This window comes from uncultured Rikenella sp., assembly GCF_948810725.1.
Classification (GTDB): domain Bacteria; phylum Bacteroidota; class Bacteroidia; order Bacteroidales; family Rikenellaceae; genus Rikenella.
Genome location: NZ_CAQIVA010000004.1, coordinates 57,672 through 111,887 on the forward strand (window position 1 = coordinate 57,672; position 54,216 = coordinate 111,887).

The following is a 54,216-nucleotide window of genomic DNA, read 5'->3' on the forward strand; positions in this document are numbered from 1 at the left end:
TACCAGTGTAGGTATTCCTATTACATATGGTTCATATGTCAATTCGGTGGCCACATTTCATACTCATCCGGCTACTGGAATGCCCCACTCTATGACAGATGTAAGGAGTCTCATGAAAGAAAATCAATGGACAAACGGTAAAACTCATATTTCTATCGTTGCGGTACAGCAAGAAGTAGGAGTTCCTCCAATTATTTATGCGCTTTACATAGAAGACCAGGCCGCAGCCAATACATTTATCGGTACGTTGAATGATCAGTTTAAAAATCAAATGGAACTGGAGGTGCAAGACCTTTTCACCGAGATATATAAAGCCGATCAGTCAATGGACGAGTCGTATGCTTATGCTCTAAGCTATTTACTAAGCAAGTACAATACGGGAGTCCGTATTTTAAAATACGAAAACGGTGATTTCAAACAGCAAGAGACAACCATTCATGGTAATACCATCATTCGTGTAACTTGTCAATAAATTTGAGTCATGAAACACAGGTACCTAATCATTTTTGTTTTTTCGTTTTTTGTTTTTTGTGTCGGGAGGGCGATGGGACAAGGAAAAGTCGTGATTTCGCATCCGTTATATCCGTTCTGTAAGTACGCCGGAGATACGGTAGCGTATCTGACGCAGAACTTCGACGGAGGCGCGGACGATCTTTTTTATGAACAGCCGCTTTCCAGATTCTTTAAAGCTTTGGATCCAAAAATGCCGATACGAACATTTGTTCCTCATTATGTTTCTTTGAGTCAGGGGCTTGGAATTGTTGCATTTTTTTGTTTCCCTTATACCCATGAGGAATTGCAGCGTTTTGCCGACGAGGGGAAGGTCATCGATGGGATCGGACTCACTTTTGATGAACTGTTAAGTAAAGATTATGAGTCGGAATTATACAACTACTTTTTAAGCTTGGGGGTTCAGCAGGTTCACTGTTGGACGCCGGAGATTGAACAAAAAATCGGTCATCTGACTTTTATCCAAGGATCGGTTCAAAAAGTAGATATTAAACGCTTTATGAAACCTCGCCCATAGTTTAAGTCGTTTCATTCACCTTTTCCCCGGCACGGTTCGCAGTGAAACCCGGATCCATCTCTTGTGCGAACTGTGCCGGGGATTTTTGTATCTTCGGGTTATGAAACGATTGATTTTGCTGTTGTTATCGATGTTTATGATAACAGCAGTCCAGGCTCAGCAACAAGTAACGTTGTCTGAATGCGGTGGCGATACGGTGCTCTATCTGCGGAAAACGTTCGACGACCGCAAAGCGGAGTTTATCGGACAGCCGTTCTCTAAAGTATTGGATGAGTGGGAATCGCAATTGCCTGTAGGATTTCTTGTTTTCGGCAATACGGGTATGTGGCCCGCAAAAGAAGAAGATAAGTATTTGGTTCAATCTGTGAGTATATATTATAACACAGAAATCGAAACTAATTTAAAAGGGATGCGGCATGAACCGTATTATGGGGTTAAGATTTCTTTTATCCCACCTTATTTACATAAGGTTAGAGAATTCTGGAGGTTGCAAGAAGAGGAAGAATTACAGTTAGGCCCTCAGCTTTATGAAAAGTTGAAGGACTATATTGTTAAAGACATTTATATGTTTGAGTTAAGACAGTGATAAAAAAGTAAGCACTTTCCCCGGCACGGTTCGTAGTGAAATCCGGATCCATCTCTTGTGCGAACTGTGCCGGGGGTTTTTGTATTTTCGGATTATGAAACGATTGATTTTGCTGTTGTTATCGTTATTTGCGGTAACAACGATTCAAGCTCAACACAAAGTAACCTTGGCCGAATGCGGCGGAGATACGGTGCTTTATTTGCGCAAGGCATTCGACGACCGTAAAGCGGAATTTATCGGGCAGCCGTTCTCGAAAGTGATGGATGAATGGAAGTCACAACTGCCTGTCGGACGACTTCTTTTCGGTGATACCGGGATTTGGCCGACCAAAGAGGAAGAAAAAAATTTGGTTAACAGTATTGATATATATTTCAATACGGAAGAAGAGGTCAATTTAAAAGGGATGCGGAATGAACCGTATTATGGAGTAGGAATTTCTTTCACTCCGCCTTTTCTGCATAAAACCAAAGAATTTTGGCAATTACAAGAAGCGGAAAATTCACAGTTAGGCCCTCAACTTTATGAAAAGTTGAAAGATTATATTGTTCAGAATATTTCTACGTTTGAGTTGAAATAGTTTTAAGTATTTCCCCGGCACGGTTCGTAGTGAAATCCGGATCCATCTCTTGTGCGAACCGTGCCGGGGATTTTTGTATCTTCGGATTATGAAACGATTGATTTTGCTGTTGTTGTCGATATTCGCGATAACAGCCGTTCAAGCTCAGCAAAATGTAACGTTGGCCGAATGCGGTGGCGATACGGTGCTCTATTTGCGAAAAACGTTCGATGATCGCAAAGCAGAGTTTATCGGCCAACCGTTTTCTAAAGTAATGGATGAATGGACATCGCAAATGACGGTTAATCAATTGACCTTTAAGGATACAGGTATTTGGCCGACAAAAGAAGAAGAGAAATTGTTAGTAAGAGGGGTAAGTCTATATTTAGATACGGAAGATGAGTTTGATCTAAAAGGCCTGCGTCATGAGCCTTGTTATGGAATTTCCGTAGTATTTGCTTCTCCATATTTCCAAAAAGCAGATAGTTTGAGACGGTTACGAGATTCGGAGGGTACTGCTTTAGGATCTAAACTTTACGAACAATTAAAAAACTACATCGTCAAAGACATTTATATGTTTGAGTTAAGACAGTGATAAAAAAGTAAGCACTTTCCCCGGCACGGTTCGTAGTGAAATCCGGATCCATCTCTTGTGCGAACTGTGCCGGGGATTTTTGTATCTTCGGATATTCTTATGATTCACGGTTCACACATCTCTGCCGCATGGCAAATCTTGTTCGGTGTGCTGCTCGTCTGTTGGCCGCTGCTCGACACCGGTGCGAGCGGGGCTGTTACGTCGGAGCGGATTCTGCTGACCGGTGTTGCGCTGGGGCTCCTCGCGACGGCTGTGCTGACCGCGGCTTGTACCGGGGCGCGCTGGCGGTGGAGCGGGGTCGACGGGGGAGTCGGGCTTTGTGGCGGATGGTTTATTTTGCATGTGGCGTTCGTAGGGCCCGGCGAGACTGATCCCTATCCGGTGTTGATCGGTCTGGCAGGCCTTGCGGCTTATGGCTTTTGCCGGGTGGCGGGAACGGCAGGATTGCTGCCGGCGATATTCGTCTCCGGAGTTGTCCAAAGCGGGATTGCATTCGCTCAGTGTGCCGGGCTGGTTGTTTCGAGACACTCGTATTACGGGCTGACCGGGTCGTTCCCCAATCCGGGCCCGCTTGGCGGATGGCTGTGTGTCGCGATGCTTGCGGCGATGGTGCTGGTGGAGCAGTTCGGGCGTGAGGGGCGGAAGATACGAACGTTACTTTTCGGGATCGGCGGACTGCCGATCGGCATCGTTCTGTTTCTGACGGATTCCCGGGCGGCGTGGGTCGGTTTTGCGGTGGCTCTTTTTTCGATGCTGTTCACTCGGAGATTCCGATACAAAAAAACGGTTCTCGGGGCATTGACGGCCATTTTTGTACTGGGGTTCTTTGCTTTGTACCGCTATAAAAAAGAGTCGGCGGATGGACGGCTTCTGATTTGGCGTGTGTCGGCGGATGTGATTTCGAAAAAACCGGGTATCGGTCATGGAGTCGGCACTTTCCCGGAACGTTACATGTTTGCGCAGGCGGACTATTTTGCCCGGAATCCCGAGTCGCGTTTCGTTGCGGTGGCCGACCAGGTGAGTGTGCCGTTCAACGAATGGATCGGCATCGTCTGTGAGCAGGGAGCGGTCGGAGGGGTGTTGGCATTATTGCTCGTCGGAGCGGCGCTGTGTGGCCGTGCTACCGAATCGCAAAGGCAGGGGAGGGTCTTGCTGGTGGGCTTGGGGGTATTCAGCCTGTTTTCTTATCCGCTGACTTTTCCGGCATTCGGGTTGCTATTGGGGGCGATATTGGCCCGGTGTGCGAACCGTCCGGCCGTATCGGGGAGGCGGGTCGCTTTGCGGGTGGCGTTGCCGGTCGCATTATCGGTGGCGATTGGCGGAGGAATTGCCTTGTCTGCGATCGATCGAGTCGGCAGAACGGACAGAAGTCGTTATGTCTGTTTGCAAGAGGTTTCGGCCCGGATGCGCGACTTTTCGCCGTCCGACTTGCCGTGGCTCGATCGACAGGCTCAACGATTGCCGATCGCGGCATTCTATACGGATTTGGGGGATCGGTGGTTGGCTGCCGACAGTGTCAAACGTGCCAAACATTATTATCGTCAGGCGGCTCGTATGATTCCGGGCCGCTTACGTCCGTACGACGGTCTTTTCCGGGCCTGTCTGCGGATGGGGCAAGTGGACTCGGCAATGATGATGGTCCGAAAAATCGTGACTATGCCTGTGAAAGTCGGCAATACGGCGACGATTCGTATACGTCGCTCAGCGGCCGAATGGCTCGAAGAACAACGGGAGGAGTAAGAGAAGCAGGCGATTTTGAGGCTGCCGGTCGTGTAGGGTAGATCCGGTGGGCTTGGGGTAGAGGCTGCCCGGTTATTTAGGGTAGACACGGCCCTTTGCCCACCGCGGGCCCGCGGCGTTTATTCCGAGAGGCAACGCAACTGAAAACCGTAAGTACGGCCGTTTGTGTTGCTGGGGTAGAGATACTGTGCGCTGAACGCCAAATACTGCACTGTAATGTCATCTGTCCTTGGCGCAGACGACCAGCTATAGCCGTTGAAGCCGACATATCTTGCTATGCCTTCATAATTCGCATCATATCCGCGGAAGCCCGGGGCGGGGTTTCTGCGAATCACTCGAACACCAGCTCGCGCGTCTCTTCGTCCATCGCCGTCAAACGGATCCGCATCGCCTCTTCAGGCAATAACTCCTCGATTTTTTCCGGCCACTCTACCAGACAGAGGTCGCCGCTGAAAAAATATTCCTCGTAGCCGAAATCGTAGGCCTCTTCCACCGACCGAATCCGGTAGAAATCGAAATGATAGACCGTCTCCTCTTTCGCCGCTTCCTCACCCGCCGGAGGAGTCGCGTGGTACGAGTTTACGATCGCGAACGACGGACTCGTCACCTCCTGAACGTCCACTCCCCGCTGGCGGCAAATCTCCTTGATCAGCGTCGTCTTGCCGGCTCCCATCGCGCCGTAAAAGGCGATGATCGTCGCTCCCCGCGCGGCCGCTTCGGCCAGTACGGCTTCCGCCGCTTCCGGCAAGTCCGACAAACCTTTGATCGTAATCGTCTGTGTGGTGGGATTGCGTTTCATGGGCGCAAGATACGATTTTCGGGGTGAAAAACGGTTATTTCGGGTTCAGAACGATGTAGGGCACCAGCATCTCTTCCATCGAAATCCCGCCGTGCTGGAAAGTGTTTTTGTAGTACCGCACGTGCTGGTTGAAGTTGTTCGGGTAGACCAGAAAGTCGTGGTCGTAGGCGAAAATATAGGTCGACGTGAGGTTCGATTTGGGCAGGTGGGCCTCCTCGGGCCGCGTAATGGCGAAGACTTGTTTGGCGTCGTAATTGAGGTTCCGGCCGCTCTTGTAACGCAGGTTCGGCGAGGTTTCGCGGTCGCCGATCACCTTCACCGGATTATCCACACGAATAGTCCCGTGGTCGGAGGTGATGACGATGGTGTGTCCGCGCTCGGAGAGCTGTTTCATGATTTCCCACAGGTCGGAGTGCTCGAACCACGACCGGGTGAGCGACCGGAAAGCGACCTCTTCTTCGGCCAGTTCGCGGATGATTTCGCTTTCGGTGCGGGCGTGGGAGAGGATGTCGAGGAAGTTGTAGACGACTACCGAGAGGTCTGCGGTCGAGAGCCGGTCGATGTTTTCGAGCAGTTTTTTCCCCTGTTCCGGCCGGACGAGTTTGTCGAAACTCATCCGGTAGGGTTTCCCGAGCTGCTGGAGCTGGCGCCGGAGGAACTCCTCTTCGTAGCGGTTTTTGCCTCCCTCCTGGTTGTCGTTGAGCCAGAGGTCGGGCATCAGTTTCGAGATGGCGAGCGGGGTCAGCCCTGCGAACAGGGCGTTCCGGGCATATTGCGTTGCTGTGGGCAGGATGGCGCAGTAGAACTCTTCGCCGGCGATGTCGAAATAGTTGTGCAGCAGGGGGCGGATCATCAGCCACTGGTCGTACCGGAAGTTGTCGATCAGCAGGAAGGTGGTCTTTTTCGACTTGTCGACCACGGGGAAGAGTTTCTGGCGCAACAGGGTGTGCGACAGCACGGGCCGTTCGGGGTCGTTGTCGTCGAACCAGCCGAGATAGTTGTCGCGCACGAAGCGGGCGTAGAGGTCGTTGGCCTCTTTGAACTGGTAGGAGAGGATTTCGCGGACGCTGCTGTCGTTGGATTCCGAGAGTTCGATGTCCCACTGGACGAGGCGGCGGTAGATGTCGGTCCATTCGCCGAAGGTGCGGGCGCCGGACAGGGCGACGGAAATTTTGCCGAAGTCGGAACGGTAGTCGGCGGTGCTTTTTTCGGAAACGAGTTGCTGCTGGTGGACGTTTTTCTTGATCGACAGGAGCACTTGGTTCGGATTGACGGGCTTGATGAGGTAGTCAGCGATTTTCGAGCCGACGGCCTTGTCCATGATGTTCTCTTCTTCGGATTTGGTGACCATCACGACGGGGGGCGTGGGGGCGTGTTCCTTGATCCGGGGGAGGGTTTCGAGTCCGGTCATCCCGGGCATCATTTCGTCGAGGATGATGAGGTCGAATGGCTTTTGCTGCACCATCTCGACGGCGTCGTAGCCGTTGTTGCTGGTTTCGACTTCGTATCCTTTGTTCTGCAAAAACAGGAGGTGGGGTTTCAGGAGTTCGATCTCGTCGTCCACCCACAGAATCCGTACGTTGGTCATATCTTTCTTTTTTTGCAGGGTTTTGTTCTATTCGGTCGGGCGGGTGAAATATTCGGTTGCGCCGCCCCGGGCTTCCGCGATGCGGGCTACTACGGACGATTGGGCACTCTGATGAGTGTCGGTCTGGACGGGTACAGTTGGTCGTCGGCGGTCAGCGGGACTAACGGCGTGTTCTTGTATTTCGATGCGCAGCACTTTAATCCCAGCCATGTGGGCTTTCACGGTCATGGTTTTCAGTTACGTTGCCTCTCGGAATAAACGGGGACGCTCGGCACTCGAACCGGGCAGCCTCTACCCTCGCTCTTTTTTGGACGCTGGATGTAATTTGCTTAAAACCAACTAATGAGTATATTACCGGCTGAACTTCCGGAAGGTGGTTACAGCCGCAACGCCCATCACCCCGGCGAATATCCCCAACATCACCCAATGACTCTTCAGAGCCGACGCCGGACTCCCTTTCACCAGAATCATCTTAATCGCCGAAATAATATGCGCCACCGGATTCAACTGATCCGCCCGCTGCGCCCACTCCGGCATGCTTTCCACCGGCGTGAACAAACCGCTCATCAGGATAAGCACCGTCATCAGGAAAAAACTCAGAAAAATCGACTGCACCTGCGTTTGCGACACGTTCGACACCACAAACCCCAAGAAGAGCAACCCGACCAAATAGAGCGTGATAATACCATACAAAACCCCAAAGTTCCCCGCCACCGAGATGCCGTAAACCAACCGAGCCAGCACCAATCCGATGGTAAACTGCACCAACCCGATAATAAAAAACGGCACCGTTTTGGCCAGCGCATACTGCGTCCGGCTCATCGGCGTGACATTGAGTTGTTCGATCGTGCCGCGCTCCTTCTCCTTCACCGCATTGAGCGCCATCATCGACATGCCGACGACCGTCACCAACAAAGCCAGAATCCCCGGCACGATCACCGTTTTATAATCGAACTTCGGATTATACCACTCCTGCACCGAGACTCCGATTTGCGCAGCTCCCGCCTCACCCCGCCCTTCGGAGCGTTCCGGAATCAACCGTTCCGCTGCCAGCCGACGTTCGAAATCGCTGACGATCGTATTGACATATCCCGCCGCCACCCCTGCGCTCAACCCATTGATCGCCGAGATATGCACCGCCAATTCCGTACCGCGTTCCAACACGATATTCCGTTCGAAATCGGTCGGAATCTCGACGATCATATCCACCTCGCCCCGCTCGATCATCCTCACCGCCTCGGCCCACGCCGCCGCCGAGGCCGACAGGATAAAGTACCCTCCGGCCTGCAATTCGGTCAGCATCAGCCTGCTGAACTGCGTATTGTCGCGGTCGATCGCGGCCATTCGGAAGTCCCGGATCTCGTTGTCTGCCGCCAACGGTAAAACCAGCAGCTGTACCACGGGCAACAACAGAACTGACCGCCAGATAAATTTATCGCGGAATATCTGCAAAAACTCTTTTTTCAGCAGGATCAGAAACTTATACATCGGTCTGTCCGGTTTTATTCGCCCACCGGCTTCCGTACAAAAATAGCATACTTTTCTGAAACGCGCGCTCCTGCCGGGTTTCGGAAGGCCGACCGCCCCGCCCCGGGTTACCGCGACTTCGGTCGCGCGGGCTGGGTGGGCATAGCAAGGAGCCTCGGCAACCACGGGTACAGTTGGTCGTGTACGCCGGTGACGGGCGACGTCACGGTGCGGTATTTGGGCTTCGCCACGCAGAACCTCACCCCCAGCTATGCGCACTATCGCGGCCACGGTTTTCAGTTGCGTTGCCTCTCGGAATAAACGCCGCGGGCCCGCGGTGGGCAAAGGGCCGTGTCTACCTTAAATAACCGGGCAGCCTCTACCCTACTTTAATTTGACTTTGCGGACGGGCGCCCGGGAGGTACGGCAACTCTCGACGCGAGAGCGGCGTGTTGCGGGCCTCCCGGTGGGAGGCGTCCGGCCCGCGCGACCCTAAAGGGTCGCAAGAGCAACAACCTATTCACCGCCAAAATCTTTCATATGCGGTCTGTCGCCCACCCCCCGAAACCGCTACGCGGCTTCGAGCGACAAGGCCGGCGGTTCGAAGAACCGCGCTACTCGCTCGCAGCCCAAAGCACAGCCAAGAGCACAGCCCAAAGCACTGCCCCGTGTCCGCCTCACTGCGGCTCCGCTTTCGCTCCGCCGCTTTTTGCGCGCCTGGGGAAATCTTGTCAAAACGCACAAGTGCATTTTGACGATTTCCCTCCTAAGGCGTGGCGCGCGGCTTTGGCTACAGGAGGGTACTGCGCTCGGGCCGCGCAGGCCCCACGTCCCGTGGACGGGAAAAACTACGTTTTGCTGCGGCAGCCTCTACCCCAAGACAGCCTCTACCCCCGTTCTTTGTCCGCGCGCTGGCGGAAATCTTATTCAAACGCAAATCATGCGTTTGAATGATTTCCTACTCCAGCGGTCGCGCGCGGGTGAGCTTTGACCCGCCTGAAACTGTTCTCTTTGTGAACAAAAGGAACCGGAAAACCGACGCTGCCTGCGAGGGCAATGCAAACGTAGTTTGCAAATTGCCGAGCGGCGAGGAGGACGGCGAAGCCAAACTTTAGACGGATGCTGACGCATCCTCAAGCTGCCGGCGACCCTAACCAATGCGGCAGCCTCGCCCTCCCTTTCCCCATGCCGAACGGCACGTTTCCCCCAAACCCCGAAAAAAAGTATCTTTGTCGTCACACAAAAACAACAAAAACCGAAGGAAACCGTAACGCACACCGCGTTCACAACCCAAAGAAACAAAAACCACACATACCATCAGAAAATAGCAGCCTCAGGTTCCGCACTTGAAAACTAAGAGACTTCAACGGCCGCGGGAACAGAGAGCCACTTGCTTGTATTGTATCCATACACACAATACGGCATGAGGGCTTCTGTCCGCGGCCGGGTTTCTCTTAGTCCCTCAAGTGCAGGCAGTCGTCCCTCATGCTTTTCTTCCAAAAAAGCACGACCCATGATAAACGAACGACTGCGCCCCTGGCTGCACAACACCCTCACCGTACTCCTCTGGCGGCTGGGAATCGTCTACCTCCTGCTCTTCATGCTGCGGGCGATCTTCTACCTCTTCAACACCGACACCCTCGGCCCGCTTACCTGGGGCGAAATCCCCGCCCTGCTGCGAGGCGGACTGCTCTTCGACACCGCCTGCCTCTGCTACGTCTACTGCCTTTTCGTCTTCCTGTCCCTGCTGCCCATACCGGGACGGAGCGGGAAAGGCTACCAGCGAATGCTCTTCAGCCTGTGGATCGGCGTCGGATCGATCGTCGTGCTGCTCAACCTCGCCGACACCGTCTATTTCCACTACGCCAAGAAACGATTCACCGTCGACGAATTCCACTTCACCGGCAACGACAACACCGGCCATATCCTCTGGAAAGCCCTCGGCGAAAACTGGTACCTGCTCCTGATCGGCATCGCGCTGGTATGGGGGATGATCCTTCTCTATCGTCTCGTGCGGCCCGCACCGAGGCGGCTGAGACCCATGTGGCTCTTCGTCGTCGTCAACACCGTGCTGGCGCTCGGCTCAGTGGTGCTGCTCGTCGGCGGCATGCGCGGCGGGCTGGAACACGGCATCCGACCCATCGCCATGAGCCACGCCGCCCAGTTCGCCCGCTCTCCGGCCAAAGCCTCGGCCGTGCTCACCAACCCGTTCTGCATCCTCCGCACCATCACCAACCGGAAGCTCTCCTACGTCAAATACTTCGCCGACCCGGCCGAACTGGCCGCCCGCTTCTCGCCCTACCACTATCCGGCGGCCGACAGCCTGCGCCACGACCGGTTCGGCAGCCAGCGCGGAAAGAACATCGTCATCTTCATCCTCGAGAGCTTCAGTTACGAGCACTCCGCCTACCTGAACCCGCACCTGTACCGCGAAGGCGAGAGCTACACCCCGTTCCTCGACTCGCTGATGCAGGAGGGCTACCTCTTCCGCCGCGCCCACGCCAACGGACGCAAATCGATCGACGCTCTGCCGTCGATCCTGAGCTCCATTCCCTCGTTCAAAACCCCGTTCGTCATCACCCCTTACTCGTTGGGCGAGACCCACGGACTGGCCCGTCACTTGGGCGATGAGGGCTACTCGACCTGGTTTTTCAACGGTTCGGAGTACAAATCGATGGGATTCGTGGCCTATGCCATGCTGTCGGGAGTGCGCAACACCCGCACCCGCGAGAACTACGAAGCCACGGTCGGGACGGAAGACGACGACGGCTATTGGGGAATCTGGGACGGCCCGTTCCTGCGCTACATGGCGCGCGAGTTGGACAGCGTGCCGAAACCTTTCTTTGCCACGGTCTTCACCCTCTCGTCCCACCATCCGTTCGTCGTTCCGGCAGGATACGAAGAGATTCTGCCGAAGGGGCACACCAAGGTACAGCAGCCGGTGGCCTATACCGACCATTCGCTGCGCGGCTTCTTCGAATACGCCCGCCGACAGCCGTGGTTCGAGAACACGCTCTTCGTCTTCACGGCCGACCACATATCGAGCGAGGTTTACGACCCGCTCACGAAGACGCCGACCGGCGACTCGCACATCATCTTCTTCCTCTACACGCCGGACGGCTCGCTGCGGGGCGACGACCGCCACATCGCGCAGCAGATCGACCTGATGCCGACGCTGCTGGGGCTGACGGGGTACGACAAACCGTTCTTCGCCTACGGACAGGACATGTTCGAGATTCGGGCCGATTCGGCCCGGACGGCCCGCGATGCGTTTGCGATCAACCACGTCGACGGAACCTTTCAATGGATCACGGACTCGGCGGCGATGTTTTTCGATGAGCACGAGGTGATTCATCTGTTCGACCTGCTGAACGATCCGTCGGAGGAGCGCGACCTGATCCGGGAGGGCGTCCGTCCGGATTCGGCTCAGCTGGATCGGCTGAAGGGTTTCCTACAGACCTACTACGAGCATCTGGAACGGAGCGACTTCGTCGTTCGCTGACAGCCAGAGAGCCCGGAGTGCTACCCGCCCCGGGCTTCCGCTTGTTTGATCTGCTTCCAGGTGGTTTGTGGGCCATAGGCAATATGGGATGCGTTTGGGCTTCTTCGACCACGGGAGGCAATAGTAATTACTTAAGTTACAGCATGAACCATGCTAATGGTCGAGACGCGAACTGCCGCGCCTACGGTTTTCAGTTGCGTTGCCTCTCGGAATAAACGGGGGCGAGCCCACGGTGGGCAAGGGACTGGAACAACCCTGAGTAATTGACCACCCAACCCTGCATTTAAGTTGCATCCCTGCGGTTTGAAGAACCGCCCGGGCCGGAGCCACCCTAAGCGTAGGCCTGCAACGTCGCGGGGCTCGTTTCCGGCCACGCTGGCTCCGACCCGCACCCGATTCAACCAAAATCTTCGCCCCGAGCTTGGTTCGCGCGCCTGTCCTACAGGAGGGTACGGCCATCAGACCGGGCAGGCCCCGCGTACCCGCGGCGGGCAATGGACAGCCATAATCAAAACCTACTCCTCCAATCCGGGCCATCCCGCTAAAATCCCTATCTTTGTCGCAAAATACCCATTCCGCATGGCCCATTCGTTACTCAGCTCTCCTATTTTCGTCCTCTTCGTCATCATCGCCCTCGGCTTCATCGTCGGACGCATCGACATCAAAGGGATCACCCTGGACGTCTCGGCCGTTATCTTCGTCGCCCTGCTCTTCGGCCACTTCGGCGTCGTCGTGCCCGCCGAACTCGGAAACTTCGGGATGACCCTCTTCATCTTCGCCATCGGGATACAGGCCGGCCCCGGATTCTTCAGCACCTTCAAGAGCAAAGGAAAGAGCCTCGCCGGACTCGCCGCACTGCTTATTCTGACCGCCACCCTCACCACCCTCGCCGTAACGTACATCTGCGGGCTGAACGCCGCCGACACCGCAGGGCTGCTGGCCGGCGCGCTGACCAGCACCCCGGGGCTCGCCACCGCCCGGGAGATGGCCGGCGACAACGCCGCCATCTCCTACGGGATCGCCTATCCGTTCGGCGTGATCGGCGTGATTCTCTTCGTCAAACTCCTGCCGCGGATCCTGAAAATCGACGTCCGACAAGAGGAACGCGCCCTCGAAGCCGACCGCCGCGAACTCAACCCCGACATCGTGGCCCGGGCCTACCGCGTGACCAATCCGCTGATCGTCGGACGGCGGTTGCAGGACATCCAACTGCGGCTGCACACCGGCGCCGTGATCTCGCGCATCGTGCGCGGCGAAGAGTCCATCCTGCCCCACGCAGCGACCGTTCTTCAGGAAGGCGACCTGATCAAAGTGGTCGGGACACCGGTGTCGCACGACAAAACCGCGGAATTCGTCGGCGAACGGATCGAAGGCGAACTCCCGTTCGGCAAGAACGTCGAATTGCAGACCGGACTGGTCACCGCCCGGTCGATCGTCAACCGCACCCTCGGGAGCCTCAATCTGCAACAGAACTTCGGCTGCATCGTGACCCGCATCCGGCGCGCCGGCATCGACCTCTCGCCCGAGCCGTCGCTCGCCTTGAAATTCGGCGACAAACTCACCCTCGTGGGACGGAAAGACAGCATGGAAGAGGTCTTGAGCTTCATCGGCAACGAAGGGAAACGCGTCTCGGACACCGATTTCCTGCCGATCGCCCTCGGGATTGCATTAGGAGTGATCGTCGGCAAGATCTCCCTCTCGTTTTCAAACAGCTTTACCTTCTCGTTCGGCCTGACCGGCGGCGTACTGCTCACCGCACTCGTACTCAGCGCCATCGGGAAGACCGGGCCGGTGCTGTGGACGATGTCCGGCCCGGCCAACCAGCTTTTGCGGCAGTTGGGACTGCTCCTGTTCCTCGCCAACGTCGGCACCTCGGCCGGCGTCGGACTCGTCGACACGTTCCGGACGAGCGGATGGTCGCTCTTCATCGGCGGCTTTTTCATCACCCTGCTGCCCATGATCGTGACCGTGACCGTAGCCCGCTACTTCTTCCGGATCAATATCTTAGACCTGCTGGGGACACTGACCGGCGGGATGACCAGCACCCCGGGGCTGGCGGCGGCCGACTCCATGTCCGACAGCAGCGCGGTCAGCGTGGCTTACGCCACGGTCTATCCGGTGGCCATGGTGCTGCTCATCATCTGCATCCAGATCGTCTCGATGATCGTCGGCGGATAGTCCCTTTTTCAGAAATCCCCGCTATGATGAACCCTCATCCGTCCGACACGCACGACCCGATCCGGTGGGATCGGGAACACCTGTGGCACCCTTACACCTCGGCCGTCGCGCCGTTGCCAGTCTACGGCGTCCGGCGCTGCGAGGGGGTGCGGATCGAGTTGGAAGACGGACGGCGACTCATCGACGGCATGTCGTCGTGGTGGTGCGCCGTGCACGGCTACAACCACCCGCGGCTGAACGCCGCCGTCGAGCGGCAGCTGGCGGAGATGTCCCACGTGATGTTCGGCGGCCTGACTCATCGACCGGCGGTGGAGCTGGGACAGAAGCTGTTGACGATGGTTCCGGGCTCGAAACTGAGCGACGACGACCCGCAAAACCCGGAATTCGTCTTTTTCGCCGACTCGGGATCGGTGGCCGTCGAGGTGGCGATGAAGATGGCCCTGCAATGGCAACAGGCGCAGGGACACCTTCAGAAACGGGAGTTCATCACCATCCGCGGAGGCTATCACGGCGACACGTGGCACGCGATGAGCGTCTGTGACCCGGAGGGCGGGATGCACGCCTTGTGGCAGGGGCGGCTGGCCGTACAGCACTTCGTTCCGCGGCCCCCTGTCGCCTTTCACGAGGCATGGAATCCGGAGGCGTTGCAACCGGTGCGCGAGGCATTCGAACAGCTGGGCGACCGGCTCGCGGGTTTTATCCTGGAGCCGGTGGTGCAGGGGGCCGGCGGCATGTGGTTCTACCATCCGGAATACCTGCGCGGCGTGGCGCAATTGTGTCGGGAGTACGGCGTATTGCTGGTGGCGGACGAGATCGCCACCGGCTTCGGACGCACCGGACGCCTGTTCGCCTGCGAGTGGGCGGGAGTCGTGCCGGACATTCTCTGCGTCGGGAAGGCGCTCACCGGGGGATACATGACGATGGCGGCCGTCGTGGCGACGGCGCGGGTAGCGCGGGGAATCGACGGGCCGTTCATGCACGGGCCGACCTTTATGGGGAACCCGCTGGCCTGTGCCGTGGCCAACGAATCGCTGGCGATGCTCGCGGAGATGAACCTGCCGGAGCGCATCGGAGGGATCGAGGCGATATTGACCGAAGAGCTGGCGCCACTGCGGGAACTGATACCGGCGGGAGCGGTGCGGGATGTGCGGGTGCTAGGGGCGATCGGCGTGGTCGAGATGGTCCGACCGGTCGAGATGGCCCGTATTCAGGCCGCGTTCGTACAGGAAGGAATTTGGATCCGGCCCTTCGGCCGGCTGATCTACACCATGCCGCCTTACGTGATCGACGAGGCGGACTTACGCGCGTTATGCCGTGCCCTGGTGCGGGTGGTGCGGGCCGAAGCGGCATGCCGATAACGAGGGATTCGCACGATGAAAGAAGAAAAATACACCATCCTGCAAGTAGACGACCACGCCCTGTTCCGCAACGGGTTGAAACTGCTGCTCAATTCCCATCCGCGGTTCCGCGTGGTGGGCGAGGCGGCCACCGGGCGCGAGATGCTCGGGTGGCTGGAACAGGCGGAACGGCTGCCGGACGTCGTGCTGCTTGACATCGCGATGCCCGACATGAACGGCATCGAGGCGGCGGCCGAAGCACTGAGGCGCTGGCCCGAGCTGCGGATCATCACCCTCTCGATGTACGGCGAGGAGGACTACTACTTCAAGATGGTTTCGCAGGGGGTCAAAGGGTTTCTGCTCAAGAATTCGGATATTACGGAGGTCTACGCTGCGATCGAAGCGGTGCTGGAGGGCGGGTCGTACTTTTCGCAGGAGCTGCTGTTCAACTTGGTGAGCAATCTGCGCTCCTCGTCGGAGACCGAAGCCGAAGAGCTGCCGGAGGCGGAGGAGACGACCGACGAAGCCGCTCTCTCGGTGCGGGAGAAGGAGATTCTGCTGCTGATCTGCAAAGGGATGACCAACTACGAGATCGCCGACACGCTCTTCATCTCGAAACGGACGGTGGACAAGCACCGGGCCAACATTCTCGAAAAAACCAACTGTAAAAACACAGCGAACCTGGTCGTCTACGCCATCAAGAACGGGCTGGTCGAAATTTGACCGGACACCTCCGTTCTGTCGAACGTTACAGAATCCGCATCGCGATCCGGGCGCACCCCTCGGCATCGGCCAGCGCCTGGTGGTGATCTTCGAACGGAATCCCCAGCCACGCACAAACCGTCGGCAAACGGTGATTCCCGATCTCCGCCTTCGGGAACAGCCTCCGCGCAGCCCGCAACGTGCAGTAGAACCGGTATTCCGCCGGATAATCCATCTCATAAGCCTCGTAAGCCGCCCGCAACGCCCGCTCGTCGAAAGCGGCGTTGTGGGCCACCAGCGGCAACCGCCCGATCAGCGGCGCGACCTCGGCGTTCCAGACCTCCGGAAAGAGCGGCGCATCGTCCGTGTCCTCTGCGCAAATGCCGTGTATCTGCTCGGTGAAGAAGCGATAATAGTAGTTCGGCGTGGGCCGGATCAGCCGGTGCAGCCGTTCGACGATCTCGCCGCCGCGCACGACGACCAATCCGACCGAGCAGATGCTCGACGGGCGGCCGTTGGCGGTCTCGAAGTCTATGGCGGCGAAATCTTTCATCCGGTCATCGTTCCGGTTTCTCTCCCGGCACATTTCTCTCCCGACAAAGATAGTGAAGAGTCCCGGCTCCCCGTACAAAAATCCTCCGGCAGCCGGGGTGTGCCGCTGCGTCCGAAAAAATTTTATCTTTGCGAATACAGATGAACAACCGTGTGACGATATATACCGACGGCTCCTCGCTCGGCAATCCGGGCCCCGGAGGATACGGCGTCGTACTGCTGTCCGGCCCCCACCGGCGCGAAATCTCGGCCGGTTACCGGCTCACCACCAACAACCGCATGGAGCTCCTGGCCGTCATCACCGGCCTCGAAGCCCTGAAACGAGACGGACTCGACGTGACTGTCTATTCCGACTCCAAATACGTGGTGGACGCGGTTCAGAAAGGGTGGATTTACAGCTGGATGCGCAAAGGGTTCGCCGGAAAGAAAAATCCCGACCTGTGGCGCCGCTTCCTGCGCGTTTTCGGACGGCACAACGTCCGGTTCATCTGGATCAAAGGCCACGCCGACAACATCGAAAACGAGCGGTGCGACCTGCTCGCCACCACCGCGGCCCGCGGCGAGACGCTGCTCGAAGATGTCGGCTACACGACCGAAGCCTCGGTGCCGGCTCTCGGCGAGACGACCTTTTCCGCATAACCTTCCTCATATCCCCTCCGCCCCCATGCGCAGATTCACCATCGGATATCGCGGCAAACTGCTCTTCATCGTGCTCGGATGCGCGATCGGCGTCGCCTCGCTCGTCTATTCGAACTACCTCGTGGGGCAGCTGCGCGACAAAGAGCGGCACGAAATCCACCTCTGGTCGTTCGCCGTGGGCGAGAGCGTCAAAGCCGCCTCCAACGGCGCGAGGGCTCAAGCGGCGATTCTGAACCGCATCATCAATTTTTCGGAAGACATACCGGTCATCGTCTGCGACGACCACCTGCGGGTACTCCGCTACCGGCTGATCGACCCGGCCGTGATGGCCGACCCCGATCGATTGGCCGACAAACTCGAGAGCATGCGTTCCGGCGGCCGCGACCCGATCGAGATACCGACGGCACAGGGCACCATCATACGCGTCTTCTACGACGAATCGCCGCTCCTGAAGGCCCTGCAATACTTTCCGTGGGTGCAGCTCAGCATTTTCGCGGTTTTCATCGGCTTCGCTTTCATCGCTTTCCGTTCGTCGAAACTCAGCGAGCAGAACCGGGTCTGGATCGGGATGGCCAAGGAGACGGCTCACCAGCTGGGCACACCGACCAGTTCGCTGCTCGGCTGGCTGGAGTACCTCCGGAGCCAGGAGAACGTGGAACCGTTCGTCGTGGACGAGATGAGCAAAGACCTGATGCGGCTGCTCAAAGTGGTGGATCGTTTTTCGAAGATCGGCGCGACGACGAATCTCGCACCGCGCAACATCTACGAGTTGGTTGCGGCGGCGGTAGCCTATTTTCAGACCCGGATTCCGAAAAACGTGACGCTCAACTTCGCTCCGTGCACCGCTGAGCCGATTCAGGGGATGGCGAACGACGCGCTTTTCGGCTGGGTGGTCGAGAATCTGTTGAAAAACGCGCTCGACGCGCTTCAGGGCAGGGGCTCGATCACGGTACAGTTATCGGTGCGGGACGACCGGTGGATCTGCATCGACATCCGTGATACGGGGAAAGGGATGCCGAAAGCGAATTTCAAACGCATCTTCCGACCGGGTTTCACGACCAAGACGCGCGGCTGGGGTCTGGGTCTCTCGCTGAGCAAGCGGATTATCGAGGAGTACCATCATGGCCGCATTTTTGTAGTAGATTCGGAGCCGGATAAAGGCACGACGATGCGGATCATGATCCGGAAGCTGTAACCATTTGAATCGCCCCGACGCGCAGACAAACTGAGTCCTGCGGAGCCTGAGGCGTAGCGTAGCTATCTAAAAGTTTTTGGTGCCGCTTTTTTCAAAAAGCGGCAGTTCCAGGCGGCTTAAAGCTTGACAAGTCGCCCGCCCGCCTGAAAAGGGATTTCACTCGTTTTGCGGGAGCAAAATCGAGATGAAATCCCAGCGGGCGACGAGAAAAAGCCGCGCGCCACGCCTTGAGAGGGAAATCGTCAAAATGCGCTTGCGTGTTTTGACAAGATTTCCCAAGGCGCGCGAAAACGTGGCGGAGCGACAGCGGAGCCGCAGTGAGGCGGACACGGGGCGGAGAACTGGGGCGAGCTTTGGGCCGTGCCTGTTCTTCAGGCGCGAAAACCGATTACGGTTTTCGCGCCGCGCTGGGCCGGGCATGGGGGATGAGATTTAGGCTGTGGATTGGGCTGAACTGTTGGCCGAGCTTTGGTCTTTACTTTAGGGCCGAGAGCGAATAGCTAAGTCCCCGTGTCAACGGTCGGCCCGCAGCCTCCGGATGCGGAGGGGACGCACAGCGTCTTTTACTGGCCGCCTCAGCCTAATATTCGTTCTTCGCTGGCTACGGTCGAAAACGAACTTCGCAGAATGGGACCGGTGAATAGGCTTTGCTTCTGCGGTCCTTCGAACCTGACGAACTGGGGGTAATGAATGAAGCGTTGCTCTTGCGACCTTTAGGTCGCCGGCCTCGTCGTCCAGCGGCTTTGCCGCTCGGGGGATGGGCGCTAGGCCGAACTTGGCCGATTTGGGCGGTGCTGGTGGCGGAGTTCTTGCGAACCAACGGGTCGCGGGCCGAAGCCTCCCCGGCGTAGGGCCGCAATCTCGCGAAGCTCGTTGTGCCCACGCTGGCTCCGGCCACCCCAATGGGATCACATGTAGCGGCACCTACTATTAGGGTAACTCCAACCATTGCCCACCGCGGGCCCACACCTCCGTATTATTCCGAGAGGCAACACAACTGAAAACCGTAGGCACGGTTGCTCGCATGGCAGGGAATGAGCCACGGTATGTGGAAATTCAAATTCATGCCATCGGCATTGCTGACCGTCGCAGACTAGCTGTAACCGTCGCGGCCAACGTACATCAGATTGCCCAACCCCCCAAAATTCTCCCCGTCGCGGAAGCCCGGGGTCGGCTTTTCAGGTCGTCAAGTCGTGCACGACCACAGAGCCAAACGAGATCTTATGCTCTAAACATCAAAAAATTTGGCGGAATCGAAAAAAGCATTTACCTTTGCAATCCGCAATCGGCCTTATGCAGACCTCATAACGTCTCATATCGGTCGCTTGGCGCAGGCCTGAGGCCCTTTCGTCTATCGGTTAGGACACAAGATTTTCATTCTTGGAAGAGGGGTTCGATTCCCCTAGGGGCTACGACGAAATAAAAACATAGCGATTTTTAAACATAATGGCAAATCACAAGTCATCTCAGAAACGGATTCGGCAGACCGAAACGCGGCGGTTGCATAATCGTTACTACCACAAGACCGCGCGGAACGCGGTGAAAGCGTTGCGGAATACGACCGACAAAGCTGCTGCTGAGGCGCTGTTGCCGAAAGTGGTGGCGATGCTCGATAAATTGGCGAAACGGAATATTATCCATGCCAATAAAGCGGCTAATCTGAAGAGCGCGCTTCAGCTGAAAGTGAACGCATTGGCGTAGTTTTCGGCGCGCTTCTCTACAATGCCCGGATGGCGGAATTGGTAGACGCGTTGGTCTCAAACACCAATGGAGCGATCCGTGCCGGTTCGATCCCGGCTCCGGGTACGAAATCCCTTGTCAATCGAATGATTGGCAAGGGATTTCTGCTATGATACAGGGTTCTCTTTGCAAAACTTTACGAACCTTCGATGAATCACGAAACCTATATGCGGATGGCCCTGGCAGAGGCCCGCGAAGCCTTGCGCCGGGAAGAGGTGCCGATCGGTGCAGTGGTCGTTGCTCGCGACCGCGTCATCGCTCGGGCGCACAACCTGACCGAAACGCTGAACGACGTTACCGCCCATGCCGAGATGCAAGCCCTGACGGCTGCGGCAGCTGCGTTGGGGGGGAAATATCTGGATCGTTGCACCCTCTATGTGACAGTCGAACCTTGTCCCATGTGTGCCGCGGCGCTGCGTTGGGCCCAGCTCGGGGCGCTCGTCTACGGCGCGGCCGATCCGAAACGGGGCTATACGACCGTTTCCGAGACCTTATTACATCCGAAAACCGAGGTGACGACGGATATTTTGGGAGACGAATGCGCCGGGTTAATGACCGATTTTTTCGCACGGTTGCGGGCTCGAAACCTTTGACCCGCTTTGCGGCATGGAGCGGAAAATGGTTTCTGCATTTTGAAAATTCCGAAAAAATCGCTAAACTTGTCCTTGTCGCGCTCTTCGCGGGCGACGTTCGAGACGACATATTAACCTAAACATACCGTAAAAATGAAACGAATCAAAATGTGGAGCGCCGTGCTCGTGGCTGCGACGATGATCGGCAGCGTGGCGGCGCAGAGTGTCGAAGAGGTGGGCCTCAAGATGAAAGAGGCGGGCGAATTGTTGAATAACAAACAGCTCGTTCAGGCGATTCCGGTGCTCGAAGAGGTGATCCGGATGGGGCAAGAGGTGGGGGCCGATGCGGCGGATATTGTGGCCGAGGCGCAGAAGGTGTTGCCGGCTTGTTATCAGCAGAAGGGGAGCAACCTCTACAAAGCGAAGGATATGGAGGGGGCGATCGCTGCTTTCTCCAAAGCGGCGGATCTGGCCGAATTGCAAGGCAATGTGATGATGAGCCGGCAGTTGGGACGTGCGATTTCGCAGCTCTATATGGCGCAGGGGATCGCCAGCTTCAATACGAAGGATTATACCAAAGCGCTCGAAAGTTTCCAGAAAGGGGTGGCGCAGGATCCGAGTAACATCCAGTTGGCTTATTATACGGCCAAATCGTATGCCGAGCTGGGCAAGTTGGAGGAGGCGGTAGCGCTCTACCGGCAGGTGATTGCGGCAGGGGCCGAGAACAGCAAATTCGCGGAGCAGGCTAAAGGGGCTCAGGCGGATTTGAACAACTACCTGTTGGTGGCGGCTTCGGAAGCGGCCAAAGCGGGTGATATCGAGAAGGTGCAGGCTTATGCGGCGATGATTCCGGAGAATGCCGATGCCGGTCTGTTGCTGATCCAAACGGCCAATAACCTCAAGAAATACGACATCGTGGTGGCGAACGGCGCAGAAGCTTATGCGGCTCAGCAGAATGAGGCGCAGAAAGCGAATATCGCCTATTTGTTGGGGGTTGCTTACCAGAATCGAGGGAATAACGCCAAGGCGATCGAATGGCTGAAGAAGGTGACTGCCGGAGGGAATGTGGCGGCAGCCAAAGCTTTGGCGAGCGAATTGGCGGCGCAGTAGGTTGTAGCGGTACTTTTGTGCGAAGTTTTGTGGGACGATATTCCATTCGGAATATCGTCCTTTGTTTTTGTTGCGGTTCGGGGTAGCTCCGCAGCGCGAAAAAAAGATTGGGCCGGGGCTGCCTTGGGGTAGAGGCTGCCCACTCCGAGTGCCGGAAGGCACCGCCCGCCCGGCGTAAGGGCAGTACCCTCCTGTAGGACAGATGCGCGCCGCCGCCAAAAGAGGGAAATCGTCAAAATGCGTTGACGCGTTTTGACAAGATTTCCCAAGGCGTGCGAAAAGAGAACAATGCGCAAATACTGTCGCCCGCCCGCTTAAAAGGGGATTTCGCTCGTTTTGCGGTGAGCAAAATCGAAATGAAATCCCAGCGGGCGACGAGAAAAAGACGCGCGCCACGCCCAAAGGAGCAATTCAGCTATTTCGGCGTGAGCCGAATATGGATGAATCGCGCAGGCGCGCGGACAACGAACTTCGCGCAAACCTCCGTCGCCCGCCCGCGTAAAGAGGGATTTCACTCATTTTGCGAGAGCAAAATCGAGATGAAATCCCAGCGGGCGACGGAAATGCGGCGGAGCGACAGCGGAGCCGCAGTGAGGCCGACACGGGGCGGAGAACTGGGTGAGCTTTAGGCCGAGAGCGAATAGCTAATTCTCCGTGTCAACGGTCGGCCCGCATCCCCCGGATGCGGAGGGGACGCACAGCGTCTTTTATTAGCCGCCTCAGCCTTAATATTCGTTCTCCGCTGACTGCGGCCGAAAACATTTGCTTCTGCGACCCTTGAGGGTCGCGCGGGCCTCCGCGGCGGGAGGCTCCGTTCTTCGAACCGCAGGCTTCAACTCAAATAGAGTAGCGGCTGCCGGTTACTTGGAGTAGCTTTGGGGTAGACACAGCCAGTAAAAACACCCTGTGGGTGCGAGAGGCACCGCAACTGAAGACCGTGGCCACGGTAGTGCGCGTTGCTGGTGTAGAGGTATGCCACGCCGAAATTCAAGTCCTGGCCACGATAGAGGTCGCCCGAATCGTAAGATGTGGACGACCAGCTGTACCCGTAGTCGCCGATGTGCCTTGCTATGCCTTCCCAGCCCGTGCGTCCATAGTCGCGGAAGCCCGGGGTGCGCTGCTCAGAGCGGATTTTCCGTCGAAATCCGCTTTTTGTACCGCAGGAACGATAAAAATGCCTATCTTGCGTAATTATAATCGTTATCGGAAGATGAAAATTCGTTGCCGAATGGTTGTGGCAGTTGCCGGAGCGATGCTCGGGGCGACGCCCGTGTTCGGCGGAGAAACGTGGGATATTGCCCAGTGTATCCGCCATGCCGTGGAGCACAACCTCCAGGTGAGACAGGGATGGAATCTCGTCGAGGGAGCCCGCGTCGATCACCTGCAAACCAAACTCAACTACCTGCCCAACCTGAACGCCGGGATCGGGTACAACGCCTCGTTCGGCCGGTCGCTCGACCCGACCACCTATAACTACGTCTCGGGGCAGACCGTGCAGAACGCCAGCGGGAGTTTGTCGTTGAGCACCAATCTGTTCGCCGGAATGCAAAAATTGCACAACCTGCGGCGCGCGGAATTCAGTCTGGCCGCTTCGGTGCAGGAGGTCGAACGGATCAAGGACGAGATTACGATCGCCGTGGCGGCGGCTTATCTGCAAGTGCTCTATAACAGAGAGCAGGTCGCCGTTTCGGAGAACCGGGTGGCCATCCTCGAACGGCAGATCGAACGGACGACCCAATTGGTCGAGGCCGGTTCCCTGCCGATCGGCAATCGGTTGGAGCTCGAGGCGCAGCTGGCGGCCGAGCAATATAATCTCGTGAACTATCGGAACCAGCGGGTCAACTCCGTGCTGACCTTGACCCAGCTGCTGGAGCTGCGCGACGTGCCCGATTTCGAAGTAGCAGTGCCCGACAGCGCCGTGTTGGCGGCTGAGATGGACGGCCAACAACTGCGCGAAGTCGGCGAAATTTACGGCATGGCCTTGAAGCTGCCGCGCATCGAAGTCGTCAAATGGCAGCGGAAAATGGCCGAACAGGATGTGGCGTTGGCTCGGGCACGGTACTATCCCTCGCTGAGCTTCGGCGCCAGCTACGGAAGCAGCTGGTCGGACGCCCGTCTCAAACCGCAGCTGGGGGCAGACGGGACGCCGTACTATACGAAATATCCCTTTTTCGAACAGTTGGACGACAACGCCTCGTCGGCGTTGCAGTTCAGCCTGTCGGTGCCGATCTTCGGCGGGCTGAACGTGCGGAACAACGTGCGGAAAGCGAAAATCGGGCTGCGGAACGCCGATTTGGCCGTCAAACAGGCCGAGAATCAGCTCTACAAAGAGATTCAACAGGCCTGGAGCGATGCCAGAGGGGCGTGGGAACGCTACCGCTCGGCGGAGAGCAGTGTGACTTCGAACGCCGAGGCGTTCAGAAATACGGAACAGAAATTCGATGCCGGGGCGGCGACGGCGGTGGACTACAACGTGGCCCAGAATAATCTGGCGGAGGCCCAGTCCTTGATGTTGCAGGCCCGGTACGACTATATTTTCAAAATGAAGATTCTGGATTTCTACCGCGGCGTCGAGATAACCCTGTAACGACGGCGGAGCACAGAGCGAAAACGATAAAACGAAACAGACGATATGGCGAAGAAAAACAAACGTAAACGGAGACTGATTATTTGGGGCGGATTGTTGTTGGTGCTCGTCTTCTGGATAGTCGGCAAACAGAGCGGATGGTGGGGGCGGCCTCTGCCCGAGGCGGTGACCGTCGAACGGCCGGAGGTGCGGACGATTGTCGAGTTGATCTCGGCCAACGGCCGTGTGCAGCCGGTGACCGAAGTCAAAATTTCGCCCGACGTGTCGGGCGAAATCGTGGAACTGAACGTCGAAGAGGGACAGCGGATCGAAAAAGGGAGGCTCTTGCTGAAGATCAAGCCGGACACCTATCAATCGATGCAGGAGCGGGCCGAAGCCACGCTCAACTCTTCGAAGGCGCAATTAGAGCAGATTCGGGCCCAACTGGCGCTGGCCGAACAGACCTATGAACGGCAGCGGCAGCTGTTCGCCCAAAAGGCGATTTCGGAAGCCGACTTCCAGAACGCCGAAGCGCAGTATCGTGCCCTTCAGGCGCAGGTGAGGACGGCGGAGTTCAACATCCGGAGCGCCGAGGCTTCGCTCAAGGAGGCGGCTGAGAATCTGTATAAGACCACGATTTTTGCGCCGAGCGGCGGGACGGTCTCCAAGCTGAATGTCGAGCTTGGCGAGCGGGTCGTGGGGACGGCGACGATGGCCGGGACGGAGATGCTCCGGATCGCCGACCTGTCGCAGATGGAGGTGCGTGCCGATGTGAACGAAAACGACATCGTGCGAGTCGAATTGGGCGATACGGCGGTGGTCGAGGTGGATGCCTATCTGGGGCGGCAGTTCCGCGGGATCGTGACCCGGATTGCCAACACGGCTACGGGAACGGCGGCTTCGGGACAGGCCACCAATTTCGAGGTGCGGATTTATATCCTTCCGGAGTCGTATGCCGATCTGGTGCCGGAGGGTGGCGGATCGCCGTTCCGGCCGGGGATGTCCGCCTCGGTGGATATCCGGACGGAGACACGGCGGGCGTTGTCGGTGCCGATCCAGGCGGTCACCTCGCGCGCTCAGGCGGGAGGCGGAGAGGTGGTGTTCCTTTATGAAACAGACAGCTCGCGCGTGCGGATGAAGCCGGTGAAGACGGGGATTCAGGATCGCCAGTTCATCGAAGTGGAGGCCGAGGGGCTGGATACGGCGGTTTGGGTGGTGAGTGCGCCTTTCTTGGCCATCTCTAAAAAACTGAACGACGGGATGACGGTGCGGACGACCGCTTCGCTGGCGGCGGACGCGGTGGCGGATAAGTAGTTCGGAATCTGATTGAAAGATATATAGTTATATGGCATTGATTCTATCCATCGAGACCGGGACGGAGGTCTGTTCGGTGGCCCTGGCCAAGGACGGCGAGATGATCTCGTTGCGCGAGAGCAGCGGCGAGGGGCGGGCGCATGCCAACAATCTGGCCTTGTACATCGAAGAGGTGCTCCGCGGGAACGACATGGACGCCGACGAGCTGGATGCCGTGGCTGTAGGCGGCGGGCCGGGCTCGTATACCGGGCTCCGGATCGGCGTTTCGACGGCTAAGGGGATCTGTTATGCGCTGGGGCGGCCGCTGATTGCCGTGGACTCGTTGCAGGCCTTGGCCTCGATTGCGATGGAGGAGTCCCGCGCGGGGATCGTGCGGATCGAACGGCCCGAGACGGCGGTGCTCGCTCCGATGATCGACGCCCGGCGGATGGAGGTCTATACCCGGCTGTTCGATACCGGGTTGCGGCCGCTGGGCGAGACGGGGGCGCATATCCTGACCGAAAAGAGCTTTGCCGACATTCTCGCGGCGGGGCGCGAACTGCTGGTCTTCGGGAACGGGGCGCAGAAGTGTGCCGAGCTGTTGCCCGCGGCGACTTTCGTGCGGATCGCGTCGTCGGCCCGCGGGCTGGTGGCACTGGCCGAGGAGGCTTATCGGGCCGGCGATTTCGCCGATGTGGCTTATTATGAGCCTTATTACCTGAAAGATTTTGTGGTGACCAAGAGTCGGCGGGATCCGTTGGCCCGACCGGCGGCGAAATCGGAGAAATAGGCTTTACCTGTACCATGATCGAGGCACGCGACATATCGAAAACTTGGGGCGACGGGACGGTCGCCCTGGAAGAGGTGTTGCTGCGGGTCGAACGGGGGACGATCCACGGCCTGATCGGCGCCGACGGAGCGGGGAAGAGCACGCTGTTCGACATTTTGGTAACCCTCGTGCGACCGGACGAGGGCGAGGCGACGGTGGGGGGATACGACATCCGGTCGGAGTGGCGGGCGGTGCGGCGGACGGTGGGCTATATGCCGTCGAACTTTTCGCTGTACGGCGACCTCTCGGTGCGCGAGAACCTGAACTTTTTCGCCCGCATCTACGGCCGGTCGGCGGGTGATATCGAAGGGTCGATGGGCGACATCTGGCGGCAGCTGGAGCCGTTCGAAAGACGCCCGGCGGCACAGCTGTCGGGAGGGATGAAGCAGAAACTGGCGCTCTGCTGCGCCATGGTGCACGACCCGGAGGTGCTGATGCTCGACGAACCGACGACCGGAGTCGATCCGGTGTCGCGGCGCGAGTTCTGGGAGGCGCTGCGCACGCTGGCGGAGGAGGGGCGGAAGACGATTCTGGTCTCGACTTCGTACATGGACGAGGCGGCGCGGTGCGACCGGATCACGTTGCTGCACGAGGGCATTGTGCTCGACGAATTGGCGCCGGGGGAGGTGGCTGCACACTATCGCGGAACGCTTTACGAAATCGACGGGGGAGACCGGGCGCTGAATGCGCGGCTGTTGCAATTGCTGCGCGGCTGGTCGCTGTCGGGCGGCTGTTACTCGTTTGGAGACCGAATCCACCTGAACGTGCCGTTGCCGGGGCTGCGGAGCGAGACGGTGGCGAGCTATCTGCGGGCTCAGGGGATCGAGGCGGAGCGGGTTTCGATAAGGGTGATCGTGCCGACGGTCGAAGACCTTTTTATCCGGCTCACGTCCCTTTCGGAGAGCGACGGGGAGGAAGAGGAGGCATGGTAAACACATGGAGCAAAGAACCATCATAGCGGAAAATCTGACACGCCGTTTCGGCGACTTCACGGCGGTGGACGACCTCTCGTTCGCCGTCGCGCGGGGCGAAGTGTTCGGTTTTCTGGGGGCCAACGGAGCGGGGAAGACGACGGCCATTCGGATGCTGTGCGGGCTGTTGCAGCCCACGTCGGGACGGGCCGTCGTGGCGGGATATGACGCCGTGCGGGAACCGGAGCGGGTGAAACGGCGGATCGGATACATGAGCCAACGCTTCTCGCTCTATGACGATCTGACGGTGGGCGAGAACCTGCAACTGTTCGGTGCGATCTACGGCCTCGGGCGGCGGGTGCTGCGGGCCAGAATGGACGAACTTTGTACGGGGCTCGGGATGGAGGAGTTGCGGCGTCTGCTGGTGCGCGGTTTGCCGCCGGGGTGGAAGCAGAAGACGGCGCTGGCGGCAGCGATGCTCCACCGGCCCGAGGTGCTCTTTCTGGACGAACCGACGGGCGGCGTGGATCCGTTGGAACGGCGACGGTTCTGGGAACTGATCCTCGATGCGGCGGGCGAGGGGACGACGGTGCTGGTGACGACGCACTATCTGGACGAGGCGCTCTATTGCGACCGGACGCTCATTATGGCGGACGGCGAGATGAAGGCGCTGGATCGTCCTGCGGTGTTGATGCGGGAGCACGGGGCGACGGATATGGATGATTTGTTTGAAAAATTGACCCGACGGCGATGACGAACGGCGTTTTCTGGAGTTTCGTGGCCAAAGAGTGGCGTCACATCCTGCGCGAGCGCAGGACGCTGGTCATGTTGTTCGTCATTCCGCTGGCGTTGGTGCTGCTTTTCGGGTATGTCATCTCGACCGACATCGACCATACGCCGGTGGCGGTGCTGGATGGGTCGCAGGGCGATCCGCTCGCCCGGAGGCTGGTCGATAAATTGCAGGCGGCGGATCGGTTTCGGGTAGTGGCCGAGGTGCGGAGCGACGGCGAGATCGACGAGGTGTTCCGGCGCGGGATGGTGAAGATGGTGGTGGTGATTCCGCCGGGTTTCGGCTCGGATGCGCGGCGGTACGGAGGGACGACGGTGCAGCTGGTGACGGATGCGGCGGATGTGAACATGGCGACGACGGTGATCGGCTATGCGACGGCGATCGTCGCGGATTTGAATGCGGAGCTCAACGCGGCGGCGGTGGCTGCGGGTGGTGCTGAGGCGGGGTTTGCTGTTCGGACGAACGTGCGGATGATGTACAATCCGGAACTGAAGTCGGCCTATATGTTCGTGCCGGGGGTCATTGCGTTGATCGTGATGATCGTGGCGGCGATGATGACGTCGGTGACGCTGGCGCGCGAGAAGGAGACGGGAACGCTCCGGATGCTGACGGTGTCGCCGCTGCGAGGCCGGACGATCGTGCTGGGGAAGGTGGTGCCTTATTTTCTGCTGACGGCGATCAATACGGGGATGATTATGTGTCTGGGGATTTGGGTGTTCGACATGCCGTGCTACGGAAGCGGATGGGGGGTGGCGTTGTTGTGCGGTCTGTTCATTCTGGCGGCGATCGGACTGGGGGTGCTGATCTCGTCGCTGGTGAAGACGCAGCAGTCGGCGCTCACGGGCTCGTTGCTGGGGCTTTTCCTGCCGACGGTGTTGCTGTCGGGCTTCATCTTTCCGATCGCCAACATGCCGCTGGTGTTGCAATGGGTCTGTCGGTGTGTGCCGGCGACGTGGTTTATCGAGGGGGTCAAGGGCTTGATGCTCAAAGGACAACCGGTGGCGGATATGGTCTTGCCGCTGGGGATATTGGGGGGAATGGCGGTCTTGTTGGTGGGACTGGCTCTGCGGCTCTTTATCCGTTCGGAACGACCGCAGTGATTTTAACCGTTCATTTATCTGTCTTTGTCCAGGAGGGTACTGTTCTCTTTGTGAACAAAGAGAACCAGAAAAACTTTCGACGGATGCTTACGCATCCTAAAGCTGCCGGCGGCCCAGATCTCGGACTCTACTTTGGGTCGGGAGTTGTAGTGCGCTAATGCGAGCTAAACCTTATTGCGCGCTACAACCCCGCCCAAAAGCAATCGCAGAGACTGAGGACTGCGGAGCCTAAGGAGTAGCGTAGCTAACTAAAAGTCTTTTGGGTACCTTTTCTTCAGAAAAGGTACGGTTCCATGCGGGTAGACACGGCAATATGAACGGGTAATCAATAACAATATGACGACGATACGATTGACACGGGAATTTTCGTTCGAGATGGCCCACGCCCTCGAAGGTTACGACGGATTGTGCCGACACCTGCACGGCCACTCCTATAAACTCTTCGTCACCGTGTCCGGGACACCCTGCGACGACCCTCAGAATCCGAAATACGGCATGGTGATGGACTTCGGCGACCTGAAACGCATCGTCAACCGGCTCGTCGTCGAGCCTTACGACCACGCCCTCGTGCTGCGACAGACCCCCGAGAACCTGCGGTTGCTCGAACAAGTGCGGGAGAAGTGGGAGCGCGTCTATCTGGTCGATTACCAGCCCACCTGCGAACAGATGCTCATCCGGTTCGCCGGCCAGATCGCCGCAGAGCTGCCCCGCGGCGTGCAGCTCGCCGAGCTGAGACTCTACGAAACCGAAAAATCGCATGCCACCTGGCGGGCAGAGGATAATTCCCGATAAACCGTAAACCAGCACGATGGAGAAACTCTTCCTGATCGACGCCTACGCCCTGATCTTCCGTTTCCACTACGCCTTTATCAACCGGCCCATGCGCAATGCACAGGGGCTGAACACCTCCGCCATTTTCGGCTTCGCCAAATTCCTCAACGAACTGATCGTCCGCGAGCAGCCGAAATACCTCGGCGTCGCTTTCGACCCGCCGGGAGGCTCCTTCCGGCGCGACCTCTACCCCCTCTATAAAGCCAACCGCGATGCCACGCCGGAAGATATCATCGCCGCCGTGCCGCACATCAAAGCGATTCTGGAGGCCATGCGGATCCCCATTCTGGAGGTGGCCGGTTATGAAGCCGATGACGTGATCGGCACCTTGTCCCACAAAGCCTCCTGCTGCGGCGAGTACGACGTATTCATGGTCACCCCCGACAAAGACTACGGCCAGCTGATCAAACAGAACGTCAGCATGTACAAACCCGCGAAGGGGGGCGAAGGGATCGACATCGTCGGGTTGGACAAAGTGTGCGAGAACTACGGCATCGCCGATCCGCAACAGGTGATCGACATTCTGGCCTTGTGGGGCGACGCCTCCGACAATATTCCCGGTGTGCCTGGGGTGGGCGAAAAGGGGGCGCGGAAACTGGTCGCCCAGTGGGGCGACGTCGAGAACCTGATCGCGCATGCCGATGAACTGACCCCGAAACTGCGGGCCGCCGTGCTGGAAAATCAGGAGCAATTGCGACTCTCCAAAGTGCTCGCCACCATTCGGCTCGACGTCCCGATCGAGTTCGACCCGACCGCCTTGCAGCTCGAAGAGCCTGACTATGCCGCGCTGCGGAGCATCTATATCGAGCATAACTTCAATCTCCTGTTGCGCGACGTCGACAGCCGGCTCTTTCACAGCAGCGCACTGCATGCCCAGACCCTGCCGTCGCTCAGCAAACAGAAGCCCGGCAAACCGAAGCCCTATTCGCAACTCGGCGGCCAGATGTCTCTCTTCGACTCCGTGCCGGAAACCGATACTGCGGCGGCGGTCTCGCCTTTGTCCGAGATGGTCGTGCCGCCGACCCCTACAGAGGCCGACGAGGCGGCGTTGGCCGCTTCCGACGGTTTGCAGACATTGGCCACGACCGAACATACCTATCATATCGTCGAGACCGAGGAACAGTTGGCGGAACTCGTGGCTCTGCTCGGCCGGTCGGAAAAGTTCTGTTTCGGCACCGAAACCTCGGGGATCGAGCCTTTGCGCTCGGAACTCGTGGGGCTTTCGTTTTCGGTCGCCGCCCACGAGGCTTTCTGGGTGCCCACGCCCGATGCGGAGCGGCGGGCGCAGGTGCTGGCCGCTCTGAAACCGGTGTTCGAAAACGACCGGATCGGCAAAATCGGCCAGAACATCAAGTTCGATATGCTCGTCCTGATGCACGCCGCCGGGATCGAAGTCCGCGGGACGCTGTACGACACCATGATTATCCACTACCTGCTCGATCCCGAGGCGCGGCACGGGATGGATTTTCTCGCGCGGCGATTCCTCGGGTACGATCCCGTACCGATCGAGACCCTGATCGGCAAGGGGGCGAAGCAGACCTCCATGTTGTTCGCCGATCCGGTTCGGGTGGCGGAGTATGCGGCCGAAGATGCCGACGTCACGTGGCAGCTCTTCGAAAAGTTGTGGCCCCTGCTGGAGGAGACGGGCCAGACCGGTCTGTACTGTCGGATCGAGGCTCCCCTGATCCCGGTGCTGGCGCGGATGGAGTTTGCCGGAGTTTTCGTAGATCGGCATATTCTGGGCGAGTCCGGAGCGGTGCTGACCGTCGAGGCGGCGCAGTTGGAGGCCGGGATTCGCGAGACGACCGGCGTGCCCGATCTGAACGTCAATTCCGCCAAACAGTTGGGCGACGCTTTGTTCGAGGGACTGAAGATCGATCCGAAACCGAAGCGCACCAAGACGGGACAGTACCGGACGGACGAAGAATACCTCCAGTCGCTGTCGGCGAACCATCCCGTGATCGAGAAGATCTTGGAATACAGGGGGCTGAAGAAGCTGCTTTCGACCTACATCGAGGCGTTGCCGCAGCTGATCGACCCGCAGACCGGACGGATACACACCTCATTCAACCAGGCGGTGACCGCCACCGGGCGGTTGAGCTCCACGAATCCCAACTTGCAGAACATTCCGATCCGCGACGCCGTCGGGCGCGAGATTCGGAAGGCCTTTACGGCGCCCGACCACGGTCATGTGATCGTCTCGGCGGACTATTCGCAGGTCGAGCTGCGCATTATGGCGCATCTGTCGGGGGATGCGGCCTTGCGGCAGGCCTTTCTCAACGGCGAGGACATTCATACGGCGACGGCGGCCCGGGTCTTCGGCGTTGCGCCGGAGGAGGTGACCCGCGAACAGCGTCGGCGCGCCAAGACGGCCAACTTCGGGATCATCTACGGCATCTCGGCCTTCGGGCTGGCGACGCGGCTGCGGATTCCGCGCGGCGAAGCGAAGGAGTTGATCGACGGTTACTTCACCCATTATCCGGGGGTCAAGGAGTATATGGACCGCGTGGTGGCCGAAGCGCGCGAGCAGGGATATGTCGAGACGATCTTCGGTCGGCGGCGGTATCTGCCGGACATCCGGTCGGGGAATGCCGTGACCCGCTCCCTGGCGGAGCGAAACGCCATCAATGCCCCGATTCAGGGGAGCGCGGCCGATATTATGAAGATGGCGATGATCGACGTCGATCGGCTGCTGCGGGAGCGGGGGAGCGGAGCTCGGATCGTTCTTCAGGTGCACGACGAACTGGTGCTGGAGGTGCCTCAGAGCGAGGTGACGGCGGTAACCGCCCTGCTGACCGAAGCGATGGCCGGAGCGGCGGAGCTGTCGGTGCCGCTGCTGGTCGAAGCCGACGCGGGCGTCAGCTGGCTCGACGCCCACTAACCCGGAGGCGGAGACGCTGAAAATACCTTTATTATCTTTGTACCGGATATGCTCTCGTCATTCATTGCCCGCCGGCACCTCTTCAGCCGAAAATCCCACTCCGTCATCAACCTGATCGCCGGGGTGAGCGTCGTGGCTGTGGCCGTTCCGGTGATGGCGCTGGTCGTGATTCTCTCGTTCCACAACGGGCTGAGCGACTTTATCCGGGAGATGTACAGCGAGTTCGACGCCGAACTGCGCGTGACGTCGCGGACGGGGAGCGGATTCGACGCCGAAGCCTTGCGGGCGCGGATCGAGCCTCTGCCTGAGGTGGCAGCCGTCAGTGTCGTGGCGGAGCAGAACGTCCTGCTGACCCATGGCGGACGGCAGTGGATTGCGGCGCTGCGCGGCGTGGACAGCCTCTATCACGAGGTGATACCGATCGAGCGGCGCTTGGTGCAGGGGCAATACCGGTTGCAGCACGGCGACCTCGACGAGGGAGTCTTTGGACAGGGGGTGGCCTATGCCTTGGGTCTGTCGGGGGGACTGATCGAGCCCGTGCAGGTCTATGCCATCCGGCCGGGACGCGGCGGTGCGACCGCTTCGTTCCTGCCGGTGTCGCTCTATCGCACTGCCGCGCTTCGACCGGCGGGGATTTATGCCTTGGACGAGCAGACCGACTCGCGTTATCTGTTTGTGCCGATCGCTTTGGCGCGGCGGCTGACCGGAATCGGCGAGGGGCGCGGGACTTCGCTGGAGATTCGGCTCGCGGAGGGGATCTCGCCCGAGCGGGGACAGCGGGCGGTGGCGGCAGTGGCGGGAGACGATTTCGACGTGAAAACCCGTTTCCAGCAGAAAGAGACCGTCTACCGTATGGTGACGCAGGAGAAGTGGATCATCTATCTGCTGTTGATGTTCGTCGTGTTGATCGCGGCTTTGAGCCTGGTGGGGACGGTCGTCATGCTGGCGGCCGACAAGGAGCGCGACCGGGAGATGCTGCTCGCCATGGGAGGCACGCCGGGGCTGTTGCGGCGGGTGTTTACGTGGGAGGGGGCGTGGATTACGGCCGTGGGGGTAGGGCTGGGGCTGGCGCTCGGAGTCGGGTTTGCGCTCGCGCAACAGCGGTGGGGGCTCATCCGGATGGCCGGCGAGGCATTCCTCATGGAGGCCTATCCCGTGCGGATCGAGGCGGCGGATTTGGCGGCGGTCGGGTTCGGCGTCTTGTTGCTGGGGACGGCCATCGGTGCGGCGACGGCCGCAGGCGTTATCGGACGAAAATGAAAAAATATATTCTCATAGCAGTGGCGTTGTGGGCCGCAGCGGCTTGTCACCGCGGGCCGCGGGCGATTCCCGAGCAGGAGATGCGGGCGATCATCCGCGAGACGCTCATCGGACAGTCGATCATCCAGCAGGATCGTGACGAACGGCGTTTCCGGCCGCTCGACTCGCTCGATATGTACAGCGAGGTGCTGGGGCAGTACGGCTATACGCTGGAGGACTTCCGCTTCACCGTTCGCGAGATGGCCATGCGGAAGAGCAATCCGCTGACCAATATCCTGGGCGAAGTGGCCGCCGATATCAAGGCGATCAGCGTGGTGGCCGAGGCGCGTTACAAACATCAGCTGCACCTGGACTCGATCGCCCAGCAGATGACCTCCGACACGGTTTTCCGCAGCGATACGGTGTTGCGGGGGAAGCTCGACGGCTATCGGTTCGTCTATGCGCAACGTTCCGAAAAGGGCGATTCGGTGGTGCCGAAGGGGCTCTATCGGCTGAGTTTCAGGTATTCGACGGGTTCGCATGCCCGGTCTTATACGAAATCCGTCCGTGCGCGCCGCGTTTCGCGGGACGGGGATGCGGCGGAAAACACCTTCTGGCTGCCGGTGGCGAAAGATACGGTTCCGTATGAGGGCGAGATTCGGGTGGCGACGGGGGTCGAACGGCTGACCGTCTCGATTTCGGAGACCTTGCGGAAAGACCAGCGGCCCGACACATGTTATTTGACCGGAGTCCGGCTGACCTATGTGCTGCCGGTGGTTCAGGCGCGGGCGGCGTGGCTCGAACGGCTGACCGGATTCCCGTCCGATTTGGAGAAATATTATGAAAAACAGTACCTCGACAGTTTGGCGAAGCGTAGCGGCTCCGTACCTCCTCGACTCTGACGGAACGCTGCTGCGCAACGGAGTGGTTCGTTTCGCGGCGGACGGGACGGTGCTCGGCGTGGAGTCGTGCGACCGAATCGACTCGCTGCCGCAGACGGAGTACCACAACGGCATTCTGATTCCGGGGATGACCAATGCCCATTGTCACCTGGAACTCTCCTGTTTCAAGGGGGCCATTCCGGCACAGGTGGGGATGGTGGAGTTTATTCGGAATGTGGTTTCGCGGCGGAACGACTTTTCGCGCGAGGAGCAGGAGGAGCGGGCGATCGAAGAGGATTTGTCGATGTGGCGCGAAGGGATTCAGGCGGTGGGGGATATCAGCAACGACACGACCTCTTTTCCGGCTAAAGTCAAGGCCAAGACGGAGGGGAGGACCCGATACCATACGTTTGCCGAATTTTTCGGCCTGCCGGCGGACGACGAGGCGGAGGCTTTCTATCGTCGTTCGGTGGATCCGGTGGTGGCGGCTGCCGATCGGGCCGGGCTGCCGGTGACGCCGACGCAGCACTCCACCTATTTCATGTCGGACAGACTGTTCAAACGGGCAGCGGATTCGCCGTTGATGTCGATCCACTTTATGGAGACGCCCGCCGAGGTCGATTTTTTCGATCGCAAGGGGGGGATTTTCGAACTGGTCTCCGCTTCGGCGGGCCGGGAGCCGGATTTCCTGGCTTATGGGGGACATGCCGAACGGCTCGTCGGGTCGTTGCCGCGGGAGGCGCACTTGATCCTGATCCACAACACGCAGATGCGGCGGCAGGATATGGAGCTGATTATGGGGTATTTTGAAGATGTGACGTTCGTGCTCTGTCCGCGGTCGAACTACTACATCGATGCCGATTTTCCGCCTGCGCAGATGTTATACGAGGTGGGTGCGCGGGTGGCGCTGGGGACGGACAGTCTGTCGTCGAATCGGTCGCTGTCGATGGTCGAGGAGATGAAGTGGCTGTGTGCGCACAATCCGGCGTTGCCCTTGGCGGCGGTGTTGCAGTGGGCGACGCTGAACGGCGCGCGGGCGTTGAGGTTCGGCGATGAGATCGGCAGTTTCGAACCGGGGAAGCGTCCGGGGGCGGTGTTGCTGACGGGCGTCGATTTCGATGCGATGCGGCTGCGGGAAGATGCGAAGACGGTGCGGCTGTTGTGATGCGTTGGGTGAGGGACAGAGCTCTGTTTCTATTCGTGCGCGCCTCGGAAAATTTGGGGTAGAGGCTGCCGATAAAACACCCTGTGGGTGCGTTTATTCCGAGAGGCAACGCAACTGAAAACCGTGAGCGCGATTGAACGTGCTGCTGGGCAGGAGGCCCGTCATGCTGAAATTCAAGTACACCCCATAGCCGCCGCTTCCCGACCGCGAATAGCAGAAACCGTCGTTTCCGACATAGTTCAGCGCACCACTGGCTGTTTCGCGGAAGCCAGGGGCGCACAGTCGTTTGACAATATTATTCCTGCTCTGCCAGAGTATGCGGGTCGAAATAGACTTCCGCCGGCATGCCGATTTTCAACACACCGTCCCGATTCGGGACGTAAATCTTCAACGCATAGACCAGATTGGCCCGCTCGCTGCGTGTCTGGATCACTTTGGGCGTAAATTCCGCCTGATCCGCAATCCAGCCGATCCGACCCGGCATCCGGAAGCCGTTTTTTACATAAACGCTGTCCACCTGCACCGTCACCTCCTGCCCCAGCCGAATCGCAGCCAACTGCGGCTCCTCGATATACGCCCGCAGAATCATCGTATCCAGGTTCGCCACCTTGTAGAGCGGCTTGCCGATCGTCGCCAGCTCGTACCGCTCGGCATACTTCGCCAGCACCCGCCCCGCAATCGGATTCACCACGTAAGCATTGTCGATCCGATCCTGCACCTGGAGAATCTGTTGCCGGAGCGGCTCCATCCGCGCCAGCAGCGTCCGGGTCTGGATGTCCAGCGTCGAACGCTCCGCATCCAATTGTTTCTGAAGGATTTCTGCGTCGTAATGCAGGTTGTCCACCTGCTGCCGCGTCGAAGCGTCCTTCTCGGCCAGCGCCGTGTAGCGTGCCAGCTCGCGTTGCACCTTGGCCAACCGTTCGCGCACCACGTCCAACTGTTTCTCCCGTTCCGGCAGCTGGGCCCGCAGTACCGCGATTTCACCCTGCAACTGATTTCGCTGCAACACCAACTGCGTCGTATCCACCCATCCGACGATTTCGCCCCGATGCACTCGGCTCCCCTCTTCGAGGTTGAACTCCAGCAGCTTGCCGTTGCAATCCGCCGAAACGATCACCTCCACGGTTTCGAAATTGCCGTAAGCGTCCGGCTCCGGCCCCCGCTGACAAGCCGTCAGCCCGCTCGCCACGACTGCCGACAGGGCTGCGGTCGCTAAAATTCGGTTCGAAAAGATGCTTTGCATAGTCTTCTGCTTGAATTCGTGTCAGTTATAAATCCCCCGCACCGCCTGGTAAGCGATCCACGCCTCGACCAGCCGCAAGGCGTTCACCTCGGCGCTGATCCGCGCCGCCGCCTCGTTGTTGAACTCCGTCAGGTACTCCGTCGCCGTAATCACCCCCTGCTCGAACTGCGCCTGGGCCTGTTCGCGAACCACCTTTCGGGCCTCGACGAGCGTCGGGTCGAGTTGTATCGTCTCCTGCAACCGCTCGATTTGCACCCGATATTGCGCCGCCTCGATCGAAACGTTACGTTCGAAATCGCGTTGTTGCTGGTCGATGTCCCGACCGGCCACCCGATTGATTTTCTTCTCTTTTTGCGTAGCGTCCCAGCTCGTCAGCGGCAGCCGGAACCGTAATCCGCCGATCGCCATCGGGGCGAAATTCCGGTCGAAGAGGTCGTACCCCGGACGTCCGTACCCCCCGCTCGCAAAGAGCGATAACTGAGGGTTCGACCGGCTGTTCGACATCCGGTTTTGTGCCTCCAGCAGGTTGCGTTGTTCGGCGTAGAGCTTCATCTCCGAACGTTTCTTAAACGGTGCTGCCTCTTCATCCGGAATCCTCTCCGTCGGAACCGGCGGTATCTCGAAATACGTCCGCTCCGTGATCTCCATCCCCGTCAATTTCGTCAATGCCGTGATGTATTTGGCCCGCTCGCCGCTCAGCGCGATTCGCTCCTGGTTCAACTCCAGCATCCGCGCCGCCAGCGATGCCTGTTCCGCTCCCGTCGCCATCCCCTGTTCCATCCGGGCCGTCACCGCCCGGAGGTTCGACTCCAGCGTCTCGCGCATCAGTCGGTTGACCTCCAACTGCTTTTCCGTGAGCAGAATACCGATATAGGTGCGATTGATCCGGTCGCGCAGCCGGTCGAGCTCTACGGCCAACGACGCCGTCTCGACCTCCGCCGTTGCCGCATGGAGACGCTTGGTGTTCCGCACGCTGTGTCCGGCGTAGATCACCTGATTCAGCTCCACCGTGGCCCGGTATTGATCCTTCGGCAGATCCATCGTCACCGGCAGCGGAAAGTCCGTCGGCAACTTCGGCACTTCGTTCTGGTAGCTGCCCTGTGCCTGAATCTCCAACTGCGGCAGCAGGCTCGACGAAGTCGCCCGGTCTTGCGCCTTCCGTTTCTCGCCGACGAGCGTCTGGCGGGCGCTCAGCGGCGACCGTTCGACAGCCGCCCGCCGGCACGCATCCAGCGTCACCGCCGTCCCCTGAGCCCCGGCGACCGTCGTCGCGCAGCTCAGCCATATGATCGAGAGTATGCGTTTCGTCATCATGGTACGAAGGATTGAATCTTTCCCGATAGATTTAGCGATACTCCTGCGCCTGTTGCGCAATCAGAGCCTCGTCGTCGAAGTAGTCGATGCGCATCGCCCGCCGCACATCGGCCAACGTAGCCGCCGCCGCCTCGCGAGCCGCCTCGCTGCCCCGCTTCAGCATGCGGTAGACCTCCGGAATGTCCTGCTCGTATTCCTTGCGCCGGGCGCGGATCGGCTCCAGCGTCTCTTCCAGCACCGCGTTGAGCAGCCGTTTGACCTTGACATCGCCCAGTCCGCCCCGCCGGTAGTGCGCTTTGAGCTCGTCGAGACCGGCATATTCCGGCAGGTAAGCGGCAAAATGTTCCGGTCGGCAGAAAGCGTCGAGGTAGGTGAATACGGTATTCCCCTCGACCTTCCCCGGGTCTTCGACCCGCAGGTGCCCCGGGTCGGTGAACATGGTCTTGACCCGTTTGGCCACCTCTTCGGCGCTGTCGGAGAGGTAGATGCAGTTGCCGAGCGACTTGCTCATCTTCGCCTTGCCGTCCGTCCCCGGCAGCCGCAGGCAGGCCGCGTTCTCCGGCAGCAGAATCTCCGGCTCCACCAGCGCCGGCCCGTAGATTGAGTTGAACCGCCGCACGATCTCGCGCGTCTGTTCGATCATCGGCTCCTGATCCTCGCCCACCGGAACGGTCGTGGCGCGGAAAGCCGTGATGTCCGCCGCCTGGCTGATCGGATAGGTGAAGAAACCCACCGGAATGTTCGCCTCGAAGTTGCGCATCTTGATCTCGGTCTTCACCGTCGGATTCCGTTGCAGACGCGAGACGGTCACCAGGTTCATATAATAGAACGACAGTTCGCACAACTCCGGAATCTGGGACTGAATGAAGATGGTGCTCCGTGTCGGATCGATCCCGCACGAGAGGTAGTCCAGAGCCACTTCGATGATGTTTCGCCGCACCTTTTCCGGGTTGTCCGCGTTGTCGGTGAGCGCCTGCGCGTCGGCGATCATGATGTAGATGCGGTCGAACTCACCGGAGTTTTGCAGTTCGACACGCCGTTTCAGCGAACCTACGTAGTGTCCCAAGTGGAGGCGTCCCGTGGGGCGGTCGCCGGTCAGAATAATTTTTCCCATTTTCTTGCTATTTCATTCGCGCCTTTCGGCCCGCCGGAGCGGGCGGCGGCACGTCGTTTCCCGTACAGGCGACCGGCCGGCTCATCTCCCTGTCGTCTCCGGTTTTTCGAGCGGCGGCGCATCCTGCAGGCGATATTTATTTATGACGGATGTCAATAAAGTTCAAATTTAATGCTATCTTTGGGATATTCAAAACGCAACTCAAACTTATAAATATCATGAGATTTAAATCAATGCTTCTTACTCTGGCCGCAGTCGGGGCTGCGGCGGTCGGCGAGGCGTATGCTCAGCGGGTCGTGACGCCGTTCACGCCGCGGATCGTGGATTCGACCGGCAAAAAGGTCTATGTCCAGCCTCAGAAAATCCGGCGGAGCCGGCTGGCGGTTACTTTCGGCTACGGCTATTCGCCGATTACGGCCAACTCCAGCTATGCCAACAAACGTTTTCCGTTCGTCGAGAACAACTCGCCTACGGTGGTCGATCCGCCGTCGAAAGTGACCGGCTGCTTCGGGACGGTCAGCCTGGGGATCAACTACGAGATTACGCCGTGGCTGGAGCTCAACGTGCCGTTCGTCTATTCGCACAACAAGGGGTGGCAGCCCTGCGTGCGCGGGTCGGAAGACATCTCGGGCGGACAGAAGGACGACTGGTTCACCTTGTTGCCCAACTTGCGGATCAACTGGGTGCGGAACAATTGGCTGTCGGTCTACACCCGGGCAGGTATCGGGTTCGGCGTGGGGAATCGGTGGGTGTCGATCGACCAGGACCAGACCGTGAAGGCGATCTTCGGCTGGCATGTGTCGCCGGTGGGGGTCGAGATGGGGAAGGGTAATTTCTGCTTCTTCGTCGAGGGCGGATACGGCTTTACGGGAGCGGTCACGGCAGGGATCAAGCTCAAGGTCGGCAAGATGCAGAAAAACGGCCGGGTGAGCACGGGGCGCAAGGTCGATTGGTATGAAAAGTACCTGAGATAGGGCGTTCGGACGCACACGGTTTTCGACAGAGGTCGGATGCTGCGGTTCCGGGGGCGGGGCGGCGGGATTCGGCTTTTCGCGTTTTCGGGCCGAAAATCGGTATACCGAATCAAAATAAAGCGTACCTTTGTCCCCTCTTTAATTTCGGAAAGTTTATGGAGTGGATACATAATCTCTTTTTCGGAGGCGGCGTGGCCCATTCGATCCTGCTGATCGCGCTGGTCATCGCTGCCGGGATCGCGCTCGGGAAGATCAAAATCGCCGGCATTTCGCTGGGCGTCACCTGGATTCTTTTCGTCGGCATCGCATTGAGCCATTTCGGCATGCGCATCGACCCGACCACCTTGCACTTCGTCAAGGAGTTCGGGCTCATTCTCTTCGTCTACTCCATCGGGTTGCAGGTGGGGCCCGGGTTCTTCTCGTCGCTCAAGAAGGGGGGCTTTACGCTGAATATGCTGGCCACGGCGATCGTGCTGATCGGGGTGGCCATCGCTTATATCATCCACGTGGTGACCGGCATTCCGATTACCACCATGGTGGGGGTGCTGTCGGGAGCCGTGACCAATACCCCGGGACTCGGGGCGGCGCAGCAGGCCTATACCGATATGAAAGGCGTCAGCGATCCGTCGATTCCGCTGGGCTATGCCGTGGCTTATCCGCTGGGGGTGATCGGGATTATCGTTTCGATCATGGCTTTGCGGCTGATTTTCCGCATTCGGCTGGACAAGGAGGCTGCGGCGGCCAACCACAGCGATCAGGACGACGCGGGGGCGCAGCGCATCTCGATCGTGCTGGAGAATCCGACCATTGCCGGACGGACGGTGGGCGATATTTCGAGCCTGATCGACCGGACATTCGTCATCTCGCGCGTGTGCCACCAGAAAGACGGGCGCACGGAGATCGCCAGCAACAACACCGAGCTGAACTTGGGTGATAAGTTGTTCGTGATTGCGGCACACAAAGATGAAGATGCGCTGGTGGCGTTCCTCGGGCATAAGCTCGACATGGCTTTCGAAGAGTGGGAGAAGCTGGACAGCCAGTTCGTTTCGCGCCGCGTGATGATCACCAAATCGGAGCTCAACGGAAAACGGTTGGGCGACCTCCGGTTGCGGAGCACGTATGGGATCAATATTACGCGGGTCAATCGGGCCGGGGTCGATCTGGTGGCCAACCGGAACCTCCATCTCCAGATGGGCGACCGGGTGACCATGGTCGGTACCGAGATCGGAGTGGCCGAGGCGACCAAGGTCTTGGGGAACTCCATGCGGCGGTTGCGCGAACCTAATCTTATTCCGATCTTCATCGGGATTTTCCTCGGAGTTTTGCTCGGGAGCATTCCGATTCTGCTGCCCGGGATTCCCCAGCCGCTCAAATTGGGGCTGGCCGGCGGGCCGCTGATCGTATCCATCCTGATCAGCCGCTTCGGACCGCAATATAAAGTGGTGACATATACTACGATGAGCGCCAACCTCATGCTGCGCGAGATCGGGATCGCGCTCTTTCTGGCCGGCGTCGGCTTGGGTGCGGGCGAGGGGTTCGTGGAGACCATCGTAGACGGCGGGGGATACAAATGGGTCGGCTATGGCGTGATTATCACCATGGTGCCCTTGCTGATCGTAGGGACTGTCGGACGCTTGTTCTACAAGATCAACTACTTCACCCTCGCGGGGCTGTTGTCCGGCAGTATGACCGACCCGCCTGCCTTGGCCTACTCCAATGCCGTGGCGGGCAACGACCTCCCGGCGGTGGGCTATGCGACGGTCTATCCGCTGACCATGTTTCTGCGCATCCTGACCGCCCAGTTGCTGATTCTTTTCGCGGCGGCGTAATTTCGTACCGGTTATGGAATACGACGAACAAAAAATAGCCCGGCTGGCCGAACACTACAAAGCCATCCTCGAACTGCTCGGCGAAGATCCTGCCCGCGAAGGGCTGCTCAAGACGCCGGAACGCGTGGCCAAGGCCATGTCGTTCATGACCCAGGGCTATGACCAGGAGCCGATCGACATCCTCCTCTCCGCCAAGTTCCGGGAGGAGTACAAACAGATGGTGGTCGTCAAGGACATCGAACTCTACTCGCTGTGCGAACACCACCTGGTGCCGTTCTACGGGAAAGCGCATGTGGCCTATATTCCGAACGGCTTCATCACCGGCCTCTCGAAGATACCGAGGGTGGTGGATTGCTTCGCCCGGCGGTTGCAGGTGCAGGAGCGGCTCACGGTACAGATTCGCGACTGCATACAGGAGGCGCTGAACCCGCTCGGGGTGGCTGTCGTTATCGAGGCGAGCCACATGTGCATGCAGATGCGCGGCGTCGAGAAACAGAACTCGGCGACAACGACTTCCGCTTTTACGGGAGCCTTTCTTACCCAAATTCAGACCCGCGAGGAGTTCATGAACCTCATTTCGCACAAGCTCAGATAACTCACCTTTCACATACCACCATCCTATGAGCGGATTTTTCGGCTGCGCCTCCCGGCGCGAATGCGTCAACGACGTCTTCTACTGCACGGACTATCATTCGCACCTCGGCACCAAACGGGCCGGGCTCGCCTTCTACAACGGCGAGAAGTTCATCCGGTCGATCCACAGCCTCGAAAACGGCTACTTCCGGAACAAGTTCGAAGACGACCTGCCGAAATTCGAAGGCTCCTGCATCGGGATCGGCGTGATCAGCGACTTCGAGTCGCAGCCCGTGACCGTCACCAGCCATTTGGGGCGTTTCTCGGTCGTTACGGTGGCGCGGATCGAGAACATGGACGAGATTGCCGAACGGTTGTTGGCCGAGAACGTCCATTTCGCCGAACTCTCCGGATCGGAGATCAATCCCACGGAGCTGGTGGCGATTCTCATCAGCCAGAGCAAGACTTTCAAAGAGGGGATCGAGAACGTCCAGCGGACGATCAAGGGCTCCTGTTCGATGCTGATTCTCACCGAACACGGCATTTACGCCGCGCGCGACCGGTTCGGGCGGACACCGGTCATTATCGGAAAGAACGACTTCGGGTATGTCGCGGCCTCCGAGAGTTCGTCGTTTCTCAATCTCGGATACGAGTATGTGAAAGACCTCGGGCCGGGCGAGGCGGTGCAGCTGACGCGGGACGGTATTACCGATATCCTGCCGGCGGGGAGTCGGAAACAGATCTGCTCGTTCCTGTGGGTTTATTACGGCTATCCCTCGTCGGACTACGAGGGGATCAATGTCGAGGATGCCCGTTATCGGTGCGGCGCGGCGATGGCGGCGCGGGACGGGGAGGTCGAGGCCGATTTCGCCGCCGGGATTCCGGACTCCGGAGTGGGGCATGCCATCGGGTATAGCAATGCCCGGCGGATTCCCTACAAACGGCCGTTCGTCAAGTATACGCCGACCTGGCCGCGGAGTTTTATGCCCCAGAACCAGGCGATGCGCGATCTGGTGGCCAAGATGAAGCTGCTGCCGAACGAGGCTTTTACGCGCGGGGCCAAGATCGTCTTCATGGACGACTCCATCGTGCGGGGGACGCAGCTCAAGGACAATGTCGTGAAACTCAAAGAGGTGGGGGTCGAGGAGGTGCACATGCGGATTGCTTGTCCGCCGTTGATCTTTCCGTGCCGGTTCCTGAACTTTTCGACTTCGCGCTCGACTTTCGACCTCTACGCCCGTCGCGTGATCCGCGATCTGGAGGGGACGGACAAACTCTCGGACGAGACACTGGCCGAATATGCCGACGACACCAGCGAAAAATATCGGAAAATGGTCGAAGTGATGGGGCAGCAGTTGCAACTGACCTCGCTCAAATTCCAGAACTTGCAGGATGTGGTGGACGCCATCGGCTTGCCGAAGGAGCAGCTCTGTACCCATTGCTGGGATAACAGCAGTTACGTGGAATAGCTTAAAAATCGGCCATTTTATGAAAAAACGATTCAAACGCGAGACCTTGTGCGTGCAGGGCGGATGGCAGCCCAAGAAGGGCGAGCCGCGGGTATTGCCCATTTACCAGAGCACGACCTTCAAATACGAGACCAGCGACCAGATGGCGCGGCTGTTCGACCTGGAGGAGAGCGGCTATTTTTACACCCGGTTGCAAAATCCGACCAACGATGCCGTGGCGGCCAAGATTGCCGCTCTCGAAGGCGGGGTGGCGGCCATGCTGACCTCGTCGGGACAGGCGGCTTCGTTTTACGCCCTCTTCAACCTCTGTTCGGCGGGAGATCATTTCGTGAGCGCGTCGGCGATTTACGGCGGGACGTTCAACCTCTTCGCCGTGACCATGAAGAAGATGGGGATCGAGGTCACCTTCGTGGACGGAGATGCGCCGGCCGAGGAGATTGCGCAGGCTTTCCGGCCCAATACCAAGGCCTTGTTCGCCGAGACGATCGCCAACCCGGGGCTGAATGTGCTGGACATCGAGAAATTTGCGACCCTTGCCCATGAGCACGGGGTGCCGCTGATCGTGGACAACACCTTTCCGACGCCGATCAACTGCCGGCCTTTCGAATGGGGGGCGGACATCGTGATCCATTCGACCACGAAATACATGGACGGGCACGCTACCGCAGTGGGCGGAGCGATCGTGGACAGCGGGAATTTCGACTGGGCGGCGCATGCCGCGAAGTTTCCGGGGCTCACGGCGCCGGACGAGTCGTACCACGGGCTGACCTACACCGAAGCGTTCGGCAAGGGGGCTTATATCACGAAGGCGACGGCGCAGCTGATGCGCGACCTCGGCTCCATCCAGTCGCCGCAGAACGCCTTTCTGCTCAATCTCGGTCTGGAGACGCTCCATCTGCGGGTGGCGCGCCATTGCGAGAATGCGCAGCGGGTGGCCGAGTATCTCGCTTCGCGAACCGATAAGGTGGCTTGGGTCAACTATCCGGGGCTGCCGGGGAACAGGTATTACGAACTGGCGCAGAAGTACATGCCGAACGGGACGTGCGGCGTCGTGACATTCGGTCTCAAGGGGGGACGGGAAGAGTCCATTCGCTTTATGGACAGCTTGGAGCTGGGCGCGATCGTGACCCATGTGGCGGATGCCCGGACATCGGTGTTGCATCCGGCCAGCCATACGCACCGTCAGCTGACGGACGAGCAGCTGATTGCGGCCGGAGTGGCGCCCGATTTGATCCGCTTCTCGGTGGGGATCGAGGATGCCGGGGATATCATCGCGGATATCGAACAGGCTTTGGAACGATAACTCCCCTCTCCGAACGACATCGCGCCGGCCGCTATTCGAAAGTACCTCGAAATAGCGGCCGGCGCGTTTTCCGTTCCCCCCTCTTTCCTACTGGAGCCTACCTGAAATATTTGTACTGGAAAATCAACAGATAAGCGAATCCGCACGTCACATAAGCATCCGCAATGTTGAAAACCGGGCTGAAAAAGGTGTACGGCTCTCCGCCGATGAACGGCACCCACGACGGCATCCGTTCGATTTCGATGATCGGAAAGTAGAGCATATCCACGACGCTCCCGTGCAGAAACGGTGCATATCCCGTCCCCCACGGCACGAAATGAGCCACCGCATAAGGCGTCGATTCCGAGAAAATCAGCCCATAGAACGATGCGTCGATAATATTTCCCATCGCTCCCGCCAGCACGACCGCCACCCCGACGATCACCCCCCGCGGCGCCCCCCGACGGACCAGGCGGACGAGATACCATCCGATCGCCCCCACCGCCGCGATGCGCAACAAGCTCAAGGCCAGTTTTCCGTAGCTCCCCCCGATCTCCATCCCGTAAGCCGCTCCCCGGTTTTCGATGAAGTTGATGTAGAACCAGCGTCCGAAGACCGGAATCGCTTCGTTCAGCGTCATATGCGTCTTGACCGCGATCTTGACCGTCTGGTCGATCGTCAGCAGGGCGATGACGAAGAGCAGGAGTAGCAGAAGGGTCTTTTTATATTTCGAATCCATAGGAGTCAGTCTTGGTAGTCGTGTGTGCAGCAAAGATACGAAAATGCCGACCGATTTCCGAAGTAATTCCGAAAACCGATCGGCATGAATAAATGACATATTGCCGCATATCGAAAATCACCGCGCCTGTTTCAGACGGTGCGGCCCCGTTCGGGCGCTCGATACGCAGGCGTTGTAGCCGGTGTTATTTCCCCACCACCGAGTTCAGTTCAGCGCCAGCCTTGAATTTAACCACTTTCTTGGCAGCGATCTTGATCGTAGCCCCCGTCCGCGGGTTGCGTCCCGTGCGAGCCGGTTTTTTCGTTACGCTGAACGAACCGAAGCCTACCAGCGCGATTTTGTCGCCCGCCTTCAGCGTTTTGCCCGTTACGTCGATAAATGCTTCCAGCGCTTTTTTAGCCTGAACTTTGGTCAGTCCTGCACCCGTAGCGATGGCATCGATCAGTTGAGATTTATTCATAACCGTTAGTGTTTAGAAAGTTAGTAATATCGGTTGTTGGATGTTGCAAATATAACGGATAAAACTTAACCGCCAAGTATTTAATCGTTTTTTTTGCGTGCCGGGTGTGTTTTTGGTCGGAAAAACGTTCGGGTTTTGCAGGAAAAGAAAAAACCGCTACTTTTGTGCCCGGAGAGGTGGCAGAGTGGTCGATTGCGGCGGTCTTGAAAACCGTTGAGCTGCGAGGCTCCGGGGGTTCGAATCCCTCCCTCTCCGCAACGAAGTTTTTCGGCGTCCGGATTTTTTCGGCAGCCGGGATGCTTTTGAAAATCAGGCGACCGGGTTTTGTCGGGTCAGCGACAGACGCGGTTTCTGCGCTCGGACGAACAAGAGACGATATAAAACGTTATCTTTGTGCCGTGCGATGCCGCCAGCAGAAAGGAGAGATGCCGGAGTGGTCGATCGGGCCGCACTCGAAATGCGGTGTACGGGCAACTGTACCGGGGGTTCGAATCCCTCTCTCTCCGCGGAAACCGGGGAAAGACACATGGTCTTTCCCCGGTTTTGTTTTTTGTAGCGGGCGGAGATCGAGGACGAGCGGTGCATTTGTGTATTATTTCTCGGTTGTCGACCTGGGGACGTTGGCTCGTATGATTCTGCGAGCCGCAGGAGTACAAATGGGGTAGAGGCTACCGGTTGTTTGGAGTAGCTTAGGGTAGAGGCTGCCCTTATTTTTTAGGGTAGACCCGGCCCCTTGCTCCTGGGCCCGCGGCGTTTATTCCGAGAGGCAACGCAACTGAAGACCCAAGGCGCGGTAGGTTGCTGTGGTGGGATAGAGATCCTGCGAGCCAAACCATAAGAACACCCCGTATGTGTTACGAAAAGCAGTCGATTGACTGTAGCCGTCATGGCCAACTCCGTTCAGTCCGCCCGAGGAGATGTTCCGGTAGCCCGGGGCGGGGTGAAAATCCCTTTGGAAGCCAGAATTTCGGCACGCGGATTGCTGCGAATAGACGACGTTATACGCTCCGAAATTTATCGTCGCTATGTTTACCGGTATCGATTTCGTTCAGTTTTTTCGAGACAACGCCGCGCTGGCCGTTTTTCTCACCGTGGCAGTCGGTTTTTGGATCGGCAAATTCCGCTACAAAAGTTTCTCGTTAGGCACCGTCACCAGCGTCCTGCTGGTCGGCGTGGCGGTCGGACAGATGAAAATCGAGATTCCCGAACCCGCCAAAACCCTCTTTTTCCTCATGTTCCTCTTTGCCGTCGGATACGCCGTCGGGCCGCAGTTCTTCCGCGGGCTGCGCAAAGACGGACTGCCGCAGGTCGGCTTTGCCGTCGTCCTGTGTCTGCTCTGTCTGGGTTCCGTCTGGCTCTGCTCGTGGGTGATGGGCTACGACGCCGCCCAGGCGGCCGGACTCATGGCCGGTTCGCAGACCATGTCCGCCGTGCTGGGCGTGGCCACCGACACCATGCACGAGATGCCGAATGCGGCCGATCTGAAATACGATATCATGCCGGTCGTTTATGCCGTCACCTATATTTACGGGACAGCCGGGTCGGCCTGGCTGCTCGGGACATTGGGGCCGCGGTTGTTGGGCGGAGTCGATAAAGTGAAGGCCGCCGCCCGCGAACTGGAGAGCAAGATGGGCGAAGACATGAGTGCCCAGCCCGGTTTCAATCCGGCCGTGCGGGAGATTACTTTCCGGGCCTTTCGGGCCGACAACGAGTGGTTCGATCCGGGCCGCACCGTGGCCGATTTCGAGCGCGAGATGCAGCGGCAGGGCAAACGGCTCTTCGTCGAACGGCTGCGGCAACGGGGGCGGATTTGCGAAGTCACGCCGCGGACGATGCTTTTCCGGGGCGACGAGATCGTGGTCAGCGGCCGGCGCGAGTTCGTGATCGAAGAGGAGGAGTGGATCGGCGAAGAGGTGGTGGATAACGATCTGGTGAACTTTCGGGTCGAGACCCTCGCCGTGGTGGTCGGCGGACGGAGGCGGCGTCAGGGAGTGGCCCGGATGTCGATTCGCGACTTGCTGAAAGCCGATTTCATGCACGGCGTGATGATTCGCTCCATCAAGCGGGCGGGCGTCCGGGTGCCGGTGCTGGGCGAGGGTCGGCTGGATACGGGCGACCGGCTGGAGTTGGTGGGGTTGCGGCAGGATGTCGAACGGGCTGCCGGGCGGCTCGGATTCAGCGATCCGGAGACGCCGAAGAGCAGCATGACCTTTGCCGGACTCGGAATCGTCCTCGGAGGCTTGATTTTCGGGTGGGTGCTGGTGACGCGGATCGGCTCGATCCCGTTGAGCCTGACCGTGAGCGGGGGCGTGCTGATCGCCGGATTGGTCTGCGGCTGGTTGCGGGCGCGGAGGCCCGATTTCGGAGGGCTGCCCGAACCGGCGGTCTGGTTTATGAACAACGTCGGGTTGAACGTCTTTATCGCCATCGTCGGGATTTCGACCGGGCCGACCTTTATCCGCGGGTTGCAGGAGATGGGCTGGAGCGTGCTGCTCGTCGGGATCGTGGCCACGTCGATTCCGTTGATCTCGGGAATTTTCATCGGGAAATACCTTTTCCGGTTCAATGACGCGCTGACGCTGGGGTGTTGTTCCGGCGCGCGGACGACCACGGCGGCGCTGGGGGCGGTGGAGGAGACCCTCGGCAGCAACGTGCCGGCGATGGGATATACCATTACGTATGCTGTGGGGAATACCCTCCTGATTATCTGGGGCGTGGTGATCGTCCTGTTGGTGGGGTAAGAGAGGGGGGATAAAACAGGTCGGGCGGTAGCGAACCTGTCTGTTCGCTACCGCCCGACCTGTGTGTTTCAGGAAGAGGGTTATTTCCGCGTCGTCGGCTTGAGCACGAAATTGAACTCATAGTCCCCATACGGCAGCAGGTACTCCCTGAGCGGCCAAGCCCCCCAGCTGTCTTCGCACCCGAGGCCCATCTGCCGCGAAGCGATGTTGAGGGTCACGAAGTCACGCTTCACGAGCGACCCCGAGTGACGTTGCCCTTTTTCCAGGCCGTCGTCCAGATCGTCCATGGCATAAGGCAATGCCGACGCCTCGAACGGGGCGTCCGACTCGATCGTGATGCCCGTGCCGTCCGGATCGGTCAGCCGCCACCACCGCAGATCGCTCTTGTTTCCGCTCTCCTGCGGCCGGATGTAGCCCCAGTACTGGTCGTCCACCGACTGCGCGTAACGCCCGATCCGAGCCGCGCCCTGCCGGTCGATATAATTCTCCACCGGCCCGCGTCCGTAAAAGTCGATCGCCCGGAACGCCTGTGGCATCGTCAGCTCCATCCCGAACCGGAACAGATGCGGCATCTTCTCTTTTGTCGGATCGGTCGTCAGTTTCTGAGAAACCGCGATCTCGCCCGCGCCGTTGATCGTGTAATCGATCGTCAGGGTCGCAAAGAGTTTCGGCAGATCGAACACGCTTGTCACCAGAATATTACCATCCGCCAGCGTCGAATCTTTGATCGATTTGAGCCGCATCTCCGGATTTTTCCACAGCGCGAACCGCTTCTGTTGTCCCGCTCCGAAATCGTTGTCGGTCGGCGCGCGCCAGAACATCGGCCGCAACGCGCAGCCCGTTTCGACCAACTCCTTGCCGTCCATCGTGTAGTCCGTCATCAGTCCCGTCCATCGGTTGAAATAGATTTTGCTATCGCCCGCCACTACGACGATCGCCCGCGTGTTGGGCTCGATGACCGGCCGGAGGCCCGGCGTCGCCGCCACCGTGGCCCCCCAAGCTTGGTAAGGCCGCACCGTCATCTGGTCATACGCCACCACCGTTCCCGCCGGCAGAATTCCGTCCTGCGCCTTCAGCACATATTCCACGTCCAGCAGCAGTTCGCCCGTCGCCGAAGCCGGTACGGCGTAGCCCGGCAAAGCCACCTGCGCCCGTTGTTGCGGCGCGACGTTCAGTTCCGGCACGATCCCCTGTCGCACCACCGTCCCGTTGTCGCGCAGTTGCCATACCATATAGTACCGCGACAGGTCGATGAAGAAATTCTCGTTGTAGACCTCTACGATCCCCTTCTGCAAATCGACCGGCGTCGTCAGGATCGACCGCTGGACGAATCCCGCCTCGTACATGTGCGGATTCGGCTCGCGATCCGGATTGATGAGCCCATTGCAGTTGAAGTTGTTGTCCGACACGGTGTACTTCCCGTAGTCCCCGCCGTAGGTGTAGATCATGTTTCCCGCCTTGTCGTACCCCCGCAGCGCCTGATCCACGAAGTCCCAGATAAAGCCCCCTTGGAGGTTCGGATATTTTCGGATCACGTCCCAGTACTCCTTGAAGCCGCCCAAAGAGTTCCCCATCGCATGCGCATACTCGCACAAGATCACCGGCCGTCCGTCCAGCCGCCCGAGATACGGATCCTTGCCCAATCGTTCCATCTCGAGTACCCCGGTGTACATCGGACACCAGATGTCGCTGTAGTGCGTACCGGTCGTGTCCCCGGCATCCCAGATCGCCCGCTCGTACTGCACCGGCCGCGTCGGGTCGTAGTTTTTGATCCACTCGTACTCCTTGCGGAAATTGGCGCCGTCGCCCGACTCGTTGCCTAGCGACCAGAAGATCACCGACGGGTGGTTCTTGTCCCGCAGCGCCATCCGTGACCCCCGTTCGACGTGTGCCCGTTCGAACCGGGCATCGCCCCCGAGGTTTTCTTTGCCGTAGCCCATCCCGTGCGCCTCGACGTTGGCCTCGTCCACCAGATAGATACCGTACCGGTCGCACAGGTCGTACCAGTACGGATCGTTCGGGTAGTGCGACGTCCGGACGGCGTTGAAATTGAAGCGTTTCAGAATCTCGATATCCCGGAGCATCGTCTCGCGCGGCACATGATAGCCGTAGGTCGGGTCGAGCTCATGCCGGTCTGCCCCCTTGAAGAGCACCGGCTGTCCGTTGACCAGCACTTGCGAATCTTTGATTTCGATTTTGCGGAATCCGACGTTGAGCGGAATATACTCCCGCGCTTCGGCCTTGCCGCTGCCGTTGTCGACCGTGACGAGCAATCGGTAGAGGGTCGGAGATTCCGCGCTCCACTTGGCCGGATTTTCGACCGGAATATCCAGCCGAACGACTCCTCCCTTGCCCGGCCTGATGCCTTGTTCCGAAACGACGGTCTTGCCCGCCGGATCGATCAATGCCACATCGACTCGCGTCGCACCCGTGGCATGGACGATATCGGCGTCGATTTTCAGGGTGGCATCCTTATATTGGCTGTCGAGGTCGGTCACCACACGGATATCCCCCAATCTGGTCTGCGGTCGGGCGTACAGATAGACGCCTCTGGCCACCCCGCTGAGCCGCCAGAAGTCCTGGTCTTCGAGGAAGCTCCCGTCGCACCACCGGAAGACCTGAAAGGCGATCTTGTTTTCCCGCCCCGGTACGAGGTATTTCGTCAGGTCGAACTCCGCCCCGAGCTTGCTGTCCTCGCTGTATCCCACGAATTTACCGTTTACCCACAGGTAGAGGTTCGAGGTGACGCTTCCGAAGTGGATGTAGATGGCGTCGCCTTTCCAGTCCGCCGGCACGGTCACCTCGCGGATATAAGAGCCGACATAGTTGTCCTGCGCGGGGATGCGCGGTGGAGTCGGCCGTTCGATGTGGCTCCACGGGTAGCCGGGGTTGATGTAGACCGGGTCGCCGTAGCCGTTCACCTGCCAGATGCCGGGCACGGAGATCGTTCCCCAGCCGGTGGAGTTGTAGTCGGTCTTATAGAAATCCGTCGGCCGCTGGTCGGCGTTTTCGACGAAGAAGAATTTCCATTTGCCGTTCAGCGACAGGTAGCGGTCGGAGGTTTCCGGTTCGCCGGCCATCGCTTTTTCCGGCGTTTCGTAGGCGAAGTACGAGGCCCGCATCGGAGCCCGGTTCACGGCATTCACCGCGGGGTCTTGCCATTCGGTAAAGCTCTGGGCCCGGACAGCACCGCCGAAGCCGACGGCGGAGACGGTTGCCAACAGGCTCATCCACAGGTTTTTCATAGATAAAAAAGAGTATGGTTATTTCGAGTGAGCGGCTCCCGACAGGGAGTGTTCGGGCTGCCGCAGAAACAAAGATAACTTTTTTTAGGAATTCGTCGGCGGGTCGCGTTCGTTTCGGTATTGTTTTTGCAAGGTGTCGATTTCCGGAATTTCGAATTCGAAATTTTCAGTACCTTTATCCTGATGCGTCGTTTGTTGATCTATATTTCGCTGGTTTGTGTCGTCCTGCTGATTGTAGCGGGTGCGACGCGCGTCGTGTCGGCAGCGGGGCGGTTGTCGGTGCCGGTTACGGTCGATAGCGCTTCGCTGACGGCGGATGATTCGGCGAAGGGTGAAGGGTATATTTTGCCGTTGACGGGTGAGGGCGATGCCTTTTCGAGGGGGCTGGGCGGCGTGCGGACGGGGCTGTCCGAGGCGCGTTGTTTCTGGCTGACGGGAATGCGGCGAGCGTTGCGGAGTCCGGTATTTCAATCGACGGATCTTTTTCTGACTTATCTGGGACGGGCTTCTGCGGCCCGGGCGTTCGCCGCGTGGCGGATGTCGTTGTGCGGGAATGCTTGCGGAGCGGCGGTCGCCGTTTCGCGGGCAGGCGACGGGTGTGTCTACGCCTTACGTCGTATCGTGATCTAATCCATTTATCATTGTTCGAGCTTTAGGGTCTGGGCTGCGGTCTTGCGTATACGGTTAGACCCGGCCAGAGCATCCCGTAGGGATGCGCTCTGAAGTTTGGCTTCGCGTTGCCTTCGGCTTCCTCGTGCTACCTCGGCAAAGCCCGTAAACGGTCTCTGCTCTCGGTACGCTACTCGGTTCCTCCTTGCACCTCGGCCATTCAAACAAGTTTGATGGCTCTCGGTTGCTGCGT

49 protein-coding genes and 4 tRNA genes (1 of these 53 cut by a window edge) are annotated in these 54,216 nt (G+C 58.9%); 42 read left to right on the forward strand and 11 right to left on the reverse strand.

All coding sequences use genetic code 11. The features are described 5' to 3' along the window. From Q9S52_RS03185 to Q9S52_RS03210, 6 genes are all read left to right on the forward strand, one after another. Nucleotides 1-472 carry the 3' portion of a hypothetical protein gene (locus tag Q9S52_RS03185; protein ID WP_304708140.1) on the forward strand. The gene continues 1,115 nt to the left of window position 1, outside the view, so the window shows 472 of its 1,587 coding nt (coding positions 1,116-1,587); its start codon lies off the left edge, out of view; it ends in the stop codon at nucleotides 470-472. Between the two features lie 9 nt (nucleotides 473-481). Beyond that, nucleotides 482-1,027, forward strand: coding sequence for a hypothetical protein (locus Q9S52_RS03190; protein WP_304708141.1), 546 nt, complete (start codon nucleotides 482-484; stop codon nucleotides 1,025-1,027). A 100-nt stretch (nucleotides 1,028-1,127) separates the two neighbouring features. After that, complete coding sequence (locus Q9S52_RS03195; protein ID WP_304708142.1) at nucleotides 1,128-1,613, forward strand: hypothetical protein; 486 nt, start codon at nucleotides 1,128-1,130, stop codon at nucleotides 1,611-1,613. Nucleotides 1,614-1,707: 94 nt separating this feature from the next. Next, a complete protein-coding gene (locus tag Q9S52_RS03200) occupies nucleotides 1,708-2,190 on the forward strand; it encodes a hypothetical protein (protein WP_304708143.1) in 483 nt (160 codons plus the stop codon). Nucleotides 2,191-2,278: 88 nt separating this feature from the next. Next, nucleotides 2,279-2,764, forward strand: coding sequence for a hypothetical protein (locus tag Q9S52_RS03205; RefSeq protein ID WP_300725754.1), 486 nt, complete (start codon nucleotides 2,279-2,281; stop codon nucleotides 2,762-2,764). A 99-nt stretch (nucleotides 2,765-2,863) separates the two neighbouring features. Further along, a complete protein-coding gene (locus tag Q9S52_RS03210; RefSeq protein ID WP_304708144.1) occupies nucleotides 2,864-4,504 on the forward strand; it encodes an O-antigen ligase in 1,641 nt (546 codons plus the stop codon). Nucleotides 4,505-4,623: 119 nt separating this feature from the next. On the opposite strand, the gene Q9S52_RS03215 is transcribed toward Q9S52_RS03210, so the two are convergent. From Q9S52_RS03215 to Q9S52_RS03225, 3 genes are read right to left on the reverse strand one after another with little or no spacing between them, the layout of a single operon-like run. After that, entirely contained in the window at nucleotides 4,624-4,839 is a 216-nt protein-coding gene (locus Q9S52_RS03215; protein WP_297829319.1) for a hypothetical protein, read from the reverse strand. Next, a complete protein-coding gene (gene tsaE / locus Q9S52_RS03220; protein ID WP_294592540.1) occupies nucleotides 4,836-5,303 on the reverse strand; it encodes a tRNA (adenosine(37)-N6)-threonylcarbamoyltransferase complex ATPase subunit type 1 TsaE in 468 nt (155 codons plus the stop codon). Before tsaE ends, Q9S52_RS03215 begins: the two co-directional genes overlap by 4 nt. A 34-nt stretch (nucleotides 5,304-5,337) precedes the next feature. After that, nucleotides 5,338-6,891, reverse strand: coding sequence for a response regulator (locus Q9S52_RS03225; protein ID WP_304708145.1), 1,554 nt, complete (start codon nucleotides 6,889-6,891; stop codon nucleotides 5,338-5,340). Nucleotides 6,892-6,903: 12 nt separating this feature from the next. Here Q9S52_RS03225 and Q9S52_RS03230 point away from each other — a divergent pair, with 12 nt between their 5' ends. Beyond that, nucleotides 6,904-7,149 (forward strand): hypothetical protein, encoded by a 246-nt coding sequence (locus tag Q9S52_RS03230; protein ID WP_300828931.1) that lies wholly within the window; start codon nucleotides 6,904-6,906, stop codon nucleotides 7,147-7,149. A gap of 93 nt (nucleotides 7,150-7,242) precedes the next feature. Here Q9S52_RS03230 and Q9S52_RS03235 read toward each other — a convergent pair whose 3' ends face one another. After that, on the reverse strand, nucleotides 7,243-8,379 hold the full coding sequence (locus Q9S52_RS03235) for an ABC transporter permease (protein WP_304708146.1): 1,137 nt from the start codon (nucleotides 8,377-8,379) through the stop codon (nucleotides 7,243-7,245). 135 nt (nucleotides 8,380-8,514) lie between these two features. Between Q9S52_RS03235 and Q9S52_RS03240 the strand changes: the two genes are divergently transcribed. The 7 genes from Q9S52_RS03240 (at nucleotide 8,515) to Q9S52_RS03270 (ending at nucleotide 16,098) form a co-directional block, all read left to right on the forward strand. Beyond that, the gene (locus Q9S52_RS03240) at nucleotides 8,515-8,679 is read left to right on the forward strand and encodes a hypothetical protein (RefSeq protein ID WP_304708147.1); all 165 of its coding nucleotides are present in this window, start codon (nucleotides 8,515-8,517) and stop codon (nucleotides 8,677-8,679) included. Nucleotides 8,680-9,308: 629 nt separating this feature from the next. Then, complete coding sequence (locus tag Q9S52_RS03245; protein ID WP_304708148.1) at nucleotides 9,309-9,473, forward strand: hypothetical protein; 165 nt, start codon at nucleotides 9,309-9,311, stop codon at nucleotides 9,471-9,473. Between the two features lie 398 nt (nucleotides 9,474-9,871). Further along, nucleotides 9,872-11,860, forward strand: coding sequence for an LTA synthase family protein (locus Q9S52_RS03250; protein ID WP_304708149.1), 1,989 nt, complete (start codon nucleotides 9,872-9,874; stop codon nucleotides 11,858-11,860). An 83-nt stretch (nucleotides 11,861-11,943) separates the two neighbouring features. Next, nucleotides 11,944-12,075: a hypothetical protein gene (locus Q9S52_RS03255; RefSeq protein ID WP_294592519.1), complete on the forward strand. Its 132-nt coding sequence runs from the start codon at nucleotides 11,944-11,946 to the stop codon at nucleotides 12,073-12,075. Between the two features lie 364 nt (nucleotides 12,076-12,439). Next, complete coding sequence (locus Q9S52_RS03260) at nucleotides 12,440-14,038, forward strand: aspartate:alanine exchanger family transporter (protein WP_304708150.1); 1,599 nt, start codon at nucleotides 12,440-12,442, stop codon at nucleotides 14,036-14,038. Between the two features lie 23 nt (nucleotides 14,039-14,061). Next, on the forward strand, nucleotides 14,062-15,396 hold the full coding sequence (gene bioA / locus Q9S52_RS03265) for an adenosylmethionine--8-amino-7-oxononanoate transaminase (protein ID WP_304708151.1): 1,335 nt from the start codon (nucleotides 14,062-14,064) through the stop codon (nucleotides 15,394-15,396). A 15-nt stretch (nucleotides 15,397-15,411) separates the two neighbouring features. Beyond that, nucleotides 15,412-16,098 carry a response regulator transcription factor gene (locus Q9S52_RS03270; protein WP_297627962.1) on the forward strand — a complete coding sequence of 229 codons (687 nt, stop codon included), beginning with the start codon at nucleotides 15,412-15,414 and terminating at the stop codon, nucleotides 16,096-16,098. 25 nt (nucleotides 16,099-16,123) lie between these two features. On the opposite strand, the gene Q9S52_RS03275 is transcribed toward Q9S52_RS03270, so the two are convergent. Further along, nucleotides 16,124-16,630 (reverse strand): 3'-5' exonuclease, encoded by a 507-nt coding sequence (locus Q9S52_RS03275; RefSeq protein ID WP_297627964.1) that lies wholly within the window; start codon nucleotides 16,628-16,630, stop codon nucleotides 16,124-16,126. A gap of 140 nt (nucleotides 16,631-16,770) precedes the next feature. Here Q9S52_RS03275 and rnhA point away from each other — a divergent pair, with 140 nt between their 5' ends. The 19 genes from rnhA (at nucleotide 16,771) to Q9S52_RS03370 (ending at nucleotide 36,371) form a co-directional block, all read left to right on the forward strand. Then, nucleotides 16,771-17,268 (forward strand): ribonuclease HI, encoded by a 498-nt coding sequence (gene rnhA, locus Q9S52_RS03280; protein WP_294592530.1) that lies wholly within the window; start codon nucleotides 16,771-16,773, stop codon nucleotides 17,266-17,268. Nucleotides 17,269-17,293: 25 nt separating this feature from the next. After that, complete coding sequence (locus Q9S52_RS03285; RefSeq protein ID WP_300828932.1) at nucleotides 17,294-18,463, forward strand: HAMP domain-containing sensor histidine kinase; 1,170 nt, start codon at nucleotides 17,294-17,296, stop codon at nucleotides 18,461-18,463. A gap of 1,340 nt (nucleotides 18,464-19,803) precedes the next feature. Continuing rightward, nucleotides 19,804-19,875: transfer RNA gene (locus Q9S52_RS03290), tRNA-Glu, on the forward strand. A gap of 34 nt (nucleotides 19,876-19,909) precedes the next feature. Further along, the gene (rpsT, locus tag Q9S52_RS03295; RefSeq protein WP_294594838.1) at nucleotides 19,910-20,164 is read left to right on the forward strand and encodes a 30S ribosomal protein S20; all 255 of its coding nucleotides are present in this window, start codon (nucleotides 19,910-19,912) and stop codon (nucleotides 20,162-20,164) included. 23 nt (nucleotides 20,165-20,187) lie between these two features. Continuing rightward, a tRNA-Leu gene (locus Q9S52_RS03300) sits at nucleotides 20,188-20,269 on the forward strand. Nucleotides 20,270-20,352: 83 nt separating this feature from the next. Continuing rightward, nucleotides 20,353-20,796 carry a nucleoside deaminase gene (locus Q9S52_RS03305; RefSeq protein WP_294594836.1) on the forward strand — a complete coding sequence of 148 codons (444 nt, stop codon included), beginning with the start codon at nucleotides 20,353-20,355 and terminating at the stop codon, nucleotides 20,794-20,796. Nucleotides 20,797-20,928: 132 nt separating this feature from the next. Continuing rightward, a complete protein-coding gene (locus Q9S52_RS03310) occupies nucleotides 20,929-21,885 on the forward strand; it encodes a tetratricopeptide repeat protein (RefSeq protein ID WP_304708152.1) in 957 nt (318 codons plus the stop codon). A 242-nt stretch (nucleotides 21,886-22,127) separates the two neighbouring features. Then, a complete protein-coding gene (locus Q9S52_RS03315) occupies nucleotides 22,128-22,514 on the forward strand; it encodes a hypothetical protein (RefSeq protein WP_304708153.1) in 387 nt (128 codons plus the stop codon). A gap of 599 nt (nucleotides 22,515-23,113) precedes the next feature. Then, nucleotides 23,114-24,472, forward strand: a complete 1,359-nt coding sequence (locus Q9S52_RS03320) for a TolC family protein (RefSeq protein ID WP_304708154.1) — start codon at nucleotides 23,114-23,116, stop codon at nucleotides 24,470-24,472. Between the two features lie 45 nt (nucleotides 24,473-24,517). After that, nucleotides 24,518-25,765: an efflux RND transporter periplasmic adaptor subunit gene (locus Q9S52_RS03325; RefSeq protein ID WP_304708155.1), complete on the forward strand. Its 1,248-nt coding sequence runs from the start codon at nucleotides 24,518-24,520 to the stop codon at nucleotides 25,763-25,765. A gap of 31 nt (nucleotides 25,766-25,796) precedes the next feature. Continuing rightward, on the forward strand, nucleotides 25,797-26,534 hold the full coding sequence (tsaB, locus tag Q9S52_RS03330) for a tRNA (adenosine(37)-N6)-threonylcarbamoyltransferase complex dimerization subunit type 1 TsaB (protein ID WP_304708156.1): 738 nt from the start codon (nucleotides 25,797-25,799) through the stop codon (nucleotides 26,532-26,534). A gap of 14 nt (nucleotides 26,535-26,548) precedes the next feature. Beyond that, nucleotides 26,549-27,505: an ABC transporter ATP-binding protein gene (locus Q9S52_RS03335; protein WP_304708157.1), complete on the forward strand. Its 957-nt coding sequence runs from the start codon at nucleotides 26,549-26,551 to the stop codon at nucleotides 27,503-27,505. Nucleotides 27,506-27,509: 4 nt separating this feature from the next. Further along, complete coding sequence (locus Q9S52_RS03340; protein ID WP_304708158.1) at nucleotides 27,510-28,238, forward strand: ABC transporter ATP-binding protein; 729 nt, start codon at nucleotides 27,510-27,512, stop codon at nucleotides 28,236-28,238. Then, nucleotides 28,235-29,374, forward strand: coding sequence for an ABC transporter permease (locus Q9S52_RS03345; protein WP_304708159.1), 1,140 nt, complete (start codon nucleotides 28,235-28,237; stop codon nucleotides 29,372-29,374). Before Q9S52_RS03340 ends, Q9S52_RS03345 begins: the two co-directional genes overlap by 4 nt. Before the next feature lie 336 nt (nucleotides 29,375-29,710). Then, nucleotides 29,711-30,166, forward strand: coding sequence for a 6-carboxytetrahydropterin synthase (locus tag Q9S52_RS03350; protein WP_294592581.1), 456 nt, complete (start codon nucleotides 29,711-29,713; stop codon nucleotides 30,164-30,166). Nucleotides 30,167-30,182: 16 nt separating this feature from the next. Beyond that, nucleotides 30,183-33,086: a DNA polymerase I gene (polA, locus tag Q9S52_RS03355; RefSeq protein WP_304708160.1), complete on the forward strand. Its 2,904-nt coding sequence runs from the start codon at nucleotides 30,183-30,185 to the stop codon at nucleotides 33,084-33,086. A gap of 48 nt (nucleotides 33,087-33,134) precedes the next feature. Further along, nucleotides 33,135-34,346, forward strand: a complete 1,212-nt coding sequence (locus tag Q9S52_RS03360) for an ABC transporter permease (RefSeq protein ID WP_304708161.1) — start codon at nucleotides 33,135-33,137, stop codon at nucleotides 34,344-34,346. After that, complete coding sequence (locus tag Q9S52_RS03365; RefSeq protein WP_297829261.1) at nucleotides 34,343-35,227, forward strand: hypothetical protein; 885 nt, start codon at nucleotides 34,343-34,345, stop codon at nucleotides 35,225-35,227. Before Q9S52_RS03360 ends, Q9S52_RS03365 begins: the two co-directional genes overlap by 4 nt. After that, nucleotides 35,166-36,371 (forward strand): amidohydrolase family protein, encoded by a 1,206-nt coding sequence (locus Q9S52_RS03370; protein WP_304708162.1) that lies wholly within the window; start codon nucleotides 35,166-35,168, stop codon nucleotides 36,369-36,371. The genes Q9S52_RS03365 and Q9S52_RS03370 overlap by 62 nt, the downstream gene beginning before the upstream one ends. Before the next feature lie 295 nt (nucleotides 36,372-36,666). On the opposite strand, the gene Q9S52_RS03375 is transcribed toward Q9S52_RS03370, so the two are convergent. The 3 genes from Q9S52_RS03375 to trpS are packed head-to-tail and all read right to left on the reverse strand — an operon-like array spanning nucleotide 36,667 to nucleotide 40,042. Next, entirely contained in the window at nucleotides 36,667-37,614 is a 948-nt protein-coding gene (locus Q9S52_RS03375) for an HlyD family secretion protein (protein WP_304708163.1), read from the reverse strand. Between the two features lie 21 nt (nucleotides 37,615-37,635). Next, nucleotides 37,636-38,928 carry a TolC family protein gene (locus tag Q9S52_RS03380; RefSeq protein WP_304708164.1) on the reverse strand — a complete coding sequence of 431 codons (1,293 nt, stop codon included), beginning with the start codon at nucleotides 38,926-38,928 and terminating at the stop codon, nucleotides 37,636-37,638. A 31-nt stretch (nucleotides 38,929-38,959) separates the two neighbouring features. After that, nucleotides 38,960-40,042, reverse strand: a complete 1,083-nt coding sequence (gene trpS, locus Q9S52_RS03385) for a tryptophan--tRNA ligase (RefSeq protein ID WP_294592600.1) — start codon at nucleotides 40,040-40,042, stop codon at nucleotides 38,960-38,962. A 218-nt stretch (nucleotides 40,043-40,260) separates the two neighbouring features. Here trpS and Q9S52_RS03390 point away from each other — a divergent pair, with 218 nt between their 5' ends. From Q9S52_RS03390 to Q9S52_RS03410, 5 genes are all read left to right on the forward strand, one after another. Beyond that, the gene (locus Q9S52_RS03390; protein WP_304708165.1) at nucleotides 40,261-41,016 is read left to right on the forward strand and encodes a hypothetical protein; all 756 of its coding nucleotides are present in this window, start codon (nucleotides 40,261-40,263) and stop codon (nucleotides 41,014-41,016) included. Nucleotides 41,017-41,171: 155 nt separating this feature from the next. After that, nucleotides 41,172-42,845, forward strand: coding sequence for a putative transporter (locus tag Q9S52_RS03395; RefSeq protein WP_294592605.1), 1,674 nt, complete (start codon nucleotides 41,172-41,174; stop codon nucleotides 42,843-42,845). A gap of 13 nt (nucleotides 42,846-42,858) precedes the next feature. After that, nucleotides 42,859-43,440 carry a GTP cyclohydrolase I FolE gene (gene folE, locus Q9S52_RS03400; protein WP_294592607.1) on the forward strand — a complete coding sequence of 194 codons (582 nt, stop codon included), beginning with the start codon at nucleotides 42,859-42,861 and terminating at the stop codon, nucleotides 43,438-43,440. 25 nt (nucleotides 43,441-43,465) lie between these two features. Continuing rightward, on the forward strand, nucleotides 43,466-44,887 hold the full coding sequence (locus Q9S52_RS03405; RefSeq protein WP_294592609.1) for an amidophosphoribosyltransferase: 1,422 nt from the start codon (nucleotides 43,466-43,468) through the stop codon (nucleotides 44,885-44,887). Nucleotides 44,888-44,906: 19 nt separating this feature from the next. Beyond that, nucleotides 44,907-46,190, forward strand: coding sequence for an O-acetylhomoserine aminocarboxypropyltransferase/cysteine synthase family protein (locus tag Q9S52_RS03410; RefSeq protein WP_304708166.1), 1,284 nt, complete (start codon nucleotides 44,907-44,909; stop codon nucleotides 46,188-46,190). A gap of 97 nt (nucleotides 46,191-46,287) precedes the next feature. Here Q9S52_RS03410 and Q9S52_RS03415 read toward each other — a convergent pair whose 3' ends face one another. Both Q9S52_RS03415 and Q9S52_RS03420 read right to left on the reverse strand, forming a co-directional pair. Continuing rightward, a complete protein-coding gene (locus Q9S52_RS03415; protein WP_304708167.1) occupies nucleotides 46,288-46,908 on the reverse strand; it encodes a lipoprotein signal peptidase in 621 nt (206 codons plus the stop codon). Nucleotides 46,909-47,092: 184 nt separating this feature from the next. After that, entirely contained in the window at nucleotides 47,093-47,368 is a 276-nt protein-coding gene (locus Q9S52_RS03420; RefSeq protein WP_294592615.1) for an HU family DNA-binding protein, read from the reverse strand. A gap of 170 nt (nucleotides 47,369-47,538) precedes the next feature. Between Q9S52_RS03420 and Q9S52_RS03425 the strand changes: the two genes are divergently transcribed. From Q9S52_RS03425 to aspT, 3 genes are all read left to right on the forward strand, one after another. After that, a tRNA-Ser gene (locus Q9S52_RS03425) sits at nucleotides 47,539-47,623 on the forward strand. Nucleotides 47,624-47,787: 164 nt separating this feature from the next. Next, nucleotides 47,788-47,874, forward strand: a tRNA-Ser gene (locus Q9S52_RS03430). A gap of 519 nt (nucleotides 47,875-48,393) precedes the next feature. Then, the gene (gene aspT / locus Q9S52_RS03435) at nucleotides 48,394-50,109 is read left to right on the forward strand and encodes an aspartate-alanine antiporter (RefSeq protein WP_297625987.1); all 1,716 of its coding nucleotides are present in this window, start codon (nucleotides 48,394-48,396) and stop codon (nucleotides 50,107-50,109) included. An 80-nt stretch (nucleotides 50,110-50,189) separates the two neighbouring features. Here the strand turns inward: aspT and Q9S52_RS03440 are convergent, their stop codons facing one another. Then, on the reverse strand, nucleotides 50,190-53,354 hold the full coding sequence (locus Q9S52_RS03440; protein WP_370648986.1) for a glycoside hydrolase family 2 TIM barrel-domain containing protein: 3,165 nt from the start codon (nucleotides 53,352-53,354) through the stop codon (nucleotides 50,190-50,192). A 126-nt stretch (nucleotides 53,355-53,480) separates the two neighbouring features. Here Q9S52_RS03440 and Q9S52_RS03445 point away from each other — a divergent pair, with 126 nt between their 5' ends. Beyond that, nucleotides 53,481-53,984: a hypothetical protein gene (locus tag Q9S52_RS03445; protein WP_304708168.1), complete on the forward strand. Its 504-nt coding sequence runs from the start codon at nucleotides 53,481-53,483 to the stop codon at nucleotides 53,982-53,984. Nucleotides 53,985-54,216: the final 232 nt, after the last annotated feature.

What these genes read in the sequence shown, in the direction of transcription:
- rpsT (WP_294594838.1), top strand. Translation starts at nt 19,910, where the DNA reads ATGGCAAATCACAAGTCATCTCAGAAACGGATTCGGCAGACCGAAACG.
- Q9S52_RS03190 (WP_304708141.1), top strand. Translation starts at nt 482, where the DNA reads ATGAAACACAGGTACCTAATCATTTTTGTTTTTTCGTTTTTTGTTTTT.
- Q9S52_RS03245 (WP_304708148.1), top strand. Translation starts at nt 9,309, where the DNA reads ATGATTTCCTACTCCAGCGGTCGCGCGCGGGTGAGCTTTGACCCGCCT.
- Q9S52_RS03235 (WP_304708146.1), bottom strand. Translation starts at nt 8,379, where the DNA reads ATGTATAAGTTTCTGATCCTGCTGAAAAAAGAGTTTTTGCAGATATTC.
- Q9S52_RS03200 (WP_304708143.1), top strand. Translation starts at nt 1,708, where the DNA reads ATGAAACGATTGATTTTGCTGTTGTTATCGTTATTTGCGGTAACAACG.
- Q9S52_RS03395 (WP_294592605.1), top strand. Translation starts at nt 41,172, where the DNA reads ATGGAGTGGATACATAATCTCTTTTTCGGAGGCGGCGTGGCCCATTCG.
- Q9S52_RS03370 (WP_304708162.1), top strand. Translation starts at nt 35,166, where the DNA reads ATGAAAAACAGTACCTCGACAGTTTGGCGAAGCGTAGCGGCTCCGTAC.
- Q9S52_RS03275 (WP_297627964.1), bottom strand. Translation starts at nt 16,630, where the DNA reads ATGAAAGATTTCGCCGCCATAGACTTCGAGACCGCCAACGGCCGCCCG.
- Q9S52_RS03390 (WP_304708165.1), top strand. Translation starts at nt 40,261, where the DNA reads ATGAGATTTAAATCAATGCTTCTTACTCTGGCCGCAGTCGGGGCTGCG.
- Q9S52_RS03285 (WP_300828932.1), top strand. Translation starts at nt 17,294, where the DNA reads ATGCGCAGATTCACCATCGGATATCGCGGCAAACTGCTCTTCATCGTG.
- Q9S52_RS03360 (WP_304708161.1), top strand. Translation starts at nt 33,135, where the DNA reads ATGCTCTCGTCATTCATTGCCCGCCGGCACCTCTTCAGCCGAAAATCC.
- Q9S52_RS03310 (WP_304708152.1), top strand. Translation starts at nt 20,929, where the DNA reads ATGAAACGAATCAAAATGTGGAGCGCCGTGCTCGTGGCTGCGACGATG.
- Q9S52_RS03410 (WP_304708166.1), top strand. Translation starts at nt 44,907, where the DNA reads ATGAAAAAACGATTCAAACGCGAGACCTTGTGCGTGCAGGGCGGATGG.
- Q9S52_RS03405 (WP_294592609.1), top strand. Translation starts at nt 43,466, where the DNA reads ATGAGCGGATTTTTCGGCTGCGCCTCCCGGCGCGAATGCGTCAACGAC.
- Q9S52_RS03380 (WP_304708164.1), bottom strand. Translation starts at nt 38,928, where the DNA reads ATGATGACGAAACGCATACTCTCGATCATATGGCTGAGCTGCGCGACG.
- Q9S52_RS03225 (WP_304708145.1), bottom strand. Translation starts at nt 6,891, where the DNA reads ATGACCAACGTACGGATTCTGTGGGTGGACGACGAGATCGAACTCCTG.
- Q9S52_RS03305 (WP_294594836.1), top strand. Translation starts at nt 20,353, where the DNA reads ATGAATCACGAAACCTATATGCGGATGGCCCTGGCAGAGGCCCGCGAA.
- Q9S52_RS03415 (WP_304708167.1), bottom strand. Translation starts at nt 46,908, where the DNA reads ATGGATTCGAAATATAAAAAGACCCTTCTGCTACTCCTGCTCTTCGTC.
- Q9S52_RS03440 (WP_370648986.1), bottom strand. Translation starts at nt 53,354, where the DNA reads ATGAAAAACCTGTGGATGAGCCTGTTGGCAACCGTCTCCGCCGTCGGC.
- Q9S52_RS03250 (WP_304708149.1), top strand. Translation starts at nt 9,872, where the DNA reads ATGATAAACGAACGACTGCGCCCCTGGCTGCACAACACCCTCACCGTA.
- Q9S52_RS03320 (WP_304708154.1), top strand. Translation starts at nt 23,114, where the DNA reads ATGGTTGTGGCAGTTGCCGGAGCGATGCTCGGGGCGACGCCCGTGTTC.
- polA (WP_304708160.1), top strand. Translation starts at nt 30,183, where the DNA reads ATGGAGAAACTCTTCCTGATCGACGCCTACGCCCTGATCTTCCGTTTC.
- Q9S52_RS03195 (WP_304708142.1), top strand. Translation starts at nt 1,128, where the DNA reads ATGAAACGATTGATTTTGCTGTTGTTATCGATGTTTATGATAACAGCA.
- Q9S52_RS03210 (WP_304708144.1), top strand. Translation starts at nt 2,864, where the DNA reads ATGATTCACGGTTCACACATCTCTGCCGCATGGCAAATCTTGTTCGGT.
- tsaE (WP_294592540.1), bottom strand. Translation starts at nt 5,303, where the DNA reads ATGAAACGCAATCCCACCACACAGACGATTACGATCAAAGGTTTGTCG.
- Q9S52_RS03365 (WP_297829261.1), top strand. Translation starts at nt 34,343, where the DNA reads ATGAAAAAATATATTCTCATAGCAGTGGCGTTGTGGGCCGCAGCGGCT.
- Q9S52_RS03260 (WP_304708150.1), top strand. Translation starts at nt 12,440, where the DNA reads ATGGCCCATTCGTTACTCAGCTCTCCTATTTTCGTCCTCTTCGTCATC.
- Q9S52_RS03375 (WP_304708163.1), bottom strand. Translation starts at nt 37,614, where the DNA reads ATGCAAAGCATCTTTTCGAACCGAATTTTAGCGACCGCAGCCCTGTCG.
- Q9S52_RS03205 (WP_300725754.1), top strand. Translation starts at nt 2,279, where the DNA reads ATGAAACGATTGATTTTGCTGTTGTTGTCGATATTCGCGATAACAGCC.
- Q9S52_RS03340 (WP_304708158.1), top strand. Translation starts at nt 27,510, where the DNA reads ATGGAGCAAAGAACCATCATAGCGGAAAATCTGACACGCCGTTTCGGC.
- tsaB (WP_304708156.1), top strand. Translation starts at nt 25,797, where the DNA reads ATGGCATTGATTCTATCCATCGAGACCGGGACGGAGGTCTGTTCGGTG.
- Q9S52_RS03350 (WP_294592581.1), top strand. Translation starts at nt 29,711, where the DNA reads ATGACGACGATACGATTGACACGGGAATTTTCGTTCGAGATGGCCCAC.
- Q9S52_RS03255 (WP_294592519.1), top strand. Translation starts at nt 11,944, where the DNA reads ATGGGATGCGTTTGGGCTTCTTCGACCACGGGAGGCAATAGTAATTAC.
- Q9S52_RS03420 (WP_294592615.1), bottom strand. Translation starts at nt 47,368, where the DNA reads ATGAATAAATCTCAACTGATCGATGCCATCGCTACGGGTGCAGGACTG.
- Q9S52_RS03335 (WP_304708157.1), top strand. Translation starts at nt 26,549, where the DNA reads ATGATCGAGGCACGCGACATATCGAAAACTTGGGGCGACGGGACGGTC.
- Q9S52_RS03270 (WP_297627962.1), top strand. Translation starts at nt 15,412, where the DNA reads ATGAAAGAAGAAAAATACACCATCCTGCAAGTAGACGACCACGCCCTG.
- rnhA (WP_294592530.1), top strand. Translation starts at nt 16,771, where the DNA reads ATGAACAACCGTGTGACGATATATACCGACGGCTCCTCGCTCGGCAAT.
- Q9S52_RS03325 (WP_304708155.1), top strand. Translation starts at nt 24,518, where the DNA reads ATGGCGAAGAAAAACAAACGTAAACGGAGACTGATTATTTGGGGCGGA.
- aspT (WP_297625987.1), top strand. Translation starts at nt 48,394, where the DNA reads ATGTTTACCGGTATCGATTTCGTTCAGTTTTTTCGAGACAACGCCGCG.
- Q9S52_RS03345 (WP_304708159.1), top strand. Translation starts at nt 28,235, where the DNA reads ATGACGAACGGCGTTTTCTGGAGTTTCGTGGCCAAAGAGTGGCGTCAC.
- folE (WP_294592607.1), top strand. Translation starts at nt 42,859, where the DNA reads ATGGAATACGACGAACAAAAAATAGCCCGGCTGGCCGAACACTACAAA.
- trpS (WP_294592600.1), bottom strand. Translation starts at nt 40,042, where the DNA reads ATGGGAAAAATTATTCTGACCGGCGACCGCCCCACGGGACGCCTCCAC.
- bioA (WP_304708151.1), top strand. Translation starts at nt 14,062, where the DNA reads ATGATGAACCCTCATCCGTCCGACACGCACGACCCGATCCGGTGGGAT.